The 56,922-nt window shown below is 69.1% G+C and carries 50 protein-coding genes, 1 tRNA gene and 2 pseudogenes (2 of these 53 only partly in view); 17 read left to right on the top strand and 36 right to left on the bottom strand.

Annotated elements, in window-relative coordinates:
- The 5 genes and pseudogenes from PYR72_RS22965 to PYR72_RS22945 form a co-directional block, all read left to right on the top strand.
- Positions 1-178 (top strand): annotated as a pseudogene (locus PYR72_RS22965) (helix-turn-helix transcriptional regulator) (it extends 80 nt beyond the left edge of the window).
- A 140-nt stretch (positions 179-318) separates the two neighbouring features.
- Positions 319-531 (top strand): helix-turn-helix domain-containing protein, encoded by a 213-nt coding sequence (locus PYR72_RS22960; protein ID WP_210551118.1) that lies wholly within the window; start codon positions 319-321, stop codon positions 529-531.
- On the top strand, positions 531-1,682 hold the full coding sequence (locus PYR72_RS22955; RefSeq protein WP_275457055.1) for a site-specific integrase: 1,152 nt from the start codon (positions 531-533) through the stop codon (positions 1,680-1,682). The genes PYR72_RS22960 and PYR72_RS22955 overlap by 1 nt, the downstream gene beginning before the upstream one ends.
- 199 nt (positions 1,683-1,881) lie before the next feature.
- On the top strand, positions 1,882-3,948 hold the full coding sequence (locus PYR72_RS22950) for a GNAT family N-acetyltransferase (RefSeq protein WP_275457054.1): 2,067 nt from the start codon (positions 1,882-1,884) through the stop codon (positions 3,946-3,948).
- The gene (locus tag PYR72_RS22945) at positions 3,945-4,424 is read left to right on the top strand and encodes an ASCH domain-containing protein (protein ID WP_275457053.1); all 480 of its coding nucleotides are present in this window, start codon (positions 3,945-3,947) and stop codon (positions 4,422-4,424) included. The genes PYR72_RS22950 and PYR72_RS22945 overlap by 4 nt, the downstream gene beginning before the upstream one ends.
- A gap of 42 nt (positions 4,425-4,466) precedes the next feature.
- Here the strand turns inward: PYR72_RS22945 and PYR72_RS22940 are convergent, their stop codons facing one another.
- The gene (locus PYR72_RS22940) at positions 4,467-4,985 is read right to left on the bottom strand and encodes a hypothetical protein (RefSeq protein WP_275457052.1); all 519 of its coding nucleotides are present in this window, start codon (positions 4,983-4,985) and stop codon (positions 4,467-4,469) included.
- A gap of 490 nt (positions 4,986-5,475) precedes the next feature.
- Positions 5,476-5,549, bottom strand: a tRNA-Gly gene (locus PYR72_RS22935).
- 642 nt (positions 5,550-6,191) lie between these two features.
- On the opposite strand from PYR72_RS22935, the gene dcd reads away from it, so the two are divergent.
- The gene (gene dcd, locus PYR72_RS22930) at positions 6,192-6,767 is read left to right on the top strand and encodes a dCTP deaminase (RefSeq protein ID WP_013001952.1); all 576 of its coding nucleotides are present in this window, start codon (positions 6,192-6,194) and stop codon (positions 6,765-6,767) included.
- Entirely contained in the window at positions 6,764-7,306 is a 543-nt protein-coding gene (locus tag PYR72_RS22925) for a phosphoribosyltransferase (RefSeq protein WP_275457051.1), read from the top strand. Before dcd ends, PYR72_RS22925 begins: the two co-directional genes overlap by 4 nt.
- Before the next feature lie 26 nt (positions 7,307-7,332).
- Here the strand turns inward: PYR72_RS22925 and PYR72_RS22920 are convergent, their stop codons facing one another.
- The gene (locus PYR72_RS22920; protein ID WP_275457050.1) at positions 7,333-8,097 is read right to left on the bottom strand and encodes a hypothetical protein; all 765 of its coding nucleotides are present in this window, start codon (positions 8,095-8,097) and stop codon (positions 7,333-7,335) included.
- Positions 8,098-8,500: 403 nt separating this feature from the next.
- On the opposite strand from PYR72_RS22920, the gene PYR72_RS22915 reads away from it, so the two are divergent.
- On the top strand, positions 8,501-9,682 hold the full coding sequence (locus PYR72_RS22915; protein WP_275457049.1) for a serine hydrolase domain-containing protein: 1,182 nt from the start codon (positions 8,501-8,503) through the stop codon (positions 9,680-9,682).
- A gap of 101 nt (positions 9,683-9,783) precedes the next feature.
- On the opposite strand, the gene PYR72_RS22910 is transcribed toward PYR72_RS22915, so the two are convergent.
- From PYR72_RS22910 to PYR72_RS22875, 8 genes are all read right to left on the bottom strand, one after another.
- Positions 9,784-10,602: a hypothetical protein gene (locus PYR72_RS22910; protein WP_275457048.1), complete on the bottom strand. Its 819-nt coding sequence runs from the start codon at positions 10,600-10,602 to the stop codon at positions 9,784-9,786.
- Between the two features lie 214 nt (positions 10,603-10,816).
- Positions 10,817-11,848 (bottom strand): Yip1 family protein, encoded by a 1,032-nt coding sequence (locus PYR72_RS22905; protein WP_275457047.1) that lies wholly within the window; start codon positions 11,846-11,848, stop codon positions 10,817-10,819.
- Between the two features lie 182 nt (positions 11,849-12,030).
- Entirely contained in the window at positions 12,031-13,542 is a 1,512-nt protein-coding gene (locus PYR72_RS22900) for an FG-GAP-like repeat-containing protein (RefSeq protein WP_275457046.1), read from the bottom strand.
- A 209-nt stretch (positions 13,543-13,751) separates the two neighbouring features.
- Entirely contained in the window at positions 13,752-14,147 is a 396-nt protein-coding gene (locus PYR72_RS22895) for a nuclear transport factor 2 family protein (RefSeq protein ID WP_275457045.1), read from the bottom strand.
- Positions 14,148-14,287: 140 nt separating this feature from the next.
- Positions 14,288-15,670 carry an FG-GAP and VCBS repeat-containing protein gene (locus PYR72_RS22890; protein ID WP_275457044.1) on the bottom strand — a complete coding sequence of 461 codons (1,383 nt, stop codon included), beginning with the start codon at positions 15,668-15,670 and terminating at the stop codon, positions 14,288-14,290.
- A 47-nt stretch (positions 15,671-15,717) separates the two neighbouring features.
- Positions 15,718-17,142: an FG-GAP-like repeat-containing protein gene (locus PYR72_RS22885; RefSeq protein WP_275457043.1), complete on the bottom strand. Its 1,425-nt coding sequence runs from the start codon at positions 17,140-17,142 to the stop codon at positions 15,718-15,720.
- Positions 17,143-17,245: 103 nt separating this feature from the next.
- Positions 17,246-18,721 (bottom strand): FG-GAP and VCBS repeat-containing protein, encoded by a 1,476-nt coding sequence (locus tag PYR72_RS22880; protein WP_275457042.1) that lies wholly within the window; start codon positions 18,719-18,721, stop codon positions 17,246-17,248.
- A 206-nt stretch (positions 18,722-18,927) separates the two neighbouring features.
- Positions 18,928-20,415, bottom strand: coding sequence for an FG-GAP and VCBS repeat-containing protein (locus tag PYR72_RS22875; protein WP_275457041.1), 1,488 nt, complete (start codon positions 20,413-20,415; stop codon positions 18,928-18,930).
- Positions 20,416-20,682: 267 nt separating this feature from the next.
- Here PYR72_RS22875 and PYR72_RS22870 point away from each other — a divergent pair, with 267 nt between their 5' ends.
- Complete coding sequence (locus PYR72_RS22870) at positions 20,683-21,462, top strand: DUF6281 family protein (RefSeq protein ID WP_275457040.1); 780 nt, start codon at positions 20,683-20,685, stop codon at positions 21,460-21,462.
- 109 nt (positions 21,463-21,571) lie between these two features.
- On the opposite strand, the gene PYR72_RS22865 is transcribed toward PYR72_RS22870, so the two are convergent.
- Positions 21,572-23,869 (bottom strand): (Fe-S)-binding protein, encoded by a 2,298-nt coding sequence (locus PYR72_RS22865; RefSeq protein WP_275457039.1) that lies wholly within the window; start codon positions 23,867-23,869, stop codon positions 21,572-21,574.
- Between the two features lie 338 nt (positions 23,870-24,207).
- On the opposite strand from PYR72_RS22865, the gene PYR72_RS22860 reads away from it, so the two are divergent.
- The 5 genes from PYR72_RS22860 to PYR72_RS22840 all read left to right on the top strand — a co-directional run bounded on the left by PYR72_RS22860 (position 24,208) and on the right by PYR72_RS22840 (position 29,814).
- Entirely contained in the window at positions 24,208-25,407 is a 1,200-nt protein-coding gene (locus PYR72_RS22860) for an MraY family glycosyltransferase (RefSeq protein WP_275457038.1), read from the top strand.
- 191 nt (positions 25,408-25,598) lie between these two features.
- Positions 25,599-27,452: a molecular chaperone DnaK gene (dnaK, locus tag PYR72_RS22855; protein ID WP_005483619.1), complete on the top strand. Its 1,854-nt coding sequence runs from the start codon at positions 25,599-25,601 to the stop codon at positions 27,450-27,452.
- Entirely contained in the window at positions 27,449-28,132 is a 684-nt protein-coding gene (gene grpE, locus PYR72_RS22850; RefSeq protein WP_013001938.1) for a nucleotide exchange factor GrpE, read from the top strand. The genes dnaK and grpE overlap by 4 nt, the downstream gene beginning before the upstream one ends.
- Positions 28,133-28,174: 42 nt before the next feature.
- On the top strand, positions 28,175-29,353 hold the full coding sequence (dnaJ, locus tag PYR72_RS22845; protein WP_275457037.1) for a molecular chaperone DnaJ: 1,179 nt from the start codon (positions 28,175-28,177) through the stop codon (positions 29,351-29,353).
- 5 nt (positions 29,354-29,358) lie between these two features.
- Positions 29,359-29,814, top strand: coding sequence for a helix-turn-helix domain-containing protein (locus tag PYR72_RS22840; protein ID WP_275460492.1), 456 nt, complete (start codon positions 29,359-29,361; stop codon positions 29,812-29,814).
- A gap of 208 nt (positions 29,815-30,022) precedes the next feature.
- On the opposite strand, the gene PYR72_RS22835 is transcribed toward PYR72_RS22840, so the two are convergent.
- The 6 genes from PYR72_RS22835 to PYR72_RS22810 all read right to left on the bottom strand — a co-directional run bounded on the left by PYR72_RS22835 (position 30,023) and on the right by PYR72_RS22810 (position 36,380).
- On the bottom strand, positions 30,023-31,840 hold the full coding sequence (locus PYR72_RS22835) for a hypothetical protein (protein ID WP_275457036.1): 1,818 nt from the start codon (positions 31,838-31,840) through the stop codon (positions 30,023-30,025).
- A gap of 455 nt (positions 31,841-32,295) precedes the next feature.
- Complete coding sequence (locus PYR72_RS22830) at positions 32,296-33,024, bottom strand: ATP-binding cassette domain-containing protein (protein WP_343245535.1); 729 nt, start codon at positions 33,022-33,024, stop codon at positions 32,296-32,298.
- 73 nt (positions 33,025-33,097) lie between these two features.
- Entirely contained in the window at positions 33,098-33,499 is a 402-nt protein-coding gene (locus PYR72_RS22825; RefSeq protein WP_275457035.1) for a hypothetical protein, read from the bottom strand.
- A gap of 344 nt (positions 33,500-33,843) precedes the next feature.
- Complete coding sequence (locus tag PYR72_RS22820; RefSeq protein WP_275457034.1) at positions 33,844-34,425, bottom strand: hypothetical protein; 582 nt, start codon at positions 34,423-34,425, stop codon at positions 33,844-33,846.
- Positions 34,397-34,777, bottom strand: a complete 381-nt coding sequence (locus PYR72_RS22815; RefSeq protein WP_275457033.1) for a PadR family transcriptional regulator — start codon at positions 34,775-34,777, stop codon at positions 34,397-34,399. Before PYR72_RS22815 ends, PYR72_RS22820 begins: the two co-directional genes overlap by 29 nt.
- 226 nt (positions 34,778-35,003) lie before the next feature.
- Positions 35,004-36,380 carry an IS1380 family transposase gene (locus PYR72_RS22810; protein ID WP_275453335.1) on the bottom strand — a complete coding sequence of 459 codons (1,377 nt, stop codon included), beginning with the start codon at positions 36,378-36,380 and terminating at the stop codon, positions 35,004-35,006.
- A 233-nt stretch (positions 36,381-36,613) separates the two neighbouring features.
- On the opposite strand from PYR72_RS22810, the pseudogene PYR72_RS22805 reads away from it, so the two are divergent.
- Positions 36,614-36,886 (top strand): annotated as a pseudogene (locus PYR72_RS22805) (heat-shock protein HspR); the annotation flags it as partial.
- A gap of 84 nt (positions 36,887-36,970) precedes the next feature.
- Here the strand turns inward: PYR72_RS22805 and PYR72_RS22800 are convergent.
- Complete coding sequence (locus PYR72_RS22800; protein WP_275457032.1) at positions 36,971-39,730, bottom strand: hypothetical protein; 2,760 nt, start codon at positions 39,728-39,730, stop codon at positions 36,971-36,973.
- Positions 39,731-39,791: 61 nt separating this feature from the next.
- Here PYR72_RS22800 and PYR72_RS22795 point away from each other — a divergent pair, with 61 nt between their 5' ends.
- Positions 39,792-40,370 (top strand): hypothetical protein, encoded by a 579-nt coding sequence (locus tag PYR72_RS22795; protein ID WP_275457031.1) that lies wholly within the window; start codon positions 39,792-39,794, stop codon positions 40,368-40,370.
- Between the two features lie 15 nt (positions 40,371-40,385).
- Here the strand turns inward: PYR72_RS22795 and PYR72_RS22790 are convergent, their stop codons facing one another.
- Together PYR72_RS22790 and PYR72_RS22785 are read right to left on the bottom strand one after the other, a co-directional pair.
- Positions 40,386-40,646, bottom strand: coding sequence for a GntR family transcriptional regulator (locus PYR72_RS22790; RefSeq protein ID WP_275457030.1), 261 nt, complete (start codon positions 40,644-40,646; stop codon positions 40,386-40,388).
- Positions 40,643-40,903, bottom strand: a complete 261-nt coding sequence (locus tag PYR72_RS22785) for a winged helix-turn-helix domain-containing protein (protein ID WP_275457029.1) — start codon at positions 40,901-40,903, stop codon at positions 40,643-40,645. The genes PYR72_RS22790 and PYR72_RS22785 overlap by 4 nt, the downstream gene beginning before the upstream one ends.
- Positions 40,904-41,347: 444 nt before the next feature.
- Here PYR72_RS22785 and PYR72_RS22780 point away from each other — a divergent pair, with 444 nt between their 5' ends.
- On the top strand, positions 41,348-41,614 hold the full coding sequence (locus PYR72_RS22780; protein ID WP_275457028.1) for a hypothetical protein: 267 nt from the start codon (positions 41,348-41,350) through the stop codon (positions 41,612-41,614).
- 145 nt (positions 41,615-41,759) lie between these two features.
- Here the strand turns inward: PYR72_RS22780 and PYR72_RS22775 are convergent, their stop codons facing one another.
- From PYR72_RS22775 to PYR72_RS22705, 15 genes are all read right to left on the bottom strand, one after another.
- Positions 41,760-42,029 (bottom strand): hypothetical protein, encoded by a 270-nt coding sequence (locus tag PYR72_RS22775; protein ID WP_275457027.1) that lies wholly within the window; start codon positions 42,027-42,029, stop codon positions 41,760-41,762.
- A 28-nt stretch (positions 42,030-42,057) separates the two neighbouring features.
- A complete protein-coding gene (locus PYR72_RS22770; protein ID WP_275457026.1) occupies positions 42,058-43,671 on the bottom strand; it encodes a WhiB family transcriptional regulator in 1,614 nt (537 codons plus the stop codon).
- A 133-nt stretch (positions 43,672-43,804) separates the two neighbouring features.
- Positions 43,805-44,539 (bottom strand): hypothetical protein, encoded by a 735-nt coding sequence (locus tag PYR72_RS22765; protein ID WP_275457025.1) that lies wholly within the window; start codon positions 44,537-44,539, stop codon positions 43,805-43,807.
- Entirely contained in the window at positions 44,536-45,648 is a 1,113-nt protein-coding gene (locus PYR72_RS22760) for a hypothetical protein (protein WP_275457024.1), read from the bottom strand. Before PYR72_RS22760 ends, PYR72_RS22765 begins: the two co-directional genes overlap by 4 nt.
- On the bottom strand, positions 45,645-46,274 hold the full coding sequence (locus tag PYR72_RS22755; RefSeq protein ID WP_275457023.1) for a hypothetical protein: 630 nt from the start codon (positions 46,272-46,274) through the stop codon (positions 45,645-45,647). Before PYR72_RS22755 ends, PYR72_RS22760 begins: the two co-directional genes overlap by 4 nt.
- 34 nt (positions 46,275-46,308) lie before the next feature.
- Positions 46,309-46,938, bottom strand: coding sequence for a hypothetical protein (locus tag PYR72_RS22750; RefSeq protein WP_275457022.1), 630 nt, complete (start codon positions 46,936-46,938; stop codon positions 46,309-46,311).
- Between the two features lie 51 nt (positions 46,939-46,989).
- Positions 46,990-47,913 carry a hypothetical protein gene (locus PYR72_RS22745; protein ID WP_275457021.1) on the bottom strand — a complete coding sequence of 308 codons (924 nt, stop codon included), beginning with the start codon at positions 47,911-47,913 and terminating at the stop codon, positions 46,990-46,992.
- Between the two features lie 290 nt (positions 47,914-48,203).
- Complete coding sequence (locus tag PYR72_RS22740; RefSeq protein WP_275457020.1) at positions 48,204-48,812, bottom strand: hypothetical protein; 609 nt, start codon at positions 48,810-48,812, stop codon at positions 48,204-48,206.
- Positions 48,813-48,849: 37 nt separating this feature from the next.
- Positions 48,850-49,479 carry a hypothetical protein gene (locus PYR72_RS22735; protein ID WP_275457019.1) on the bottom strand — a complete coding sequence of 210 codons (630 nt, stop codon included), beginning with the start codon at positions 49,477-49,479 and terminating at the stop codon, positions 48,850-48,852.
- A gap of 54 nt (positions 49,480-49,533) precedes the next feature.
- On the bottom strand, positions 49,534-51,765 hold the full coding sequence (locus tag PYR72_RS22730; RefSeq protein WP_275457018.1) for a hypothetical protein: 2,232 nt from the start codon (positions 51,763-51,765) through the stop codon (positions 49,534-49,536).
- A 58-nt stretch (positions 51,766-51,823) separates the two neighbouring features.
- Positions 51,824-52,339: a hypothetical protein gene (locus PYR72_RS22725; RefSeq protein ID WP_275457017.1), complete on the bottom strand. Its 516-nt coding sequence runs from the start codon at positions 52,337-52,339 to the stop codon at positions 51,824-51,826.
- A gap of 41 nt (positions 52,340-52,380) precedes the next feature.
- A complete protein-coding gene (locus tag PYR72_RS22720; protein ID WP_275457016.1) occupies positions 52,381-53,052 on the bottom strand; it encodes a hypothetical protein in 672 nt (223 codons plus the stop codon).
- A 41-nt stretch (positions 53,053-53,093) separates the two neighbouring features.
- The gene (locus PYR72_RS22715) at positions 53,094-56,093 is read right to left on the bottom strand and encodes an ATP-binding protein (protein WP_275457015.1); all 3,000 of its coding nucleotides are present in this window, start codon (positions 56,091-56,093) and stop codon (positions 53,094-53,096) included.
- A gap of 61 nt (positions 56,094-56,154) precedes the next feature.
- Positions 56,155-56,637: a hypothetical protein gene (locus tag PYR72_RS22710; protein WP_275457014.1), complete on the bottom strand. Its 483-nt coding sequence runs from the start codon at positions 56,635-56,637 to the stop codon at positions 56,155-56,157.
- 43 nt (positions 56,638-56,680) lie between these two features.
- A protein-coding gene (locus PYR72_RS22705; RefSeq protein ID WP_275457013.1) for a TrbC/VirB2 family protein crosses the window boundary here: on the bottom strand, positions 56,681-56,922 show its 3' portion. It continues 34 nt past the right edge of the window; the window shows 242 of its 276 coding nt (coding positions 35-276); its start codon lies off the right edge, out of view — the gene reads right to left on this strand; its stop codon occupies positions 56,681-56,683.

Genomic DNA, 56,922 nt, shown 5'->3' with positions numbered 1-56,922 from the left:
CCTCGCTCAGCGCGAACTCGCCGCCCGCGTCACCGCCCTCGGCCGACCGATGACCAACACGATGCTGTCCCGCATCGAACGTGCCCAACGCCGCTGAGACATCGACGACCTGGTCGTCCTCGCCCAAGCTCTCCGGGTCCCGCCCCTGACCCTCCTCCACGGAATCCGCGCCGCGTAGTCCAGGCGACGCCCACCGAACGGCCTGCCACGCCGAACCACCCCGAGCAAAGGACCCAACACCCTTGCGCCGACCTGTAATACCTCCTGCCCTTCCCCGCTCCCAGCGCATCGCCCACACCGCGCAGGAGGTGACCGCCCATGGCTGATCGCCTCCTGACCGTGGCCGAGGCCGGCGACATGCTCGGCACGGGCGAGCGCTTCGTCCGCCGCTTGATCGCCGAGCGCCGCATCCGCTACGTGAAGCTCGGCCGCCCGGTCCGCATCCCCGAGAGCGCGATCACCGAGTACGTCGAGGCGCGCACCGTAGAGCCGGTCCGCCGTATCCGTGCCCGCTATGGGAAGGCGGCCTGATGGCGGCACGGAAGCCGCAGCGGCGGCGCGAGTTCGGCACGACTCGCAAGCTCCCCTCCGGGCGGTGGCAGGCCCGCTACATCGGCCCGGACGGGCAGCGGCACACCGCACCGGAGACGTTCGAGACCAAGTCCGACACCCAGGACTGGCTCAACCTCGTTCGCGCCGACATCGAGCGCGACGTATGGCGCGACCCGGACGCCGGCGCGGTCAACTTCGAGAAGTACGCACTCCGTTGGCTGGAGGAACGGGGCCTGGCTCCCACCACCGTCGACCGCTACGACGGGCTTCTCCGTCTCCACATCCTGCCGACCTTCGGCGGCAAGAACCTGGACGAGATCACCCCACCCTCCGTCCGCACATGGCGAGCCGAGCGTATGAAGGCGACCGGTGCCACCACGGTCGCCAAGTCGTACCGGCTGCTGAAGGCCATCCTGCAGACGGCGGTGGACGACGACATGCTCCGCAGCAACCCGTGCCGTATCAAGGGCGCGGGCAAGGAGGAGGCGGACGAACGCCCCACCGCCACCATCGAGCAGGTCTTCGACCTCGCCGACGCCATGGGCCCACGCTGGCGTCTGATGGTCCTGCTCGGCGCCTTCGCCTCCCTCCGACCGGAGGAACTGGCCGAACTACGCCGTCACAGTGTCGATCTCGACGAGTGCTCCCTGCGCGTCACACAGGCTTCGCCGGAGCTGACGAACGGTCGACGGGTCACCGGCGACCCCAAGACCCGGGCGGGCAAGCGCACCGTCTACGTGCCCGACTTCCTGCTTCCGGAGCTGCGCCGCCACCTCCAGTGGTTCGCGGAAAAGGGTCCGGATGGACTCCTCTTCGTCGGCGAGAAGGGCGCGCCCTTCCGCCGCTCGACCTTCGGCCGGAAGTGGCGCAAAGCAAGGACCAAGGTCGGCATGCCGGAGAACTTCCGTTTCTACGACCTCCGCCACACCGGCAACACCCTCGCCGCCGACACGGGTGCCAAGCTGAAGGACCTCATGGTCCGCGCCGGCCAGTCCTCGGAGCGGGCCCAGCTGATTTACCAGCACTCGACGGCGAAGCACCAGCGCAGGCTGGCCCATGCCATCGACGCCGAGGTGCGGCAGCAGCTGCGGAAGCCGGATGCTGGGGGACGGCATGCCGAGGAAGCGTGACAACTCATGGCCGTATGGATCCCGGGACAGGTCTTGACCGGGATCCATAGGAATCGGCCGCCGCTCCGTGACAGCCTCTGCAGTACCGTGCGCCCCTCGTGCCCCCTTGAGGGTTGGCCTCGGTTGAGATCAGCTTTCCCTGTATGTACTGACAGGGGAGTTGAGGTCGGCCTTGGCCGACCCTTCTGGAGGGGGAACGATGGCGGTCAAGGTTCTTCCCGCGTTGCCTGCGCAGGTCGAGTTGATCGAGAAGGCCGTGGCGCTGGGCGATCGCTACACAAAGACGCTGGGGCTGCTGACACCTCCCGCGTATCGACAGGCGGCGGAGAACGGAGGGCTCCTGGTCGCCGTCGAAGCGGACGAAGTGATCGGCTACGCGCTGTTCGGGCTCCCGAAGAGGAGTGCCCATATACGTCTCGCCCATCTGTGCGTTGCGGAGGAACAGCGCGGCCGGGGTATTGCCCGACTGCTGGTGGAGGCCATCAAGCAGCGCTATCCCCAACGGCTCGGCATCAAGGCCAAATGCCGACGGGACTACGAACTCAGCGATATGTGGACGAGCCTGGGGTTCGTCCCGAACGGTGAGGTGCGCGGACGCGGCCGGGATGGAGAGATCCTCGACGGATGGTGGCTGGACCTCGGGCACCCGGACCTGTTCGCGGAGGTGGAGAGCGACGCGCTGCTGGTGGTGACCGTCGACCACGGTGTCTTCGCCGATCTGCGCGGACTCGCCGAAACGGCCGATGCGGAGGAGTCCCGCGCGCTGGAGGCGGGCTGGATGACGGACCTCGTCGAACTCGCCTACACGCCCCAACTGGTCCACCAGATCCGGGACGTCGGCGATACCGCCGAGCGTCAGCACCAGCGGGCAGCGCTCCACGGCCTACGCCAGCTCACCCCTGCCTCCGATGCCGTGGCCGAACGAACGGCTGAACTGCTGAAGGCAGCCGCGGAGTCGCTTGCCGACCTCCCCGTCGACGCGACACTCCGACGCTGCCTGCACTACGTGGCCGAGACATCGTGCGCCGGCCTTCAAGTCCTGGCCACCCGGAACCCGCTCCTGTCCCGTCTCGCCGACGTGGCTTGGGAAGTCGCCCGTGTCCGCGTCGTATCGCCCTCCACCGTGACGCTCCACGTGGACGAGTTGCGGCAAGCCCAGGTGTATCGCCCGGCCGATCTGATGGGCACGGAGTTCCGGTCGAGCGAGGTGGCACCAGGTGCGGAGGACGAGCTGGTGGCCTTCTTCAACCAGTCGGGCGGCGACGACGGCTCGGCTTTCGCCGAGCGCCTTCGGTCGCTCACGGATGACACGGTCGCGTGGCGTCGCGAGCTGCTGAGGGACGGCCAGGGCCACCCGGTCGCCCTCTACGCATGGGCGTTGGACGGCCGGACGCTGATCGTCCCCGTGCTCCGCACCGCGGATCATCCGCTGGAAGAGACTCTGGCCAGGCAGATCCTCTTCCTGCTGAAGCGTCAGGGGCGCGACTGCGGGGCGGAGACCGTACGCATCAGCGACCCGTATCTCCCAGCGGTTGCCAAGGCCGCCGCCGGGGACGACGGCTTCTTCGAGCACGACGGCAAGTTCGTTGCTCTCCTGGTGGACGTGTGCGGTACGGCAGCCGAGGTGGAGGCGGTGGCCGGCGGACTCGCTCGTGAGCTGACCGTGGAGGCAACTGCCCTGCACGCGCAGATGCCGGCTGAGGTGGCCGCTGTGGTGGAGCGCGCCTGGTGGCCGGCGAAGGTCATCGACTCCGAGCTGCCGTCCTTCCTGCTGCCGATCAAGCCGCGCTGGTCCACCGAGCTGTTCAACGTCCCGGCCATGCTCCTTCTGCGCAGCCACGTCCTCGGCATCAGCAGGGAGCACGTCTACTACCGTTCCTCGGGGCGCCGAGGCGAAAGCGTTCCCGCCCGCCTCCTTTGGTACGTCAGCGACGGGGGCGCCCACATGGACGGTCAGATGGTGGTGGGGAGTTCGCGCCTCGACGAGGTGCTTATCGATACACCCGACGCCCTCTTCTCGAAATTCGAACACCTGGGCGTATATGGTCGGGCGGAGGTAAAAGAAGCCGCTGATGCCTCCGGCCACGCCATGGCGCTGAGGTTCTCGGACACCGAGATCTTTCCCAAGCCGGTGACGCTGCGGCGATTGAGCTCGCTGGCCAGGGAGCTAGGACTACCGTGGTCGTCGAACATGCTGATCTCGCTGTCGAAGATCAGCAACGAGCTGTTTCAGGCGGTCTACAAAGAGGGGCACCGAAAGACGTGAACGATCCGGAACGCGCGATGCTGCTGTCCGTCCACCCGCGCTTCGCCACCGCGATCCTGGCCGGCAGCAAGACGGTGGAGGTCCGCCGCCAACGCGTCGCAGCCCCTCCCGGAACCCGAGTTCTGCTCTACGCGACCGCGCCCACCATGGCCTTGGTGGGCATGGCGCGCATTGCCGCAGTACATGTCGCCTCTCCCAAGGAGGTCTGGTCGGCCCACCGCAGCCAGACGGGGATCACCCGGCGCGAGTACGACGCCTACATGAACGGTGCGACCCAGGCGAGTGGTCTGACGCTGGAGGATCCGGTTTCCTTTGACGAACCGGTGACACTCGGGGCATTGCGGGCTGCGGGGACGTTCCACCCTCCCCAGAGTTACCGCTACATGAAGGGCGATGACCTTCGTCAGGTGGCGGTTGCAGGACCGGTCGTAGGCACCGCTCTTCGTGAGGTGCTGGGAGACCTGGTGCCTGCGTAAGGTCGCGGTCGGAGATTCTGGTGCGGGACTTGCCGTACATGATCAGCCGAAGAACAGCGTCGCCCAAGGCTGAGCCGGAACCACGCCGCCGTGGTGTGAGCACGCACCTCGTCGGCCGATTGAAGTGGACGGCCATCCGTCGGCGCAGTGAGCAGGCGACGGCATCTCGACCCGTCTGACTTCGGTGGGCGCCCGTTCTATCCGGGAGGCAGCGGCGGCGAAATCGGCCCCGAAGCACTCTCGGTGATCGAGAACAACGCGTGCTGCCTGCCCGGCCAAGGCCCGCTTCTCGGAGTACGCCCTGGATATGTCCAGCTCGGTCGCGGAGATGGCATCGAGGCTTCCCAGGTCTTCGGGGAACTCCGCCCCGAGCTGCAGGATGCTGATGTTCGGGTCACCGGCGAACACCATGGGAATCCGCACGGCGCGGGGCTTGTCGCTCAGGGCCAGTGCCTGGGTCCGGTGTGGCTGGCACATGGACTCGTGCTCATCGTCCTTCCATCCGTTCCAGATGCCGACACCGAGGCCGGCGAACACGGCCACGGTGACGAGGGCGACCACAGTAAGGATGGCCCGTCGCTCCCGTTCCGCCTGCTGTCTTGCTCTCTCGGCCCGAGCCCTCGCCTCCTCTGCGGCGGCTTCGCGCTCTGCTCCAGTGGCATGGTGTCGGCAGCCCTTCCCGATCTCCTGCGGGAGCTTGCATGGCGTCCCCTTCTTCGTGCGGCGACCACAGCGCGCTGCCGCTCGGCGCCTTCGGGAACGGTCGTACCTGGTGGGCATGCCGGGCATTGTGAACCACCCGGCCACACCGGCGCCGCGCAACCGGCCCTTTGCGTAAGCGACTTGGTCGCCATTTGCTCGACCTGTGGCGCGGGTCACATGAAATGCGTCTCGCCATTTGAGACGAACGAGGGCTGGGTGGCGCAAAGTGATGCCCGGAGGCCCTGGAGGTGGCTGCTCGGCCCCGACTTAGGGCACGCAGAGGGCACGCAACCCTCAAATTGGTCTAGACAACAAACAAACCCCAGGCCGATGACCTGGGGTTTCATCATGGAGCGGGTGACGAGAATCGAACTCGCGCTCTCAGCTTGGGAAGCTGATGTTCTACCATTAAACTACACCCGCGTAAGACGCCGGTCGGTGCCGGTGTCGGAACGCGTCGTTACTTTACCTCATGTCGGGCCCCGCGCGCTGAAGGCGTGGGGCCCGGTTGTGTTCGTGGGGTGGGGACGGGGCTGCGGGGCGCGGGAGTTGGGGCGTACGGTGGAGGCGCGGAAGAGGGTCCGGGTGGGCCTTCGGCGGGATCGGAGTGCCGCCTGGAGGGCCGTCCCAAGTATCCCGTAATGTGGCGGTTCGTCGTCAGGTCGACGTAGGTCGACAGCCAGACGCGCCTCTTGGGGAAGGGACACTTGGACTTGATGGAGCGCACCGTCGTCCGCTGTGCCGATGGGCACATGTTCAGCACCGCTTCGTTCCCGATGCAGCAGGCCGAACGCCTCGGCCCCGGTCGGCTCATGCGGTGCCCACGCTGCGCCCGGTTGCGCAGTGTCGTACCGGTGGCACTGCAGAAGCGGTAACGCGAGCAGTAGCGCGAGCAGTAACGGAAGCGGCAACAGCGGTAGCAAGCGGTAGCAGGAGAAGCGGCGGAAGCGGCGGAAGCGGTCGGTCGTGGTCGCGGACGCTGTGGAAGCGGGCAGGGCAGGGACAGGCGCGCGGGTACGTCCGGCTGGTTAGGGGCGGCCCGCGCGCCTTGCGTATCCTCGGGGCGTGCTTCTCTCAGACAAGGACATCCGGGCCGAGATCGACTCCGGACGGGTACGCATCGATCCGTACGACGAATCCATGGTGCAGCCGTCGAGCGTCGACGTGCGTCTCGACCGGTTCTTCCGGGTGTTCGAGAACCACCGGTACCCCCACATCGATCCGTCCGTCGAGCAGGCCGACCTCACGCGGCTCGTGGAGCCCGAGGGCGACGAGCCGTTCATCCTGCACCCGGGTGAGTTCGTGCTCGCGAGCACCTACGAGGTCATCACCCTCCCCGACGATCTCGCCTCGCGGCTGGAGGGCAAGAGTTCCCTCGGGCGGCTCGGGCTCGTCACCCACTCCACCGCCGGGTTCATCGACCCCGGCTTCTCCGGGCACGTGACCCTGGAGCTGTCGAACCTCGCGACGCTTCCGATCAAGCTCTGGCCGGGCATGAAGATCGGACAGCTGTGCCTGTTCCGGCTGAGTTCGCCGGCCGAGTTCCCGTACGGCAGCGAGCGCTACGGCTCCCGCTACCAGGGGCAGCGCGGGCCGACCGCCTCCCGCTCCTTCCTCAACTTCCACCGGACCCAGGTATGAGCACCGAGCGCCCGGCCGGGACCGGCGGCGACGCGCCCGCACGCGAGAACCTCACCTACGAGGCGTTCGGCACCGCCGTACGCGAACTCGCGCAGACCGTCGCCGACGACGGGTACGAGCCCGACATCATCCTCTCCATCGCCCGGGGCGGCGTCTTCGTCGCAGGCGGGCTGGCCTACGCCCTGGACTGCAAGAACATCCACCTTGTGAACGTGGAGTTCTACACCGGCGTCGGCACGACCCTCGACATGCCCGTCATGCTCGCGCCGGTCCCGAACGCGATCGACTTCTCCGACAAGAAGGTCCTGATCACGGACGACGTCGCCGACACGGGCAAGACGCTCAAGCTGGTCCACGACTTCTGCCTCGACGCCGTGGCCGAGGTCCGGTCCGCGGTGATCTACGAGAAGTCGCACTCCCTCGTGAAGTGCGAGTACGTGTGGAAGCGGACGGACGACTGGATCAACTTTCCGTGGAGCGTCCTGCCTGTGGTGCGTAGGTCGGGGGAGCCTGTCGTGCCGTCCAAGGAAGCGCTCTGACCTGGTTTCCGTCCGCACCGCGGACGTCACTTCACCACGAGGTTGTCCCCGGACGACGTTGACGGCCCGGTGGTGGTGTTGCCGTAGTACGCCCAGCGCCACGTGCCGGTCCTGGCTGCCTTCACGGTCGTCCGGAGATCACCCGAGCCGTTCGCGTACACCTTCTTCACCGTCGTGTAGGAGGAGGCGCCGGCAGGCTTGAACTGCAGGCTCACCCGGCGGTCGCCGTAGGAGACGTACTTCCCGGTTTCCCAGTCGGCCCGCGTGACCTTTCCGGTCACGGTGATGGTCCTGCCCTCGGCCACCGGTTCGGGCGAGGCGTTCACGGTCAGGCGGGAGTTGCGCTTGACGTGGACCGTCAGGTCTTCGTCGTCGGTGTCACCGCCGCCGCCCTCGTAGTGCACCTCGGCCCCGACCTTCCAGACCCCGGCCTCGCTGTTGCGCATGTCCCACACACTCGGGTCGAAGTACATCGTCTCCTTGAAGTCGCAGACGCCCGCGCTCACCCTGATGCAATCGCTCGTCTCGACGGCGTGCCACAGCCGGTCATCCGCGCCGCTCCGGTACAGGAACACCGCCGGCCACTTCCACTTGTGCGTGGTCGCCATCCGGAAGGAGGCGGGCACCGCGACCTCCTTCGACACCCCGATCACGATCGGCTTGCCGCCGTTCACCTGGACACGGGTGAACGAGGCCCCTCCCTCGGCCGCCCCGGCCGGCGCGGCGGCCACCGCCGTGAACACCGCCGCCGCACCACCGGCTACGACGACTCTCCAGACCTGCTTCCCCACCTGATCCCCTATCTCCGAATCACCAGGGGCATCAGACCATCCCCGCCTTGTGCGTGGACCGCCGGGGGCCTTTACTGCGCTCACTGCGCTCACTGCGCTCACTGCGCTCACTGCGCTCACGGCGGTCCAAAGGGCGTCGAGCGGCTGGGCGCTGACGTGGGTGACGTGGGGTCAGGTACCAGGGTTCGATCAGGGTCTGATCAGGGGTGATCCCTGATGAGCCGGGCAGCCGGTGCGGATGAGACTGGTGGCAGGGCCGGTACGTCGCCGGTGCGCACGCCACGCTTTTGGGGAGCCCATCATGCACAGCTCTGCCCGTCGGACCCGTCGGACCCGTCGGACCCGTCGGACCGGCCTGACCCGTCGGACCGCCATGGCCGCCTGCGGAAGTCTGCTGACGGCCTTGGCCGCCGGAGTGGCCGTTCCCGCCTCCGCGGCCGCTTCGGGCGCCACGCACGCCACCATCCCGGCGTCCTTGCCGGGGCTGGATCCGGTCGCGCTCAAGGCGGCCATCGGCAGGCTGCCGAACGCGGACGTCACCGGGGCGCTGCTGCGGATCACCGGGCGCGCGGGCCACTGGTCGGGCACGTCGGGTGTGGGCGATCTGGAGACCGGCCGGGGCGTGCCGCCCGACGCGCACATCCGGATCGGCAGTATCTCCAAGGTCTTCACCGCCACGGTCGTCCTCCAGCTCGTCGCCGAGCACCGGATCGATCTGGACGAGCCCGTCCAGCGGTACGTGCCGGGTGTCCTGCCCGCCGGTCTGCCGCCCGTCACGGTCGGCCAGTTGCTCAACCACACCAGCGGACTTCCGCGGGGTGCCGACAGCCCCGAGTTCGGGGACGACAGTCCCGAATGGTTCGCCGCCCACCGTCTGAAGAGCTTCACACCGCGGCAGGTGATCGACCTGATGGCGGGCGGGCCCATGCAGTTCACGCCGGGCACCGCGCAGCAGTACAACGGGATGAACTACTACGTGGCCGGCCTGCTGGTCGAGAAGGTCACCGGGCACCGTTTCGCCGATGAGATACGGTCCCGGATCACCCGGCCTCTCGCCCTGCGCGACACCTATGTCCCCGACGCCCGGGATCCGCGCCTGCCGAGCCCGCACTCCCACGGCTACCTGATGACCAAGGCCGCAGACGGCACCACGCGTCCGGTGGACGTCACCGAGCAGAGTCCCTGGCCCTGGGCCGAGGGCGGCATGATCTCCACCCCGGCCGACCTCGACCGCTTCCTGACCGCGCTCTTCCGTGGCCGCCTGCTTCCGCCGGCCCAGCAGACCGAGCTGTTCACCGTTCCCGACGTGCCCAGTCTCCGCAACAGCCAGTGCCGTACCGAGACCGATGCCGGCCGGGCCTGCATGGCCATGGGGCTGATGCGGGTCAAGGCGTCCAACGGGGTCGTGGTCTGGGGCAAGACCGGCTCCCGTCCCGGCTACACCAGTGGGGTGTTCTCCACCCGCGACCTCTCCCGCAAGATCGTCTACTCCCTCAACCCCACCGGCTTCGACGGCGCCGAGATGCGTTACATACAGCAGATCGCCTCCGCCTCCTTCGGCCCCGTGGTCCCGGCCGGGGGCTGACCCTCGACGAGGCCGTGGCGTCGAGGAGGGCGCGGCCGTTCCGGGCGGCGGGGCGTGGGGCCGGTGGAGGGTGGCCTGCCGGAGCCGCCCGGGGGCCGGGCTCAGCCGGCCGGGCGGGGGCGGACGCCCCAGGGTTCGAAGTCGTAGACCGTCTCGTTGATGCGGAGGCCGTCGACCGCGCCGATCCACATGAAGTCGCGGCCCTTGCCCACGGCGGCGGTGAGGATGGTCGCCGGGTCGCCGGCGTCCCGGTCGAGCGCGGTCTTCACCGCGGCGAAAGTGCACGGAGTCGCCTGGGTGCAGCCGGTCGCGGTGCCCACGGCGGAGCCCGTGAGGAACCAGGTGCCGGTCTTGGTGGCGTCGAGGTAGGGGCTCCAGCGGTTGGTCACCGGGGAGGCGGGCGGCACCCACACCAAGGTGGAGTAGTGGGAGGTCGGTGCCGCGTCGAGGTTCGGGTCGATCTCGAACTTGATGTTCGGCATGTTCGTCGCGCCGCCGTAGTTGACGTTCTCGCCCGTCTGGAACACGTGGAAGCCGACCTGCTCCAGGCCCGACACCGGCTTGCTGAAGAAGTCGACCTCATTGCCGAAGTCGACCTTCTCGCTGGAGGGGGTCAGGGTGGTCGAGTCGTTCGCCACCTCGATACCCAGGCTGCCCCGGCCGTACGGCGGTCTCCCCTCCGGGCCCAGCACGCCGAACGAGCCGAACGGGCCGTTGCGCAGTTCGGCGACGGGGGAGCCGATCGTGTTGCGGGTGATCACGCCCCAGTGGTCCGAGCGGCCCTGGTGGCCGTCCCCGTGCTCGTCACCGTTGCCGTTCCCGTCGGCGGTGGCGGTCCCGGGGAGGACGGCGGCGGACAGGGCGACGAGCAGGGTGGTCAGGAGCACCGTTCCCCGGCGGATGCCAAAGCGAGCTTTCACACGCACTCCTTGTGGAGGTTCGAGTGGTTCAGGTCGCGATGACGGTATACGACAATATGTGAATTAATGGTGATGATATGGCTCTTATATGAGCATTTAGTCCGTTTGGGTATGCGAGTCGACTTGAGTGTGCGGTTCGTTCGGGGGAAGCGGCAGGGCCCCGGCGCGGTGACCGCGCCGGGGCCCTGTGCGTGAGCGTCGGGAGATGGCCCGCCTAGAAGGTGCCCAGCTTGATCAGCGACAGGATCGCCACCAGCTGGATCGCCGACGCGCCCAGGGCCTTCGGCCACGCGAGGTCGTGGGACTTGGAGACCATCAAGGTCAGGAGGGCACCGGCGGCGACCCAGGTGATCCAGCCGAGGATCTGCACGAAGGGGGCGTCACCGCCCGCGAACATGGCGACGACCAGGCGGGGCGCGTCCGTGACGGACATGATCAGCATCGAGAGGCCGACCGTGGGCTGCCAGGCGCCGTCGCCGCCGAGCTGGCGGGCCAGGGTGTGGGTGACCACGCCCAGGACGAAGGTGCTGACCACCATCGTCACGGCCGTGACGAGGACGATCGGCACGGCGTTCGAGAGCGTCGCGTTGATGGCGTCCTCGCGGGCGCCGTCGAAGCCGAAGACGGCCAGCAGGCCGTACAGGAACGTCACGATCAGGGCGGGGCCCCACACCGCGTAGTCGCGCATCACCAGGAACGTCTGGTTCGGGCTGGTGACGATGCCCTTGAGGAGCGCCTTCCACGGCAGCCGCGGGCCGAGCGGGGCCGCCGGGGCGTTGCCCGCCCGGTAGGTGTCGCCCTGCTGGTACGGGTCCTCGCCGACGGAGAACATCTGCGTGTGCCCCGGGTTGTTGGCCGCGTACGGGTCGACGCCGCCCTGGGGGTGCCCGCCGTCGTCGCCGAAGTACTCCGGCTCGCCGTGGTTGCCGGGGCCCCCGTGGTTCCCGCGTGTCCCGTAGCTCCCGGGGTGCCCGCCGCCGTGTGTCTGCGGCCAGCCGCCCTGACCGCCGCCCCGGCCGCCGCCGTGCGGAGGCCCCGGGGGCGTCTGGGGGTAGCCGTACGACGGGCCGCCGGCCTGCGGGGCCTGCTGTCCGTACGGAGGGTTGTGCGGTCGCGCTTGAGGAGCGCCGTTGTCCCGGCCGCGTCCGATCCTGAATCCAGCCACGTCATCGAACGTACCTGGTCCCGGGCGGCAGCGTGCCGGGCCGGGGCCGACCGGCCCGGCTTTGCGGCCGAGCTGTGACATCCCCTAAGGGATCGTCAGGGACGCGTAGGGGGCGCGGGCGGGCGGCCCGTTGCGCGGGTTCGCGCAGGTCGGCCCGGTCGCCCGTCGGCACGTCACCCGGCGCCCCCACCTGCGCCCCACCACTCCCGCACCACTGCCTCACCACGGCCCCACCGGAGCCTCGTCACTGCCGCACCGGGGTGTCAGTGGCTGCTCAGGTACCTCCCGTACGACAGGGCCGAAGTCGGGGACGGCAGGCCGAGGTTCTTCGGGGTGAGGGCACGGGAGTGCGTCACGGAGGCCCGCGGGAAGACCCAGACGCCGCCGGAGCCCGCGTTCTCGCCCGGCGCGCCGACGGCGATGTCCGGGACGCCGTCCTTGTCGTAGTCACCGGTGGCGACGGCGGTGCCGAAGGCGTCGTTCTTCTCCGCCACGCCGGGGACGCGGGGACGGTCCTGGTGGTACGGGACGGACGTCGCCTCGCCGAACCGGTCGACGATGCCGCCCTCGTGGCCCAGCAGCAGGGTGGCCGCGCCGGCCGCCTTGCGGGTGCCGATCGCCTCGCCGGGGGCGCCCGCGACCAGGTCGTCGCGGCCGTCGCGGTTCCAGTCCAGTACGGCGAGGGAGGCGCCGAAGCGGTCGCCGGGCTCGGCGACGCCGTACACGCCGACGGTGTCCTGGTTGAGGGTCTGCGAGCGCAGGCCGAAGGACTTCTTGTCGCCGTAGAGGAGGTGGATGCCGCCGCCCTTGGCGTACGACTCGGGGCCGCACGGGTCGTCGATGTTCTCGTCGGCGATCTCGCGGCACTCGCCGAGGGCCAGGTCGTCCAGTCCGTCGCCGTCGAAGTCGCCGACGGCGAGTGCGGAGGCGGCGCCGTTGTCGGAGTTCCAGATGTTGGCCATGCGCCGCTCGGACTCGTCCCACGACCACAGCCGCACGTGCGACTGCGTGGAGGGGGCGTCGACCGTGTGGTAGGCGAGGGCCAGGTCGTCGACGCCGTCGGCGGTGAAGTCGCCGGTGGCGAGGACCGGTGCGCGGCCGCCCATCGGGGTGGTGAGGACGGTGGTGAGGACGACGTCCTCCCCGTTGTCGACGACCGCGCGCACGGCCACCGTGTCCCGGCCGCCGACCACCAGGTCCCTCTGGTGGTCACCGGTCAGGTCGGTCGCGGCCACCGACAGGCCGTACGCCGACTTCGCCGACGGGCCGGTCATGGCGGTGGACCCCGGACCGGTGCCGCTCTTGGCGCCGCCGACGACGGTGATCGCGCCGGCGTCGGTGCCCCGGCCGTCGATGTCCTCCCCGGGGGCGCCGATGATCAGCTCCGCCCTGCCGTCGCCGCTGAGGTCCTGCAGCAGGACGGAAGCGCCGAACCGGTCGCCGGTCTCCGGCGAGCCGGGGACCTCGGGGGTGGCCTGGCTGACCCGGATGCTCCCGTGCGCGCCCAGGCCCTTCCTGCCGCCCCAGACGAGGTTCACGTAGCCGGCCTTCGCCTTGCCGTTCACGGTCGCGTCGGGCATGCCGACGGCGAGGTCCGCGTAGCCGTCGCCGTTGAAGTCGCTGGTCACGGCGGTGGGGGTCGGGGCGGGTTCGGTGCGCGGGGCCGCGGCGGCGGTCGTGGCGAGCGTCAGGGCGAGGGCGGCCGTGGTGGCGGTGGAGGCCGCCACGGTGGCGGCGGCCAGGGCGTACGTCCGTCGGTGCGTCCGTCTGTGCACGGGTGGCTCCAGGTGGGTGGCCGAATGTCGAGGGTGTGGCTGGTTCACCTGTGTGACACCTGGAGGCCGCGTGGGGTTGTGCGCACGGGGCCGGAAGTCTCACGGCCCGGTGCGGAATTCTCCCGGCCGGGGGTCGGGCCGACCCGGAATCCGGCCTACGACCAGACCTTGGTCTACGGCCGGACCTTTGCCTACGGCCGGACCTTTGCCTACGACCAGAACTCGTCCTCCTTGTCCAGGTCCTCCTGGCACTCGTCGATGTCGGTGATCTTGTCGCCGACGATGCGGAAGACCAGGCAGCCGTTCTGCTCGATCCGCCTGCCGCCGCGTTCGGCGGTGTAGCGGTGCACGGAGACGGCGTGGCCCCGGCCGTCCACGCAGATGTGGCTCAGCTCGACGCGGAACGTCCCGGCGGTCTCAGCGAAGAGCCGCTGGTAGAGGCCGATCATCGCGTCCTGGCCCTTGTGGTCGCCCGACAGGATGTGGCTGCCGGGGACGTGGTGTGTGCAGTCCGAGGCCATCAGACCGCGCAGGGTGTCCATGTCGCCCCGGGTGAAGGCTTCGTAGCCCTTGCGGACGAGCGCCGCGTTCGGATGTTCGGCCATGGGGATCGCCGGCTTTCCGCTGCTGGTGACGGTTTCCTGCTGTGGGGGCCATTATCCCGCGGTGTCGGGGGCCTTCGCGAGCGCGCGCGAAGGCCCCCACCGGTACGCCACCGAACGACGGCAGGCCGCCGGGGCGGCCGTTACTGCAGCATGCCCGAGACGATGTCGCCGTTCACCGGCTCCGCGCCCGTCGTCGTCACGCCCTTCGACGAGCCTCGGAGCACGAGCGAGCCGCGGTCCGCGGCGATGTACAGGTCCGCCCGGCCGTCGCGGTCGGTGTCGCGGAGGCGGACCGTGCTGCCGAAGGACTCGTCCTCCAGACCGCCGGGGACACCGGCGGTGTCGCGGGCGAACCACTGCGAACGCGTGCCGGTGAGGCCGGACCTGGTGCCGCGCAGGACGTGGACGCCGCCCGCGTACGCGTGGGCGCCGAGCTTCTCGCCGTACACGCCGACCGCCAGGTCGCGGTAGCCGTCGCCGTCGACGTCGCCGGCGGACACGGACGCGCCGAACCAGTCGCCCCGCTCCGCGGTACCCGCGACACCGGGGGTGTTCTGGGTGAAGCGGGCGCTTCGGCCCGGTCCGGTCGAGGAGCCGTACCAGACCGAGACACGGCCCTTGTCCCCGTCGTAGATCTGGGTGCCGATGGCGATGTCGCCGAACCCGTCCTTGTCGAAGTCGGCGATGACGCCGTCGCCGCCGCGTTCGGCCTGGCCGCCGTTGCCGTTCACGCGCTCCAGGCGGAGGGTCCTGCCCGGCGAGAGCTTGGTGCTGCCGCCCTTGATGAACCAGGCGTCGGAGGCGATGTACTCCGGGGTGACGACGTCGCCGATCACGACCAGGTCGGTCTTGCCGTCCTTGTCGACCTTGCCGGAGACGAGGGCGGTGGAGTAGAAGCTCGACGTGTCCTTGTCGAGGACGGTGACCGCGCCCTTCACGCCCGACCTGGTGAACGCGCCCCGGTAGACGTACGTCTTGCTGTCGCGGACGAGGGCCAGGTCCGGGGAGCCGTCGCCGTCGAAGTCGCCGGTGGCGAAGTCCCGGGCCTGACCGGAGACGCCCTTCGGGCCCTTGAACGGGACGGTCGTGCCGCCGGACAGGCCCTTCCTGCCGCCCCAGAGGACGGTGACCGTGCCCTTGTCCTTGTACGCGCCGACGTTCTCGCCGTTGGCGGAGACGACGAGGTCGCCGTAGCCGTCCTTGTCGAAGTCGGCGGCCGTGCGGATCTCCCCGAAGAAGTCGTCCGTCTCGTCGGCGCCGGGGACGCCCGCGCTCGCCTGGTCGATGAACTGGGTCCTCGTACCGGGTCCGTCGGCCGTGCCGAAGGTGACGAGGACGCCGCCGCCCTTGCTGAAGCGGGTCTCGGTCCCGTGCGAGAAGACCGCGGTGTCGCGGTAGCCGTCGCCGTCGAAGTCGTCCGCGTACTTCGCGGGCGCGGCGGCGGCGGGGCCCGCCGAGACGACGAGGGGGGTCACGGTGGCCGCCACGAGCGTCGCGGCCAGCGTGGCACTACGGAATCGCATGCATGTCCTTCGAGCGAAGTGGAGAAGAGGGGGGCGGACGGGCGGCGTCACTGGGCGAGCTGCGCGCCGAAGCTGTACGCGGTCTCCTTGAGCCCGACGTTCGCCGCCGTGATGCTCCTGGCGCCCTCGGTGGTCGGGCCGGAGGCCGTGCCCTTGAGGACCAGGAGGGCGCCCCGGGTGTTCTCGCCGGGGGCCGCGACGACCAGTTCGGCCCTGCCGTCGCGGTTCAGGTCGATCAGGCGGACGGCGCCGCCGAAGCCGTCCTGGGTCTCGGGGGTGCCGGGGACACCCGCGGTGGCCTGGTGGTAGGACCGGGCGCCCTTGGTGGTCAGACCGGCGGCCGAGCCGTACAGGACGGTGACCGAGCCGGCGAACGGCGTGTCGCCCACGCCCTCGTACCGCGCGCCGACCGCGAGGTCGGCGTACCGGTCGCCGTTGATGTCGCCGACGGAGAGCGAGCCGCCGAAGAAGTCGCTCTCCTCGCCCGTGCCCGGCACGCCGGGGGTGTCCTGGTTGACGACCGTGGGGGTCTGCGTGAGGTCCGGGCCGCCCTTGCCGCCGTACCAGATCTCCACCTGGCCGCCCAGATGGCCGGTGCCCTCCTGGAGCGCCGGGTCCTCCGGGTTGGCGAGGACGAGGTCGCCGTAGCCGTCGCCGTTGATGTCGCCGACCGTGACGCGGCTGTCGCCCTCGGCCTTCGGCATGGCGACGACGGTGGTCTTCCCGCCCTTGTACGTGTGGTACCTGACCCGGCCGCCGGGGTCGGCGGCCGTGAACTCGGTGTAGACCCGCTCGGCGGCCCTGTCCCCGGTGAGGTCGCCCGCGCCGACGTCGCGCGTGGATCCGACGGTACGGACGTAGCTCGCGCTCGCCGAGGCGCCGGTGCTCTTCTTGAACGGGCCGTTGTAGAGCCGGGTCTGCCGCAGGCCGGTGACGGTGAGGTCGGGTGAGCCGTCGCCGTTGAAGTCGGCCGCCGCGAGGCCGTGGCCGTACCCCTGCTCGGCGGCGATGTCGGAGGGCTGGGGCAGCGCGGTGCCGCTGGACAGACCCTTCCTGCCGCCCCACAGGATGGTCACCTGGCCCACGTACGTGTCGACGCCGACGCCCTCGCCGGTCGCGCCGACGGCGAGGTCCGCGTACCCGTCCTTGTCGAAGTCGGCGGAGGCGAGGCTGGCGCCGAAGGAGTCCTGCCGCTCGGCCGTACCGGCGACTCCGCCGGTGTTCTGGGTGATCACGCTCCGGTTCGCTGCCGAGACGCCCGACTTCGAGCCGTAGAGCACGATCACCGCGCCGGCCGACGAAGCGCCGTCGACATCGGTGCCCGGCGCGCCCACCGCGAGGTCGCGGTAGCCGTCGCCGTTGTAGTCGTCCGTGAACTTGGCGACCGCCGCGCCCGCGGGCGCGGCCAGGGCGAGCGGCGTCAGTCCGGAGGCGAGGAGGGCTGCGGCCAGGAGGAAGGGGCGAGTGCGCATGGGGACTCCAGGAGGGAGGAGGGCCGTGGCGGGCGGGGCGCGCCCTTCGCGGGCAGGGCCCGCACCCTTGCCGGATGCGGGCCCTGACCTGCGGACCGGTGCGTCAGTTGGCCGCGTTCGCGCCGAAGACCGGCTGGCCGGCCGTGGAGACGCCGACCGCGGACGGGGCGAGGGAGCGGGAGCCGGTGGTGGTGATCTTCGTGCCGTTGGAGGGCAGGTACAGCAGCGAGCCGTTGTAGTCGTTCTCGCCGTACGCGCCGGCCGTGAGGTCCGCCTTGCCGTCGCCGTTGACGTCGGTGAGCTTCACGTCGCTGCCGAAGTGGTCCTCGGTCTCGTCCGAGCCGGGGACACCGGCCGTGGACTGAGCGAAGTACTGGTAGCCGGACGTGGTGTTCAGGCCGGACTCCGCGCCGTACAGGATCGTCAGGGCGCCCGCGTCGACGACCCCGCCGAGGTTCTCGCCGGGGGCCCCGGCCACCAGGTCGGTCCTGCCGTCGCCGTTGATGTCGCCGAGGGACAGCTCGCTGCCGAACCAGTCGCCGCGCTCGGAGGAGCCGGGCACGTTGCCGGTGTTCTGCGTCACCGCGACCGTGGTGGCCGGGCCGTCGGCGGAGCCGTAGGCGATGTGCACCTTGCCGCCGGTGGAGGACTCGGGCACGGAGGGCTCGCTGCCGTCCTTCGAGGGGTCCCAGTCCTGGCCGGTGACGATGTCGCCGAAGCCGTCGCCGTTGATGTCGCCGATGCCGGTGATGATGCCGCGCTTCAGCTCCTGGGCTCCGGCCGCGCTGAGGCCGGAGGCGGTGCCGGGCACGTACCAGTTGGTGTTGTAGCCCCAGTCGCTGTCGGTCTCGTAGCCGTTGACGACGAGGTCGGTCCGCTTGTCGCCGTTGACGTCGCCCGCGCTCATCACCAGCGTGCCGGTGTTGCCGCCGGAGCGGATGTCGGTGGTGAAGCTGTAGCGGCCGCCGGCCGTGCCGGACTTGGCGATGCCGCCCTTGAAGACGTAGACGCGGTTCGAGGAGGAGCCGACCGCGAGGTCCTCCGTGCCGTCGCCGTCGAAGTCGCCGGACGCGAGGGCGGTGCCCCACTCGTCGTGCGAGGAGGCGGCCGGGTCCTTGACCGTGGTGGCGCCGGACAGACCCTTCGCCGAGCCCCAGACGATGAGGACCGTGCCGCCGTCGGTGTCGCCGTCGACGTCCTCGCCCTGCGCGGACACGGCGAGGTCGTCGAAGCCGTCGCCGTTGTAGTCGCCGTAGGCGCTGACCCAGCCGAAGCCGTCGTTCTTCTCCGCGCTGCCGGGGACACCGGTGGTGTTCTGGCTGATGGTGGCGCGCTTCGACGAGGTCACGCCGCTCGCCGAGCCGTACAGGGCGACGATCTGGCCGGCGCCGCTCTTGCCGCCGACGGTGGCGTTGCCCGCCGAGTAGGCGACGTCGCCGAAGCCGTCGCCGTTGAAGTCCGCCACGGGGTGGTGGACCGAGTCGGCCGCCGTCGCCGTCGCGGCCGAGAAGGTGAGCAGACCGCCGGTCAGCGCGGCCGCCGAGGCCGTCGCGAGGGCGAGTCGCAGGTGCTTGTGCATGCGGGAATCTCCTGCCGCATGCGGGACGCCTGGCAGACGTCCCGCAGTCAAATGGGTTGCTCTCTGTCCGTGTTCGCCCGGAATTCGCCTGGGCTTCACGTGAAAGTTGGCGAACAAGAGACCGGTGAGGCGGGAGGAGGGTTGTACGGGAGTTCGAGAAAGTTTTCGCGTGCGATGCATGTGATGAATGTGGTGCGTGCCTACGGTCAGTCGGCCGCCCCGCCTCCGAAGTTCGGCGAGCCGTGGGTCGACACGCCCACGGCGGACGGGGCGAGGGTGCGCACGCCGGCCGTGGTGATCCTCGTGCCGTCGGAGAGCAGCTGGACCACGGATCCGTTGCCGCCGTTCTCGCCGGGCCTGCCGACCGTCAGGTCCGCCCTGCCGTCGCCGGTGACGTCCGTGAGCTTCACCTCGGAGCCGAAGCCGTCGTACGTCTCGTTCGTGCCGGGGACCCCGGCCGTGGCCTGGGTGAAGTACTGGACGCCGGAGTCCGTGTCCAGACCGGCGGCCGAACCGCGGAGGACCGTCACCGCGCCCGCTTCGGCGACCCCCGACAGGTCCTCGTCGGGCGTGCCGACCACCAGGTCCTGGAAGCCGTCGCCGTCGATGTCGCCGAGCGAGACCTCGAAACCGAAGCCGTCGCCGCGCTCGGAGGTGCCCGGCACCCGGCCGGTGTCCTGGGACACCTCCGTGGTCGCGGCCGTCACGGGGCCGGTGGCCGAGCCGTAGGTGACGTTGACCTTGCCGCCGGGGACGGAGTCGGGCGCGGAGAGCACGTCGGGGTCGTCGGTCGGGTCCCAGTGCTGGCCGGTGACGATGTCGCCGTAGCCGTAGCCGTCACCGTCGATGTCGCCGACGGCGCTGACGAGGCCGGGCTTCAGTCTCCGGGCCGAGGCGACGGACGGGCCGGTGGGCGTGCCGGGCACGTAGAAGTTGACGTTGTGGCGCCATGCGCCGCGGGGCTCGATGCCGCTGACGATCAGGTCGGCCCGCCGGTCGCCGTTGACGTCGCCCGCGGCGAGGTCGAGCGCGCCCGTGAACTCCTCGTTCCTGATGGGTGCCTTGAAGGTGCGGTACGAGCCGGTCCGGCCCGACCTGGCGATGCCGCCCCCGAACACATGGACCGTGCTCGACGCGGTGCCGACCGCGAGGTCCTCCGTACCGTCGCCGTCGAAGTCGCCCGCCGCCAGCGACTTGCCCCAGCCGCCGTGCGGGGAGGGTGCCGGGTCCGCCAGGGCCGTACCGCCGGACAGGCCGCGCGGTGAGCCCCAGACGATCGTGACCGTGCCGGTGTCCCGGACGCCCGCGGTGTCCTCCGTGGACGCGGACACGGCGAGGTCGTCGAAGCCGTCGCCGTCGAAGTCGCCGTACGCGCTGACCGAGCCGAAGCCGTCGCCGACCTCGGCGCTGTCGGGGATGCCGGGCGTGTTCTGGCTGATCGTGGTGCGGTCCGCGGCCGTCACCCCGCGCGGCGAGCCGTACAGGGCGACGATCCGACCGGCGTCGACCTTGCCGTCCACCGTGGCGACGGCGGCCGAGTACGCGACGTCGCCGAAGCCGTCGCCGTCGAAGTCGGCCACGGGGTGGGCGACCGGGGCGGCGGCCGTGGCCGTCGCGGCCGAGAAGGTGAGCAGACCGCCGGTGAGCGCGGCGGCGGAGGCCGTCGCGAGGGCGAGTCGCAGGTGCTGGCGCATACGGGGTCTCCTGCGGCTTGCGGGGCGTCCGGCAGCGGGCGCCACCGTCGATGGGGTGCATGTTCCTTCCCGTACACCTGGGGTGCGGCAGGGGCCGGGGGGAACGTCGGCGAACAGGAGACCGCCGAGGGGGTGAGGGGGTTGTACGTGAACTCCGGCGAGAGGCAGGGGGGTTGGGCGGGCCGCGGGCTCCGAACGTTCTCCGGCGCTCGTGCGTCTGCGGTGCGAGGCAACGACAGACGAGCCGTCGAACCGGTGGGAGACAAGATGCTGAGCGGTACCCGTGCACGGATCGCCCTGACCGTCCTGGCGATGACACCCCTGGCCGTCGGGTGCGCGGCACTGGACAGCGGGGGCACGAGTTCGGCCTCGTGCGTGTTCGCCGTCGACTACGACGACCGGACCTACGTCGACGCCGGCAAGGTCCGCCACACCCTCGGCGCCGAGGTGGGCACCGCACGGGACTCGGTCTGCGAGGACCAGGGCGGCGGCGAGGAGGACCGGGCGGCCCCCGGGGACCTGGGCGACTACACGGCCTACGCCCTCAAGGGCGTCGACACCGAGGACGCGATCGCGGTCCGCGACTCCCCGGGGGGCGAGGTGCACGTCGTGGTCCGCATGACCGGGGACGGAGGCGGGAGGGAGACGGTCGAGCGGATCTTCGGGAAGGACGCGCGGGGCGGCGACGGCGAGGGCACCCAGGGGGACGAGCCGCGGGACGACACGGGCGACAGCGAGGAGGCCGTGGGGAAGTGCGCGCTCGTCGTGGAGTACCGGAACGAGGATTACATCGGCCGGGGCGACGCGAGGATCGAGCTGGGGGCCAGGGCCGGGCTCGCCCGTGCGGTGCCCTGCTGGGACACACCCGGCGAGGTCGACCCCTCGGCCGAACCGCAGGCGTACCAGGCGTACGAGATCAAGGGGCTGGACCCGGCCGACGCGATCGCGATCCGCTTCTCGGCGGACGAGAAGCCGTTCCTCATGGTCCGCGTGGGCGACGACCTGCCGCCTGAGGTCGAGGCCCTGCTCGCGGCCGAGGAGGGGTAGCGGCGCGGGGCCACGCGCTGTGGGCCCCCGAGCCGTGCGTGCCGTGGCGCGGCGGTGCCCCCGGTCCGAGCGGACCGGGGGCACCGTACCGACTGCCGTGCGCGGAGGACTACTTGACCGGCTGCGGCTCCGGCTCGCTCTCCGTGTCCGCCGTGCCCGCCGGCGGCTCGTCCTCGTCCGGGACGGGCGTCTTGACGGACTCCAGCAGCAGCTGGGCGACGTCGACGACCGTGATGGACTCCTTGGCCTTGCCGTCGTTCTTCTTGCCGTTGACCGAGTCGGTCAGCATGACGAGGCAGAACGGGCAGGCGGTGGAGACGATGTCCGGGTTCAGGGACAGGGCCTCGTCGACGCGCTCGTTGTTGATGCGCTTGCCGATCCGCTCCTCCATCCACATCCGCGCGCCACCGGCGCCGCAGCAGAAGCCGCGCTCCTTGTGGCGGTGCATCTCCTGCTGGCGCAGGCCCGGGACGGCGGACATGATCTCGCGCGGGGGCGTGTAGATCTTGTTGTGCCGGCCCAGGTAGCAGGGGTCGTGGTAGGTGATCAGGCCCTCGACCGGGGTCACCGGGATCAGCTTGCCCTCGTCGATGAGGTGCTGGAGCAGCTGGGTGTGGTGGATGACCTCGTAGTCGCCGCCGAGCTGCGGGTACTCGTTGCCGAGCGTGTTGAGGCAGTGCGGGCAGGTGGCGACGATCTTCTTGGCCGACTTGGGCTTCGCCGACTCGGGCACGACCTTGCCCTCGTCGTCCATCTCCTCGCCGAAGGCCATGTTCAGCGCGGCCACGTTCTCCATGCCGAGCTCCTGGAACAGGGGCTCGTTGCCGAGACGGCGGGCGGAGTCGCCGGTGCACTTCTCGTCGCCGCCCATGATGGCGAACTTCACGCCCGCCATGTGGAGCAGTTCGGCGAACGCCTTGGTGGTCTTCTTGGCGCGGTCCTCCAGGGCACCGGCGCAGCCGACCCAGTACAGGTACTCGACCTCGGTGAGGTCCTCGATGTCCTTGCCGACGACCGGGACCTCGAACTCGACCTCCTTGAGCCACTCCAGGCGCTGCTTCTTCGCCAGGCCCCAGGGGTTGCCCTTCTTCTCCAGGTTCTTGAGCATCGTGCCCGCCTCGGACGGGAACGCGGACTCGATCATCACCTGGTAGCGGCGCATGTCGACGATGTGGTCGACGTGCTCGATGTCGACCGGGCACTGCTCGACGCAGGCGCCGCAGGTGGTGCAGGACCACAGGACGTCCGGGTCGATGACGCCGTTCTCCTCGACGGTCCCGATCAGCGGGCGCTCGGCCTCGGCCAGGGCCGCGGCGGGCACTGAGGCGAGCTGCTCCTCGGACGCCTTCTCCTCGCCCTCCATGCTCTTGCCGCCACCGGCGAGCAGATAGGGGGCCTTGGCGTGCGCGTGGTCCCGCAGCGACATGATCAGCAGCTTCGGGGACAGCGGCTTGCCGGTGTTCCAGGCCGGGCACTGCGACTGGCAGCGGCCGCACTCGGTGCAGGTGGAGAAGTCGAGGATGCCCTTCCAGGAGAACTGCTCCACCTGGCTGACACCGAACACGTCGTCGTCACCGGGGTCGGTGAAGTCGATCGGCTTGCCGCCCGAGGTCATCGGCTGCAGACCGCCCAGCGCGGTGGCGCCGTCGGCGTTGCGCTTGAACCAGATGTTCGGGAAGCCGAGGAAGCGGTGCCAGGCGACACCCATGTTGGTGTTCAGCGAGACCGTGATCATCCAGATCAGCGAGGTGCCGATCTTGATCATCGCGGTGAGGTAGATCAGGTTCTGCAGGGTGCTCGGGTCCAGGTCCCGGAAGGCCACGACCAGCGGGTACGAGGCGAAGTAGCCGGCCTCGTAGTGGTCCACGTGGTGGATGGCGCCCTCGAGACCGCGCAGGGTGTAGATCGCGAGGCCGATGGTGAGGATGACGTACTCGACGAAGTACGCCTGCCAGGCCTTGGAGCCCGCGAAACGCGACTTGCGGCCGGCCCGGGAGGGCAGGTTGAGCAGCCGGATGGCGATCAGCACCAGGATGCCGAGGATCGTCATCACACCGATGAACTCGATGTACATCTCGAATGGCAGGAAGCCGCCGATCACCGGCAGCGTCCAGTCGGCCTGGAACAGCTGGCCGTACGCCTGGGCGAGGGTGGGCGGCAGCGTCAGGAAGCCGATCGCGACGAACCAGTGGGCGAAGCCGACGATCCCCCACCGGTTCATCCGGGTGTGGCCGAGGAACTCCTTGACCAGGGTGATCGTGCGCGCCTTCGGGTCGTCCGTGCGGCTGCCCGCGGGCACCGGCTGACCGAGCTTCACGAAGCGGTAGATCTGCGCCACGGCTCGGGCGATGAGCGCAACGCCGACCACGGTCAGGACCAGCGACACGATGATCGCGGCGAGTTGCATTGGGGGCTCCTCGGGCCTGCGAGGGTTTTCCTCCGGGGTGCCTGCCCGGCTCCTCGGAGATCATGGGAGTTCATTACTAAGCGGTAACTTATGCAGTCCGTCTGAGACTACCCAGTTCTCCAGCCGCACTGTAGCCAGGGGGGCGGTGATCTGCGTCGCTGAGGGTTGCCTGAGTGCGGGTCTGTCACGCGGGGGGTGGTACCGGGGGCTGGGGGTGGTCGGGGCGGGGTCGGGTCGGGGGCGGGGTCGGGGCGGCGTCGGGGTCGGCGTGGGCGTGCTGTTTCAAAACGATCGTGTTATTCGTGAGAAATTGTGACATTCGCACCTAACGTGGATCCGTGCTGTACGGAATCCTCGCCGCCGCCTCCGCCCTGTTGCTGACCGCCGTGCTCTCGGCGGCCGTACGCCTGCCCGCGCTGCGGCTGGGGATCGTGGAGCGGCGGCGCGGACGCCGGGTGCCGGTGCTCGGCGGGGTCGCCGTGATGGCCGGGGTGGGGGCCGTGGCGTGGGTGGGGGAGTGGAGCGGGGTCGCTCCGCTGGGGCAGGAGGCCGGCCGGCTGATCGTCGTGGGGGCCGGACTCGGGCTGCTCGGGCTGGTCGGTGACGTGTGGCGGCTTCCGGCGGTGCTGGCGGCGGCGGGGGTCGTCGCCGCCGCCGCGCTGGTGGTGCCGTACCGCGAACTGGGTGTGCTGGGCGGGGTCTGCGGGATCGCCTGGATCGCTCTCGTCGTGCACGGGTTCAAGGGGATGACGCGGTCCGACGGGGCGCTCGGGGTGGTCGGGGCCGTCACCGCGTTCGCGTTGAGCGGGTGCGCGGCGGCCGAGGTCATGGACGGTCTGGCGACGCTGTTCAGCGTGCTGGCGGCCGCGCTCACCGGGTTCCTGATGCACAACTGGCCGCCCGCGCGGGTCGTGCTCGGCACCTGCGGGGCGCTCTTCGTGGGCTTCGTGCTCGCGGGGGGCGTCCTGCACGTGTACGCCGTCGGGTACGGGGCGGGTGTCGGGGCGCCCTTCGCCCTCACGGCCGTGGCGACCGTCGACGCGGTCCTCGTCCTCGTCTCGCGGAAGCGGGCGGGGCGGGAGCTGTGGCGGGGCGGGCCCGACCATCTCGCCCACCGGCTGCGGAGGATCGGTCTCACGCCGCCGGGGGTGGTCGTCGTGCTGGGGGTGCTCGCGGCGGGGTCCGCCGGGGTGGGGCTCGCCATCCACATGCTGTGGACGGAGCCGGGGACCGCGTGGTGGGTGGCGGGGGCGGCCGGGGTGGTCGTCCTCGGGATGCTCTTCGTGCCGGTGGGGCCGCCGCGGGGTGCGCGGGCCGGGGCCAGGGCCGGTACGGGGGCCGGTACGGGGGTTGTTCCGGCCGCCGCCGGTGCCGCGGCCCGGCGTGCGCGGGCGGTTCCGACGGGCGTCCACCGGGTTCCGGGCGCCGCCACCCGCCGGCCCATCCCCGGGGGCCGCGCCCCCGGCCCCTCCTCGCGCCCGAGCCACCTCGGCCGCCAGGAGGCGGCGGAGCTGGGGCGGCGGGGGTGGGTGGGGTAGGGGTTGGGGGGCGGGGCTGGGTGCGGTGCTGTGTGGTCGGCCGTCATGGCCCCGTATCCCCAGGTCAGGGCGTGGTTGCGTATAAGGAAAACATAAGAGTTGAGCCTCCTCGACTCAGCTCTGTTGACCCATCGGGAGCCGTCGTGCACACTTGAGTCCGTTCCACTCAAGTCATTGTTGGAGGAATTGAAATGGCACGTGCGGTCGGCATCGACCTGGGCACGACTAACTCCGTCGTCAGCGTTCTTGAAGGCGGCGAGCCCACCGTCATCACCAACGCAGAGGGCGCCAGGACCACGCCGTCCGTCGTCGCCTTCGCCAAGAACGGTGAGGTGCTCGTCGGCGAGGTCGCCAAGCGCCAGGCGGTCACGAACGTGGACCGGACCATCCGGTCCGTCAAGCGTCACATGGGCACGGACTGGAAGATCGAGCTCGACGGGAAGCACTTCAACCCGCAGCAGATGAGCGCCTTCATCCTGCAGAAGCTGAAGCGCGACGCCGAGGCGTACCTGGGCGAGAAGGTCGCGGACGCGGTCATCACCGTCCCGGCGTACTTCAACGACTCCGAGCGCCAGGCGACGAAGGAGGCCGGTGAGATCGCGGGGCTGAACGTGCTCCGTATCGTCAACGAGCCCACCGCCGCCGCCCTCGCCTACGGCCTCGACAAGGACGACCAGACGATCCTCGTCTTCGACCTCGGCGGCGGCACCTTCGACGTGTCGCTCCTGGAGATCGGTGACGGCGTCGTCGAGGTGAAGGCCACCAACGGTGACAACCACCTCGGTGGTGACGACTGGGACCAGCGCGTCGTCGACTACCTGGTGCAGCAGTTCCGTGCCGGCCACGGCGTGGACCTCGCCAAGGACAAGATGGCCCTGCAGCGTCTGCGCGAGGCCGCCGAGAAGGCGAAGATCGAGCTGTCCTCCTCCACGGAGACCTCGATCAACCTGCCCTACATCACGGCCTCCGCCGAGGGCCCGCTGCACCTGGACGAGAAGCTCACCCGGGCCCAGTTCCAGCAGCTGACGGCCGACCTGCTGGAGCGCTGCAAGACGCCGTTCCACAACGTCATCAAGGACGCCGGCATCGCCCTCTCCGAGATCGACCACGTCGTTCTCGTCGGCGGTTCCACCCGTATGCCCGCCGTCGCCGAGCTGGTCAAGGAGCTGACCGGCGGCAACGAGGCCAACAAGGGCGTGAACCCGGACGAGGTCGTCGCCATCGGCGCCGCCCTGCAGGCCGGTGTCCTCAAGGGTGAGGTCAAGGACGTCCTGCTCCTCGACGTGACCCCGCTGTCCCTCGGTATCGAGACCAAGGGCGGCATCATGACCAAGCTCATCGAGCGGAACACGACGATCCCGACCAAGCGGTCCGAGATCTTCACCACCGCCGAGGACAACCAGCCGTCCGTGCAGATCCAGGTCTACCAGGGCGAGCGCGAGATCGCGGCGTACAACAAGAAGCTCGGGATGTTCGAGCTGACCGGTCTGCCGCCCGCCCCGCGCGGTGTCCCGCAGATCGAGGTCGCCTTCGACATCGACGCCAACGGCATCATGCACGTGACCGCGAAGGACCTGGGCACGGGCAAGGAGCAGAAGATGACCGTCACCGGCGGCTCCTCGCTGCCGAAGGACGAGGTCGACCGGATGCGCCAGGAGGCCGAGAAGTACGCGGAGGAGGACCACGCCCGCCGCGAGGCCGCCGAGAGCCGCAACCAGGGCGAGCAGCTCGTCTACCAGACCGAGAAGTTCCTCAAGGACAACGAGGACAAGGTCCCGGGCGACATCAAGACCGAGGTCGAGGCCGCGGTCGCGGAGCTGAAGGAAGTCCTCAAGGGTGAGGACACCGCCGAGATCCGCACCGCCACCGAGAAGGTCGCCGCCGTCTCGCAGAAGCTCGGCCAGGCCCTGTACGCCGACGCCCAGGCCGCGCAGGCCGCGGGCGGCGAGGCCGGCGCCGGCGCCGGTGACGCCAAGGCCGACGACGACGTCGTCGACGCCGAGATCGTCGACGAGGACCGTGAGCGCAAGGACGGTGCCGCGTGACGGAGGAGACCCCGGGCTTCGACGAGCAGCAGCCGCAGTCGGCTCAGCCGCAGCAGCCTGATGTCCCCTCCGGCTCTGACGACGCCGAGCCGAAGGCCGCCTCCCAGGAGGGGGCGGCCCCGGCCGGGGACGCGGCTGCGACGGCCCAGGTGGCCGGTCTGACGGCACAGCTGGACCAGGTGCGTACGGCGCTCGGTGAGCGCACGACGGACCTCCAGCGCCTCCAGGCCGAGTACCAGAACTACCGCCGACGGGTCGAGCGCGACCGGATCACGGTCAAGGAGATCGCCGTCGCGAACCTCCTGACCGAACTCCTGCCCGTGCTCGACGACATCGGCCGGGCGCGGGAGCACGGCGAACTCGTCGGCGGCTTCAAGTCCGTCGCCGAGTCGCTGGAGACGGTCGCGGCGAAGATGGGCCTGCAGCAGTTCGGCAAGGAGGGCGAGCCCTTCGACCCGACGATCCACGAGGCCCTGATGCACAGTTACGCGCCCGACGTCACCGAGACGACGTGCGTGGCGATTCTCCAGCCGGGGTATCGCATCGGCGAGCGCACCATCCGCCCCGCGCGGGTGGCCGTGGCCGAACCGCAGCCCGGTGCGCAGACCGCGAAGGCAGAGGAGGCCGAGGGTGCCTCCGGTGCCGACGACAAGGAGAGCGGTGGCCCGGACGAGGGCTGACGCAGGCGGCATGCGGGACGAGCGGAAGGAGGGACGTCGCGGATGAGTACCAAGGACTTCATCGAGAAGGACTACTACAAGGTCCTCGGCGTCCCCAAGGACGCCACCGAGGCCGAGATCAAGAAGGCGTACCGGAAGCTCGCCCGCGAGTTCCACCCGGACGCCAACAAGGGGAACGTCAAGGCCGAGGAGCGCTTCAAGGAGATCTCCGAGGCCAACGACATCCTCGGTGACCCCAAGAAGCGCAAGGAGTACGACGAGGCCCGCGCCCTCTTCGGCAACGGCGGGTTCCGCCCGGGGCCGGGCGCCGGCGGCGGCTCGTTCAACTTCGACCTGGGCGACCTCTTCGGAGGCGGCGCCCAGGGCGGGGGGCAGGCGGGCGGCTTCGGCGGGGGCATCGGCGATGTCTTCGGCGGCCTGTTCAACCGGGGCAGCTCCGGCACCACGCGGGTACAGCCCCGGCGCGGCCAGGACATCGAGTCCGAGGTCACGCTGAGCTTCACCGAGGCCATCGAGGGGGCGACCGTCCCGCTCAGGATGTCCTCCCAGTCGCCCTGCAAGGCCTGTTCCGGCACCGGCGACGCCAACGGCACACCCCGGGTGTGCCCGACGTGCGTCGGCACCGGCCAGGTCGCGCGGGGCTCGGGCGGCGGCTTCTCCCTGACCGACCCGTGCCCGGACTGCAAGGGCCGGGGCCTGATCGCCGAGGACCCCTGCGACATTTGCAAGGGGTCGGGCCGCGCCAAGTCGTCCCGGACCATGCAGGTCAGGATCCCGGCGGGCGTCTCCGACGGTCAGCGGATCCGGCTGCGGGGCAAGGGCGCGCCCGGTGAACGGGGCGGCCCGTCAGGTGACTTGTACGTCGTCGTGCACGTCGACCCGCACCCGGTGTTCGGCCGCAAGGACGACAACCTCACGGTGACCGTCCCGGTGACCTATGCCGAGGCGGCCCTGGGCGGTGAGGTCCGGGTCCCGACCCTGGGCGGACCGCCGGTCACCCTGAAACTGCCTCCGGGCACCCCCAACGGCCGTACGATGCGGGCCCGGGGCAAGGGCGCCTTCCGCAAGGACGGCACCCGCGGGGACCTGCTGATCACCGTCGAGGTGAGTGTTCCGAAGGACCTGTCGGGGAAGGCTCGTGACGCCCTGGAGGCGTATCGCGAGGCGACCGCGGGCGAGGATCCGCGGGCGGAGCTGTTCCAGGCCGCGAAGGGAGCATGAAGGTGATGGACGGCCGCCGTCGAAACCCCTATCAGCTGACGGAAGAGACACCGGTGTACGTCATCTCGGTGGCCGCCCAGCTGTCCGGTCTGCACCCGCAGACCCTGCGCCAGTACGACCGTCTCGGCCTGGTCTCCCCGGACCGCACCGCCGGGCGCGGCCGCCGCTACTCGGCCCGTGACATCGAACTGCTGCGCACCGTCCAGCAGTTGTCGCAGGACGAGGGCATCAATCTGGCCGGCATCAAGCGCATCATCGAGCTGGAGAACCAGGTCGCGGCCCTCCAGTCGAGGGTCGCCGAGATGGAGGCCGCCCTCGACGGCGCCGCCGCGACCATGCGCCAGCGCGAGGCCGCGGTCCACGCCTCGTACCGGCGCGACCTGGTGCCGTACCAGGAGATGCAGCAGAGCAGCGCGTTGGTGGTGTGGCGGCCGAAGGGACGTCAGACGCCGTCGGACTGACCATCCCCGTACGCACGCGTAAGGGCCCGGAGGTTCATGCGAACCTCCGGGCCCGTGTGCGTCAAGCCCTTCACCCGGTGGGAGCAGGTGGCCCTCTCATCGGCACGGCCCGGGTCCGTTCGTAGGGCCAGTCGTCCGGTGCTGCGGCGGGCGGCACGACAGCCGTCGTGCCGCTGACGGTCGGCGACGTGCCGCCCGATCGTGATGATCAGTCCCCCTGGGGTCGCCATGCTTCAGCTTGGCCGGCGGCCACACGGCCGCAGGCAAGCGCAACGCAGAGCCCTGCCAAGGCAACTGCGCTCAGCCCGACGACGAGGAGGGGAAGCGACATCCAGCCCCCTTTTCCAAGGTTGATCAGCAGGCCACCAAGCACAGCGGCGACGATGGCTCCGATGACACCTACTGCGCCGAGCGGCACGGAAAGGTTCCAGAAGGCAATCTTGCTGTAGAAGCTCCGCTCCGTGCGGAAGACGGCCAGCGGCCCCAAGGCTCCAGCCTGCTCCAGAAAGATGCCGGCAGCGCCCAGGGCGCCGGCACAGGCGAGAGCGATCAGGCCGAGCAGCGCCGCGTCGACCAGCCACCGTGTCTGCTCTGCCTGTGCCTGCGCGCCGAGAAACCACGACTGGCCTGGCCTGGCCGTCATAGGACCGATCAAGTGGGAGTAGGCCGCTTGCTCGACAGCGCTGACGCCCTTCTCCCCGCCTGTATTGCGCACGAGGAACCCGTACAACGACATTTCTCCCCCCGTAGGAGCCTTGCAGGCGCACACACTTGAGATCGGTCCGCTCACCATCTCACCTCGCTCGAAGACTTCATGGCCCATCGGAGTGAGCTGCGTGAACACCTCTTCTGCAGCTTGCGGCGAGGAGGGACAGTCCAGCATTGTCCCAAGTGCTGACAAGGCGACGCAGTCTCCCGTCAGGCGTATCTCGGGGTGGTCGGCGGAAGTGCCAGGCTCCGGGGAGTAGCGGATGACGTTCCTCTCTCCCACCGCTGATACGAATCCTGTTGCAGTGGCGGGAATCTCGCGGGAACGAACCTGCAGGACCTCGGCGTCGGACGACTGGTATCTCGAACGGGCTTCCTGGGCGGGTCCTGTGAATTGCGTGGTGAAGACCTGTCCGATCATCACAACCCCGAGTCCGACGACAAGTGCGGCGCTCAGCCGGGCCAGAGCCGCCGGTCGGGCGGCGAGCCAGCGGCCGGCGACGAGACGTACCGGGTCCCCTCGCTTTAGGCCGCGCGCCGCCATGCCTCGACCCAGCAGCCTCGCTAGTTGGGCGGCTGCGTAGGGGAGAGCGATCAGGGTCACAATCGCGCCGACGACGAAGCCTGTCCGGCCGCTTGCACCCCGGTGCTCGGAACCCCAGACGGCCAGTGCCATGCCGCAGACGAAGAGCACGAAAGACCAACGTGCATGGCTACTGGATGTGCGCGTGGGGCGAGAGCTGACACGCCTCGTCCTGCGAATCCCCGCGGAAATCGCCAGGAGGACTAGGGCCATGTATGAAACGAGTGCCGTCAAAGGGAGTTGAGGAAGCGCCGAGCGCAGATCCTGCGACCAGACTTGGTATCCCGTGAAGGGAAGCGTCAGTGAGATGAAGGAGAGGACGAACACGGCCGCACTGGCACTGAGGATGCCAACTGCGATCGGTGCCAGGGCTTCTCCAGCCAGTACAAGAGCACGAACGCGGTTGGGAGCACCCAGCGCGTCCAGAAGTGCCAGCCGACGATCCCGCAGTTCGGCTCTGCTCCGGACAGCGACCAGGACAAGTGCGGTGCAAGGGAGGCCGGCCATCAGCAGGATGATGATGTAGAGATCGGCAGCCTCCCGGTCGAACTGGTGGCTGCCGATGAAGAACCGGTCAGGGGTGGGATTGCCGAAGCCGCTGATGCGAGATGTCACCTCGAAGACGCTCGCGAAGTAGTCACTCCGCTCAGGGTTGACGTACGCCACAAGTTCCGAGGCGTCGGCCAAGCCCTGTCGGCCGATTTCTCCCGCGAGCCGCCCGTAACGGTTGCTCATCCCTGGGGCCGCTTCCCGCAACGCGGGAGAAAGGAAAGCCTCGCCCGGCTCAGGCCAGCGATCGAGACCTGGAGGTGGAACAGCCTCTTTGGCAGTCGGCCGAAGAAAAATCACACTGACGCTACGGCCCTCGACAGCATCCGGCCTTTCCCACCACCGGGCCACCTCAGAGCCTGCTGCCGCACCTTGGGAGACCGGAATGGGATTGCGTGCGGCCATGCGCACCGCACGTTCCGTGTGCACTGCATCCACACATACCAGACACCAGACAACCAGCAGCGTCAGAAAGGCCGCGGCGGCTAGGGAGACGCGATGGATCGAGGCGCCCGCACTTGGGCCGGATCGTCGGCCAATGGTCAGCGCGAGCCTCTCGCGCTGACCGATCGAAGCGACGCGCCCCCGTGCCATTCCCAGCGGACTCTGGGGCGTCGAACGGGTTGCGGTAGGTGTGGTTGTCATGACGTAGCCACGCCTTCGTGGCGCCCATCAGAGGTGAGTCTTCCCTCATGCATGCTGAGAACCCGGTCCGCCCGAGAAGCCACCAGCTGATTGTGCGTGACCACTGCGAGCGCACACCCGCGGGTGGCCGGTAGCGAGAAGAGCAAGTCCGCCACGACGGTTTCGGCATCGCCGTCCAAAGCGCCGGTTGGCTCGTCGGCAAGTACAACAGTGGGTTCACCGATCAGGGCGCGGCCCACGGCGACCCGCTGGCGCTCGCCTCCTGACAAGCCTCCGGTTGCCGCTGCCAGCACCTTTGTGAGACCCAGCTCCCGGATCAGTTGGTGAGCGCGCGCATAGGTGTCGGAGGCTGGGATACCTGCCATGAGCGCCGGCAGAGCCACGTTTTCAAGCGGGGTCAGTTCCGGCAGGAGCTCTCCGAACTGATAGACTATCCCCACTGAACGAAGCCTGGCCGCTGCGCGCCGATTGGCCGAGATAGCCGTCATCGTGTGACCTGCCAGCACTACGGTGCCGCTCGTCGGTGACAGTAGCCCGGAAAGACAGCTGAGCAACGTGCTCTTTCCGCACCCGCTGGGGCCGGTGATCGCGACGCTCTCCCCGGGTTCGACCCTCAGGTTAAGGGACCGCAGAATCACACGGTCCGCGACCTCGTAGCGGAGATCGCGGGCTTCGATGCCGCCGGAAGCGGATTTACCAGGGCTCACGTAGCCGCTCCAGATCAATCGTCAAGTCTTGTAGGTCGGCCACGAAGGTGGCACCGCTTGGTGACGGCACCACCTTCGTGACTTTCAGTGACTAGTACCGGTACTCAAAGCTGGACCACGCGTCCGGCGCGAAGTCTCTGATCTGGTGGGCCTGGTGACGGTACACGAGGTTCGTGCTGTTGCCGCTAGCATTGCAGTGGCCGTTTCCGCTGTGCTCCTGGACCGCGCCGTGGGAGCCGGAATCGCGGTAGTAGTTGCTCTCTACCGAGTTCCCGTCAGCATCCCCATCACAGATCTTTGCGGCCTTCCAGCCGTTGATGGCTGTTGAGCACGAGTTGAAGGAGCAGACCTTGGCCTGTGCCGTCGGTGCCCCCGCAGCAAGGATTGCCGTAGCGGCAATCATTCCCGCTATAATGCCTGCACGCCTGCGCATTACATCCTCCTGAAGTTGGGTGAGCAGATAGGCGGTGGGTGCGACGTCGACTCGTCGCACCCACATTTTTTTGTACGGCAACCGTCGCCAGTGCATCGCAATGAGGGCATGTGGTGACGGTTGCGCATACATTCGCACACCACTTCGAGGGGGGCCAAAGGTGTTGGGTCACTGAAGAGGGTGGAAAATGCGCCACCCGCGAACGAGAGTGAGTGCCCAAAAAGGGTAAATCGGACACCGGTGTCGGATTTTTTTATATTTGGGCACAAGGTGGATGCTCAGTTGTGAATACTCGACTGTCTGAAAAGATGCCCAAGGTGGACTTAAGTGAGAGGAGGGAACCAATGATTCCGGCAACGTGCCCAACGCGCTGCTCGTCACTTCATGTCCGCACGGTCGCAGAGTCAGGTCGGGGAGGGTGATCCGGTCTCTTTCGGCCCTTGTGGTGTTGATGAGGGGGCGTCGGGGCGGAAAGTGGGCTCGTTCGAAGGCTCAGGGTTGGAGGATGGCCGTCCTGCCGCATCGTCCGACTCTGAAGGGGTGGCGGATATGGATTTCTTTGCCGGTTCTGCTGGCTGTCCGGGGTCATGCATTCCCCGCACAGTCAAAAACGTCAGCAAGGTCGCGATGGCTAGGGAGGATATGCCGGAGGTGACGTAAAGCGCGCGTCGTCGGGGGGGAGGCGGGTGATTTTCGGCGCTGCCGCCTTCACGGCTGTCGGCATCTTTCCCCAGGGGCTCGGGAGTTGCTTGGAGGTTATCCGAGGGGGAGAGTTCCGCTGCTATGATATCGGCGGGTTGTCCAACTCTGTCTAGAATCGCCAGGATGGTGGAAGTGTCGAGAGTCACCGCGTTTTCCAGAGCTGCATCGATATGCTCGGAAATTTCTTCCCTCAATTCCTGGCGGCGCTCACGAGGAAGAGGGGACGACGCGCTATCCAGGCGCGTCAGGTATTCCTCAATCAGTTTTTTTGAGGTGGAGGTCACGTGTGCTCTCCTGAGTTTGCAACAGCTGATCGACGGCTGTGCGGAAGGATGACCAGTCGGCTGTGAATTCCTCCAGCGCCCGTCCCCCTCGCGGCGTCAGAGTGTAATAACGACGGGGTGGCCCGACTGTCGACTCCCTGGTGAGGGAGGCGACCCATCCCTCCTTGCGAAGTCGCGCGAGAAGTGGATAAATCGTGCCTTCGCTCGTCGACAGCCCATGTGCATCACAAAGTTCCCGTACGAGCTCGTAGGCATATTTCTCGCCGTCGCGGAGCAGGGCCAGAACACAGAACTGGAAGACACCGCGCCTGAGTTGGCTGACACCGGATTGCGCTTCGGGCGACACTACCATGTACCGCAAGGTACTGGTCGTTGCGGTGAAGCGCCAGCCCCGACGTTGGCCTGTGTCGATCTTTAACCTCGATCTTTCGTGACGGTCCGCTGACGTAGTCGGTGGACCGTTCCGCTTTCTGGGGCTCATGGCGGGCAGGCCGAGGGCCCGAGTTTCGTCTCGGGTGGACGCCGGGTTCCACTGCTCCGGTGGACTGGTTCCCTCGTAGGGGCGGGAAGGTTGCTGGTCAGCCGGGGTTCGACAAGAGTGCAAGGTGTTCGAGTGCGGTGGTGACCTCACCGGTCCAGGGCCAGTGGCGGGCGAGGCGGAGAACGCGGCGCCGGCCGGTGGTGACGAGTTGCCCGGCTGCGGAGAACAGGCGGAATCGCAGACGGCGGGGTTCCCAGAGGCGGGTCTGGCCTGTCAGGGCGAGCATGGGCATCCAGGCCAGCAGGTCGAGGGCGAGCTGGACGATCTCCAGCCACACCTTGTTCTGCGCGGTGTCGTGCAGGGGCAGGTTGCGCATGCCGGTCGCGCGGGCGGCCCGGATCCGGTCTTCGGCCCGGGCCCGCAGGCGGTGACGGAGCTCAAGCTGGGCGATCGGGCGGTCGGCGGTGTTGGTGGCAAAGCACGTGACCCGCATGCCATCCGCGTCGGTGATCCTCAACTGGGCTCCGGGATGCGGCCGTTCCTTGCGGACGATCAGCCGCATGCCCTTCGGCCAGCCCTCAAGGATGTCGCCGGTGAGTTCGGCGACCCATGCTCCGTCGCGGACCTCGCCGTCGGTCTCGATGGCCGGAGTCCAGGCCGATGCCGGGATCTTCAGAACGTGCTGGTGGATGGTTTCGTTGATCACCATGCCAACGGAGTAGGACAGCCAGCGCCCGCGTTGGGCGAGCCAGGCCACGAACTCGTGGGTGCCGCCCGCGGAGTCGCAGCGGATGAGGGTCTGCCGTCCGCGCCGGTACTTCTTGGGCAGTTGAGCGAGGGCGAGGCGAGTGGTGGTGATGTGGTCGGCGGCGGTGTTCGAGCCCGCGTTCCCAGGACGAAGGAGAGCGGCGACGGGTTCGCCGGTCCCGCCCGGCCCGTGGTCGACGAAGGCCATCAGCGGGTGGTGGCCGTAGGTCTTCTTCCAGGTCGGGGCGGCATCCTGCTTGTCGGAGTGGGAGACGACCAGGACTCCGTCCAGGTCCACGATCACCTGCCCACCGGTGTCCGGTGCCCGGCTGCCGGCCAACGACCAGGCGCGGGCCCGGACTTCGTGCCGGGCGGTGCGGATGGCGTTCAGCGCCTTCTCGTCCGCGGTGGCGAGGGTGTCGATCAGGCGGGAGACCGTGGGGTCGGAGGCGACCGGTCCGAACACGGCCGGCTCGGCCCGCAGCATCGCGATGTCGGCGAGGCAGTCGCCGCCGAGCGCGACCGCCAGCGCAAGGTCTACGAGTATCTTGCCCGGGTCGTGGACGGCCCGCGGTTTCCGCCAGGGGGCGAGTGCTGCGGATATGGCCTGGTCGAGGCCGGTCTTGCGGACGGTTTCGACCAGCAGCACTGAACCGGCCTGCGAGACCACGGCCCGGCCGTCGTCCCGGACAAGGACATGGGGATAGGACCCGATAGGCTGCTTCACCTGGAAAGTGCCTCCGACAGGGGCGGGAACAAGGACCTCAGCAATCCTCATTCTCGCTGGTCAGAGGCACTTTCTGCTTGCCTGATCACCTGCCGGACAGCCCGCTTCGTGAAAGCGCGAGGTTAAGGTGATGGTTGACAAGCGCGGTACGTGCCGCCTGCCAGACGTGTCGGGTCTCGAACTCGTCGGAAAACCAGCCTGGTTGAAGCTGGAAGGACGGCACCCGCGGGGGCCTGCTGCGCACCGTCCAGCAGTTGTCGCAGGACGAGGGCATCAACCTGGCCGGCATCAAGCGCATCATCGAACTGGAGAACCAGGTCGCGGCCCTCCAGTCGAGGGTCGCCGAGATGGAGGCCGCCCTCGACGGCGCCGCCGCGACCATGCGCCAGCGCGAGGCCGCGGTCCACGCCTCGTACCAGCGCGACCTGGTGCCGTACCAGGAGATGCAGCAGAGCAGCGCGTTGGTGGTGTGGCGACCGAAGGGGCGCCAGACGCCGTCGGACTGACCCTCCCTCGTACACGGAAGATTCTTGCACGCGGAAGGGCCCGGGGCCGGTTCGGTCACGGCCTCGGCTTCGCCTGTCGTCCGCTCAGTCGCCCATGCCGAGGCCCGGACCGGGGTGCTCGTGGCCGGGGGGCGGTTGCTGAGGCTGCCGGGTGGCGGGATCGGGTGCGCGGGTGGCGCGGCGCTGGGGCATGCCGACTTCCCAGAGGGGGATGCCGGGTGCGGCCCGGTCGGCTGTGGGGCCGGTGGGTGCCGGTCCGTCGGGGGTGGGAGCGCTCGGGGTCCGCTCGGCGGTGGGCGCTTGCCGGCGCGGCTCGGTCTCCTTCTGGGGTGGGGCGGCGTTCGCGGGGCCCCCGCCCGGTGCCCCTGGCCCTGTGTCCGCGGCCGTTTCCCGGGTCGGGTCCGGGCGGCGCCAGCGTTCCGGGATGGTCGACCGGTGGTGCACGGCGCTCTCGTCGCCCGCCTGAACCGCTGCCACGGCCCGTGCGCGCAGCGCGCTCTGGCGGGCGACGGGGGCGAAGCCGGGGGCGGCGTTGCCGGTTTCGGCGGGGAGGCCGCGGGCGCCCATCTCGTTCAGCTGCTGTTGCAGGCCCGATTCCGGGGCGAAGATCTCGCGCGGCAGCTGCCAGGAGGCCGCGCCGTCCACGTCGACCCGGTGGTCCTTGCCGCCCACGGTGAAGGTGAGGCCGTAACCGATGTACTGGTCGTCCTTGTCGAACTGCAGGTCACCGGAGATCTCCCCGCGCCGATCCCGCACTTCGTCGGCCAGGACCTGGAGGGCGGGCGGGAGCGGGTTGGTACGGCCGAGGCTGGTGACGTAGCCCTCCGCCCGCAGCACCTTCCGCTGTCTGGTCTCCCCCTCTCCCTCCTCATAGGGGATCTGGAAGCGGGTGTCGCCGGACTCCTCGTCCAGATAGGTCTCGATGGCGCCCACCCGTGCCCTGATGAACGTCAGACGTCCGTCACCGCGCGGGCCGTACGCCTCCTCCATCGCCGGGAACTGGACCTGGTGCCGCAGCGCCGGCGGTGGCGCCGAGCCGATGATCGTGACGCGGGCTTCCGGGTTCTGCATGAGGATGATCTCGGCGTTGGCGACTCCGCTGCCGCCGGAGCCCGCGACGACCCAGTCCTTCGCCCGGCGCGCGTCGAAGCGGTTCTCGGCGACCTCGTCGCCGAGGAGCGCCCGGCCCGGGGCCTCCTCCCGCGCGGTCTCCCATTTCGCGGTCGAGTCGAGGGCGCCGAAGCAGTTGCCCATGCGGGCCTTGTCGGGGCCGAGGCCGGCGGTGAGCTCGTCCAGTATCGGGGACGACTTCAGGACGTCGAGCACCGTGCGGGCGTCCGTGCCGTCGCGCTCCGCCAGGGTCAGCCGGTCCCTCAGCTCGGCCGCCCCCGCCAGACCCCGCTGAGCCAACTCCCGCAACCGGTCGGTGATCAGCCGCACGGCCTCGCCGCGGCTCTCCACGGCGTGCTCCCCGCGCGGCATGCCGGGTACGACCTCGGGGGTCAGACCGGTGGCGATGCTCGGGGTGCCGTCGCAGGCCACCCACAGTGGGGGCGGGGTCTCCTTGCCCTCCTCGGCCAGCCGCTGGATCTCCGCGAGGAGCTCGCCGTTCCGGCCGAGCCGCAGCCGCGCGTGGCCGTTCACCACGTCGCCCCGGGTGGCGAGTTGGTCCTCCCAGATCCGGACGGCCTCGATGGGCAGGCGGTCCCCCGGGTGCTCGACCGTGGAGTGCGGATCGACTCCCATCCACTGGGCGAGGTCCCGGTCCTGGTCCGCCGACTGCACGATGCCCCGGCCGGGGTCCAGGTGCCACCGGCCGGCCCCGTCGATCAGCAGCGCGTCCGTGTCCCGCCCGGCCAGGCTCGCGCCGCCGCCGATCACCACCCGGCGGTTCGGGAACTCGCCCTGCGCCAAATGCCCTTCGATGACCTGCTCGGCTCGGGCGCTGAGCTGGGCGCGGTACTCGGCCCACTGCGTCGCCACCGCCGCCAACTGGTCGCGGGGGAGGGGTAGTCCGTTCTGGTCGTACCCCGGCATGGGCATGGTGACATCACGCCGACCGATGAACGCCTCGACCTGACGCTCGGCGCGCAGGGCGGCGTCGCGGAAGGCCTGGAGGGCGGTGGCGTCGGTGGGGGTGAGGTGTTCTATGGGGCGGGCGAGGGCGTCGACGAGGTACTTGGCCTCATGGGAGAGGAACCGCTTGGCCGCGAGGCTCCGGACGTTGGACGTGTGGAGTTCGGCCCCGTGGGCCTCTGTCTCGGTGGCGGCGGCCGTCGGGCGCATGCCGCACCGGTCGATGAGAGCCGACAGGTCGGCACGAGCCTGAGTCTGTTGTGGTTCCGGGAGTTCGGTGTCGGCGGCACGTGCGGCCAGCCAGTTCAACTCGGCGATACGTCCGTGGTCGCGGCTCGACAGTTCGTGTCGGTCCCCGATGTCGGCCTCCTGGTTGAGGAGGTTCTCGCGCACTGGAGCCAGACCCTGACTCGACCGGTCGCGTGCGGCGATGAGTTCGCCCACTTCGTGGGCTAGGACGCGGGGTAGAAGTTCTTCGGGTAGACGGTCGGATAGCTGTACGACGTACTGATCCGTCGTCGTATTCGTCATCGTGTTGGCGATCATTCCCGAGACCATGGGAATGGCGTCCAGCCAGAGGTCTGCCGAGCCGCCCTGCGTGTCTTGCAGAGAGAAGTACTCCCTGCCGTCCTCGGACACTTTCTCGTCGATAGATCTGAATCGCGCGCCGAGCACGACGGACGTCACCGTACGCAGCTCGTGTTTCACCGCTGCGATCAGGGTCGCCTGCTGGGCTCGCAACCGTGCATCGGTGACCGTCGTGTCCACGTGATGGTCCTCCCCCGTATTCGCGCAGACGCATGCGCCGAACAGCGCTTAGGATCATGTCATGTTGACAGCACGCTCATCGGCCGAAGCCCATCTGTACATGGACCTGCATCGGTGCGAGTGCGGGGGCGGTGAGTTCGACCGCAAACATCGGCTTGAACTGCACGGTGAAGACTTGGTTGCGGTGTACGAGGGCCGGTGCGGAGCGTGCGGCACTACGCGCCGTTTCACATTCCGCATGTCTTCGGACATTCCACCGCCCGCGCCGGCTTTCGGGGGGGACGAGCCGTCTCAGATCATCGACCCCGGGCAATTCGCCGACGTGGCTCTCCGGCTGTCCGAATCTGTCGGGGTCGAGCTCCTCAATACACCTGTGGCCGAGCAGTACAAGCTGAGGGGCGCGGTGGCTTACACGGTCGCTGCATTCGAGGAGATCCTCAAGTTCATTCCTGCCGGACAGGACGCAGTTCCGGCCGATCTCTTCACTTCGGAAGCAGGCCGTGCCCTGTACCGGCGTGAGCCGCGTGATTTCGAGCGCGGCATCCTCGAAATGAATGTCAGGGACGCGCGGGCCGTGCTCGACGGCATAGACGAACACAGTACCCCGCCTGGCGGCACCGACCGCGGGGCCTCTGCGTAGCGGGACACGGTTCGGCTACGCAGAGGGCGGCAGGGGATCGGCGACGAACCACCCCCGTTGAGGTACGGCGTACACCCAGCCTTCCTCGGCCAACAGGCCGAGTCCCCGCCGCACGGTCGTGCGAGCGATTCCGTACCGCTGCACGAGCTGGGCCTCACTCGGCAACATCCGCCCGGGCTGCCAGTCGCCGCGCAGGATCTGCGCGCGGAGGATCTCGGCCAGCTGCCGGTACGGGGTCAGCGGGGCGCCGTGGTCGATCTTTCCGTCGGGGCTCACGCGGTTGGCGCTTGCCCAGAAGCAGGCGGCAGCTGGTCGGCGACAAAGGTCCCCAGTCCTACTTCGCCGCGTGTCCAGCGCTGCTCCCGGACGTGCCGCATGGCCTTCGCCGCAGTCGCGTTCACCACGCCGAACTCCTGCGCGATCTCGAGAGTGGAGGGCACGCGGCTTCCCGGCGGGTACGTGCCCGCCTCGATGCGCCGGATGATCTCCGTTGCGATCTGCCGCCACAGTGGGCGCGTACGGTCGAGATCCATGTATCCAGCGTGGGTGACCATGCCTTTCCATGCATCCGTGGTTATCTGCGGTTATTCGCGAGTATGATGGACGCCGAACGTACAGCGGCCCCGACGGGAAGCGGCTACTTCCATGTCGGGGCCTGAGCCGACTGATAGGAGTCGACCTATGCGCAGCCTACTGGCCGCGATTCTGAGCCTCTTCCTGCCTGCTCGTGGGGTGCATCGCGCTGTTGTGCCGCCCTTGACCTCAGCTTCCGTGTCTCCGCCCGAGCGGCGGCCCGCACCCGCGTGCCCGTTCCTCGGTGACGTCATCAGGGTCGATGGGCTGCCGTTGGTCCGGCCGTACGTCGTCCTCTGGGAGCGTGAGCGGGACGAACTCGATCGGCGGCGGCTTCAGCGGGCGCGGCGTCGGGCGGCGGTTCTCGCGACGATGGGACGGGACTGCCCGTGGGAGGCCGCCGTATGAGCGCGCCGCGTCTCCGCGGCCTCGGTGTCGATCCGGCGACCGGCCGTGAGGCCCTCGCGGACACACGTCCCGGCGGTCTGCTCGACGCGCTCGCCGACGCGCACGCGCTGCGGGCCGCCGCCGTTCTGGTGACCGTCGTGGGCGCCGTCCTGGACGCGGGGAAGGCGTCGGAAGCCGAACTCGCTTCCTTCGTACCGGCGTTGTGTGCGGCGCTGGAAGAGTGCGTCGGCATCATGGCGGGGGCGGGCGGTGACGGACGCTGAGCGTAGGGCCGTAGTGGCGGTGAAGGCGTAGCGGCGGTGGGTGGTCCAGGGTTTCCCTGAGCGCCCACCTGTCGGCAACCTGCGGGCCGGGTTGACCCGTTAGGGCCGCCACCACGAGCGGGCCAGGGTCCGGAGTGGAATGGGCTCAGTCCAGCTGTTCCGTGGTCCCGTCCGGGTGGATCAGGAGGCGGATGGCGCCGCCGTAGCGGTTGTCGGTGATCGTCGCTGGGGTGGGGGCGCCGAGTTGCTGGGCGCGTTGTTGCAGGATCGACAGGACGACGTCCTGGATGTCGCCGTAGGGCGGCGCGGTGACCGGGACGCCGTCGATGAGGCCGGCGTTGGGGGAGAAGACGTGGACCTGGGCGTCGGGCACGGCGGCGGGCGCCGGGCCCTGGCTCGGGAACGGTTCGGTCATCGGAGGCTGGAGTTCCTTCCGGCTCGGGTCAGGCGCTTTTCGCCTCTCCCCGCTCGGGGAGGAGGGTGTCGTCGACGTCTTGGACGTCCTCGGCACGCAGGACGTCCAGAACGCGAGCGTACGTGCCGCGCGAGAGGCGTTGCAGGCGGCCCGACTTGACGAGCGCGGACAGAACGTTGCTGATCGTCTTCGACGGGTCGCCGTAGACCCCGGAGGGGAGCGCGCGCAGGACGTCGCGGGCGGAGAAGGCGCCGGGGAAGCCTGCGGCGGCCTTCTCGACGGCCGCGCGGATGCTGGGGGTTGAGGGGGTGCGGCCGGTCTGCGCCGGTCGCGCTCCCGCTGCGGTCGCCGCGGGCGGGTGTCCACCGTGCGGGGGGTGCGCCGTGGGCGCGGCCGCGGGCGGGAGGTGGTCGTTGATCTCGCGGACGGCGGTGCGGAGGGTCGCCAGGCGGATGTCGCCGGTGTCGTCCGAGGCGGCGGCCAGCATGGCGGCGACCTTCTCTATGTTCGCGAGGGTGGCGGCGAGTTCGCGCTGCAGCGGCTCCAGGAAGTCGCGGCGGAGCGCGGTCACCGGATCGGTGGTGGCGAGTTCGACGGAGACCGAGCCGGTGAGGGGGCGTCGGGGAGGGAGGGGGGTGCCGTCGGTGCCCTCCTGGGAGTCGGCGGCGTCCGGGAGCAGTGCCTCGACGGCTTCCCGTACGGCGGACAGGTTCCGCGGGGCTTCGGTGGCCGGATCGGCGACGCCGCCGGGCATGCACGTCAGCATGGCGACGAGCTGTTCGAGGCTGGTGAGCGCGGGGAGGGCGGAGCGCACCAGCGGGCCGAGCACGGCCTGCCGTACGGCCAGGGCCGGATCCTCGTACGAGAAGGTGATCCGTTGCCCGGCCTCGGCCGCTGCCATGGGTTCCTCGCTCCTGTCGTTCGCCGGTCCGGGCGGGTGCGGCGGCGCGCCCGGTGCGGGCGGCTGTCTGTGCGTCGTCTGTGCGGTGGTGTGCGAATGCAACAGGGACGTCAAAGCGGCGCGCTGAGGATGCTCCCTCAACAGGCTTTGATCATGGGTCAGTTGTCCCTGGAGCAGGTCGAACGCGTCGAGGATCCGCTCCAGTTCGGGAAGGTCCGGCGAGGGCGTACGACGTGTTCCGGGATGCGCCGCGGAGTCGTCCGCGCGGGACCTGAGACGGGTCAGCCGGCGGGGGACGGAGCCGGAGTCGAAGGGGACCGCGGCGTGGGCGGGGAGGTCCCCGTTCTCGTCGCCGATGCCGAGTGCGCGGCGCAGCGCGCGCCGGTCCTCCCGGGTGGTGGCCGCCGTGTAGCCGTAGGGCTCCGCGTACGCGACGGCGTCCTGGAGGCATTCCGCCCAGAGCGGGCAGGATGCGCACAGGTCGCGCGCGGTGCGGAGGAGGACGAGGTGCTGGCGGCGCTGATCGGGTGAGACGCCGGGTGTCGCCGTGGCCGTCGCCGTCGGTGTGCCGTCGGAGCCGTGATGGCCGTTCGGGTGCTCCGAGTTGTCCAGCAGCGGGTGTTGAAAGACGTCCGGCCGACGCCGACAGGGCAGAGCCGCGTCGGGTATGTGAGCCTCCCGTGCGACCGCCTTGCGGGCGGGTCGCGCGGGCAGCCTGGCCAGCGTCGTATGGCTTGCCATACGCATGAGTAATAGCCCCCGTGATGATCTGTGATCGCGGGGGACTCTAGAACAAGTTGTCAAACTCGTGCAACGCATGTGCAAAGCACTGGCCAGAAACGAACAGTGACGCGACGAACCATTCACAAGAGCCTCAACTGTCCGCCGTTTCACGGGTGTCACGCCGACGCGATCGACCGATGACCTGCAAGGCCTTTCTGCCCCGGGCCGTCAGGGTCTTCGCGGTTGCGCCGCGTACGGCGAGTACTCCCAGCACCCCCACGAAACCGATCGGCACCCCGGCTTCCGGCACGAACATGGCGACGACCGAGCCCATGACCAGGATCACATCAGCGATCACGACCGTGACCCCGCGCCGCCCCGGGTGCTCCTTCACCATCCACGCGCCCAGCAACGCCATTCCGGCCAGCGCCCAGTAGCCGAAGGCCGCCGTTCCGGTGACGGCGGCGCTCGTGTTCATCCGGGCCGAGTCGCCGGCCGCGGAGAAGTAACCGCTGAAGGCGGCGGCGAGGATCGTGGAGGCGAGGGCGAGGAGGAGTTGGGTGCGGCGGCGGAGTAGCCAGATCACTCCCGCGAGCAGGAGGACGACACCGACCATCACGAAGGCGGCGGCGCTCTGCGAGGCGATCGCGAAGAGGGTGTAGGCGGCGGCGAGGCCGAAGGCGATGCGGGGGAGGAGACGGACGGCCCAGGGGTCGGACTTGTCCTGGTGGAGGAGGCGGCGGAGGACCGCTGCAGGCGACATCGGGCGGGCGGCATCTGCGGCACGCTGCTTCGACTTCGGCTTTCCCTGCGACTGCGGCAGCGTGTCCGCCTTGGTGCTCGGCTTCGTGCCCGTCTTTGGCTGCTTGCTCGTCTTCGTGGTCATTCCAGCCCTGTGCCTGTGGCTTGTTTTCCGAGGTCCGGGACCGGCGGAGCCGTGGGGCCGGCCGCCGGGGTAGAGGCGCGTGCTTCATTCTTGACAGGTACGGGTTTGAATCCGACCTGCCAGACAGGGATGTGGGCCGACGGCTGGGGCTCGGCCGGGCCTTCGACGGTTGGGGGACCCGTTTCGGGAACCTCGGACTCGGCGGCGGTCGCTTCTCCGGTCTCGGCCACCTCCGCCTCGTTCATGGTGGAGGTGGCCGCCGCCTTCGCGGCTGCTCTCGCGTTACGTTCGACCGTCACTGACGCGCACTCGGCGGCCAACGCCTCCTGGCGTTCGACGGGATCCTGTTTCGCGTACGTGGCCACGTCGACGTAGTGCGGCAGGGTGGGGTCGTCGACCTGTACCTGCGCGCGTATCCGGTGCGCGCCGATTTCGTTCCGTGACGCTTCCGGCCACTGCTTGCTCGGCGCGTAGGCGAACTTGACGTTGTCCACGCCGACGTGCGGGTTCGTGTGCAGGGCGGGGAGTTCTTGGTTGTAGAGGATCGAGCGTGTGTGGGCGGACTCGGCGAACACGACGACCTGGCCGCGGGCCGCGGCGGCGTAGGCATCGGAGATGTTGGCCCAGACGCCGCGGGCCCATTCGTACGTGAAGCCCTGGCTGTCGCCACCGAGTGCCTCTCGGACCGTGTCCTCGAAGAGGTACATCCGGTTCAGCTGTCGGCCGCCCTCTGTGGTTTCCAGGGTCTGGGCTGATCCGAGCTGTCGCTTGTTCTGGGTCCTGGCCCAGGCCTCGGCGACGTACCGGTTGTCGAGGAAGTTCTCGTTCCTCCAGTTCAGCGGTGCATCCGGGTGCTCGATACCGTGAGACCAGAAGGCGCTGGTGGGGTTGGTACCCTCCGGGGGCTTGACGCCTTCGGGATCCCTGCTCAGGGCCTCGATGTATGTCTTGACGGACCCGAAACCCGCCGCTTCGGATTCCGCTTCGAGCCGATCGAGGATGGCCTGGGCGCCCACCAGTGTGTTTGCCTTCCGAGCCGCCTCAGCTTCCTCGTTGGCGATTTTGAGAGCCAGCTGTTCGATGTATCTGGGTATCGGTTGCGGGCTCACAGTGCTCCGATCTCGACCGGGCGCGGGTGGAACTTCACGGACAGGTTGGCGGCACCAGCGCGTGGGGATCGCGAGGCGGTGTTCCCCTTGAGGAAGATCTCCAGGACCACCAAGGGACCGGTCGATTCCTGGGGCACCCAGTACGCCAGGCGGTGTGGGTTCTGCTGTGCGTGCCGGTACTCACGTGAGCCGACGTCGTGATTGCCGAGGTTCTCGGGAAAGTCCTCCGCGTCCCAGGCGCCCTCCCAGGTCGGCTCTCCCAGGACTGCACAGGCGGCTGTCAGGTAGAGGGGCCAGACGCGTGCCGCTTCTGCCAGCACCTCGGGGTTGTCCTCGACGGCTTCGGCGCCTGCTCCCCAGAGCCAGTGGCTGACGTGGGTCACCGGTGCCCAGCTGCCGCCGAGGTTGTTGAGGGTGAACGAGCCGCCCGTGTCGGTCCGGATCTGGAGCACCCGCTCAAAGCTCGTCGGTACCCAGTCGAACTGCGCGCACCACATGTCCAGGCCCTTGCCGGGGTAGGGCGGGCCGGCCCAGACCGTCGGCCAGTCCACGTCCGACAGCCCGCGCAGTTCGGTGATCAGTTCCTGCGGGGTCCGGTTCTGCGGACCCGAAGCGGAGAGTCCCATGATCAGTACCTCTGGTTCCTCTTGTTCCTCGTTGTCACAGCAGCCAGCCGGAGCCGTTGTCCTCGGGGTCGGCGGGGCCGTGGCAGGCGAGGGAGATCGTCGCACTGCCGGGTCCCCACCCGGCCGCCGTACCCGCCGAGAGGTTCGCCCTGAGCGCGCACATGGGCGCGCCCGGTGTACGGGGGAACCACACGGCGAGGCGGTGCGGGTCCCGGTGCTCCCGGCGCCACTCCTCGTCGCGCCAGTACGCGCGTCCGGGGGGCTCCGGGAACCCGTCGGTGTCCCAGTCGCCCGACCAGACGGGTGTGCCCAGGACAGCCTGGGCAGCGGCGAGGTAGCTGGGCCACTTGCGGCTGACCAGGGACATCACGGGCGCGTTCTCCGCCGCGGCGCCGGACCGGACCGACCACAGGACGTGCTCCACCCGGGTGATGGGCCGACCAGGGGCGACCGACGCCAGGTGCAGCTGGCCGCCCTGTGCCGTACGCACGTGCTGGCCCGCCTCGAACCACAGCGGCCGCCAGCCGAAACCGGCGCACCAGGACGCCAATTTCTCATCGTCCTCCGGTACTCCGGCCCAGAGCGCGGGCCAGTCCAGGCCGATGAGCCGCCCCAGTTCCTCGACCAGGTGGTCGGGGGTTCGGTCGGCGGTCAGGACTGGCATGGGGTGGCTCCTAGGTGTGGGGCGGTGCGGGAGGGAACGGGGGCGGATCGATCACTCGGCCAGGGCCGGCCCGCGCACCTGCTCGGGGGCGGGAGGGGCTTGGGAGGTTGTGGCGGTGCTCGGGACTTGGGCGGCTGGGGTCGGTATGGGCTTGAGGGTGACTCCGGGCAGGAAGTGGGCGCCTGCGATGGTTTGAGTCGAAGCCTCGGGCGGCTGGATCTGTTGCGGGCCGGTCCTCGCGTTCACTTCCACGCCGGGGAGGAAGGCGCCGTGGGTGCTGACCACCGGGGTGGTGTGTGCGCGGGCTTCGTGGGCCCAGGCCAGATCCGTGGAGCTGGGCAGGGCCACCTCGTGGTCCGGGCGCAGGACCTTGATCTCCTCGACGTACCTCTCGACGTCGGCCGTGCGGGCGGGGCCGTCCATGGCCGCCACGCGGGCGCAGACCTCGAGGACGGCAGCGCGTTGGGCTTCCGGAGTGGGAAGCGACTTCAGGTGTTCCAGATCGAGGTGACCGGCCTTGGTGAGCGGCGTGTACTTGGGGTCGCTCTCGTCGTAGCCGAAGGTGTGGATCTGGGCGCGTACGGCCTGGGAGGCCAGCAGCTCCTGAGTCTCCGGCGCGAGGTCCGCGTACTTGTCCATCGGCGGCGGATACATGAAGTTGACGAGGTCGAGCTTGCCGTCCCGGCGGAGCTGCGGGGCTTCCGTCTGGTAGGCGACAGCTCCCGGGTTGAGCTCGGCCATGAAGAAGAGAGCTTCGGTCTCGGTCGTGGCCGCATACCTCTGGGAGAGGGCGCCCCAGGCGTCGTAGGCAAGGGCCGTACCCGTCTCCCGGTCCAGCCTCAGCGCCCTCTGGACGTTTGCATCCCACAGGTGGAGCTCGCCCAGTGCCTGTCCGCCGGGTGTGCCTTCCAGATACCGCAGGGTGTTCTCGACTATTGAGTTCTGAGCTTCGGTGTACGCCGCCGCTACGTGCATGCTCTGAAGCTGTTCCCCAGCTTGCACGTCGACTGCCGGGTGGTCCTCCAACCGATAGGACCAGAAGGACGATCGGGTGTCGGGGGCGGGAAGCTCCATGTCCTGCGCGGCAGCGAACTCCCGCAGCCGTTTCCGGAGTTGCTCTGTGTATTCCTTGTCCGGAAGGTGGGCGATGCCTGCACGCAACCGCTTCGAGATTCGCTTGACCTCGTCAGGGGTCGGTGCGGCCTCGCCGGTGTGCTGTCGGCCCCGGGCGTCGTCGAGGACTTGGTCCGACACGTGTACCTGGATCACACGGCCTCCGGCGGATAGCAGTCGACATTGATGAGTGCGCGCCGAAGCTCGCCGGGTTCCAGTGCGGCGCCCAGGCTGACGGTAAGCACCGTGATGCGCCCTTCCGGGCCGCTCTCGCGCCACACAGCCATGCGATACGGGTCCATGTCCTCCAGACGGACGTCCCTGGGCATGAGCCAGTGCCGGTCGTGCGGCGGTACCGGGAAGGCGGGGTCGTTCCAAGCCCCGGCGAAGGCAGGCTCACCGAGCACAGGACGCGCGGCAGCCACGTACGCGGCCCACTTCTCGGATGCCTGCGTGAGGACCTCGTCGTTCTCGGAGACTGCGTCGGCCGACTGCTGCCAACTGGTCCAGCCGAGTTGCTTCACCGGAGCCCAGCCGGCCTCGCGCACGGGGTCGAGAACGAAGCTCTGCCCCGTGGCGCTGCGTACCGTCAGCACCCTCTCCGCCGAGGTCGGCTTCCAGCCGAACAGCGCGCACCAGTCGTCCAATGCCTGACCCGGATTCGGAGGTCCTGCCCAGACCGCGGGCCAGTCCACGTGTTCCAGGCCCCTGAGTTCCTCTGCCAGCTGGTCAGGGCTGCGGTCGATCCTGAGTGTCGTCATCGGCTGTTGCCTTCCTCGTCTTCTGGCCGGCTTCGGTTCACCCGCGCCGTGCCTGCCGCCCCGCGTCCACGTGGGCGGGGTCGTGGCAGGCGAGCACGATCCTCGCATCAGCCGGTACCGGGCCGCGCGGGGTGACCGCGCCGAGCGTCATCCGCAACTCCACGAGGGGCGCGTGCGGTGGAAGGAAGCGCCACACCGCCACTCGGTACGGGTCCCGATGCTCCCCGCGCCAGCGCGTGTCCGGCCAGGGCTGTGGGCCGGGCAGTTCCGGGAAGTCCGGGCTGTCCCACGTGCTGTGGTGGGTCGGGTTGCCCAGGTAGCCGCGCAGTGCGTCGAGGTGGCCCTGCCAGCGGATCTCAGAGAGATCCGTGACCTGGACGTTCTCGGACAGGTCTCGGGACCGGGCTGCCCACAGGGTGTACTCGGCGCGGGTCACGGGGAGAGCCGGGCCGGGTGAGACGAGGTGCAGGCGGCTGCCCAGCGAGGTGCGGACGCGCAGACCGGACTGGAACCACAGGGGCTGCCACCCGAAGCCCGCGCACCAGTGCGCGCGCTTCTCCACGTCCGCGGGGACGCCCGCCCACACCGTGGGCCAGTCCACGTCGGTGAGCCGCCGCATCTCCCCGACCAGCTGGTCGGGGGTGCGGTCGGCGGTCAAGGCAGGCATGGGCTGGCTCCTCGAAGTGGGGCGGTGCGCCGGGTGTTGGCGGACGAGGGTCGGCTAGACGCGCCCGCTCGGGTCACGCGGGTCCCGTGGGGCGGGCCGCGGTGCGGGCGGAGTCGGATCGGCTGGCGCGACCCGGCGCGGTGACGGCTGGGGCTCCGGCTCCTGGCGCGGTGCGGGGGTCGTGGGCGCGGGGCTCGGTGCGGGCATGGGCGACGGCTGCTGGGTCTGCGCGCCGCTCGAACCGCTGACGCGTCCGCTGCGCCTGGAGTCGGGGGATTCCTGCACTTCCGGCTCCTGCTCCGGTTCCTGCTCCGGACGGGGTGTCGGCCTGTTGCCGTTGTTCCCCACGCGGGCTGCTGCCCTGTCCTCTCGGGCCGCCCGCGCGTCCTCCTTTGCCCAGTAGGCGGACTGATTTTGTTCGCGCTTGGACTGGCCAAGCCACCCCTGCTCCTGGAGCGCCTTACGGCCCTTGCGTCCGGTGAGCAAGTTGGCTGCCCCTGCGGCGGTCTTGCCCACGACCCGCCCGCCGGCCTTGGCCGTGCTCGCCATGGCGGTATTGCCCTTGGCGACCACCTTGTCGCTCCCGGCGCTCGCCGCCTCGCGAATACCCATCGCGTCACCGGCACCGCCGGCGAACTCGGGGCTGAAGTTCCCGGCGAGGAGCTTCTTCAGCATCATCACCACGGCTGTGGTGACCAGGACCAGCATCAACAGCTGCGTACCCAGGGCGACCTGGGCCGGAAGGATGATCTGGTAGAGGACGAGCAGGACGGTCAGGATCACTCCGAAGCCCGCCCGCAGCACGAAGCTGTGGATGAATGTCTCCAGCCAGCCCTTGAGGAGCTTCTGCTGTGAGGGGTGAATACCGAGTGTGGCGACCAAGGGCAACATGATGATCAGGATCAGGGTGACCGCGTGCCAGAGCAGGGTGAGCGCGCTGAGGACGATGACCATCACACCGACGATGAAGGCGGCGATCACGGAATAGAAGGCAATTCCCACGCGGTCGGAGGCGTTCATGCCTGCCCAGTCGGGGTACGGCACTGGGTAGCGTGTGCCGTTTGCGATGTCCTTGCGGATCAGCTGCCAATCGTAGAACTGGCTGAGTTCCTTTTGGTCTTCACCTTTATCACCGCTTACGGACGACGTGTCGATGTCGGTTATGGACTGTGTGATGAGTTGGCGTACGCGGAGATCTGCGCAGCGGGTACTGCCCTTCGTGCCCCAGTAGCAACCGGAGTGGTCCGGGACGCCTATGGAGACCCCTTCCGGCACCTTGTCAGGACAGTAACCGCTCACGGCGGTGGATTCATCGCTCTTCATCCTGAAGATGCAGGTGTTGCCTGCCTCTCCGAACTGGCCCAGCGCCCACGGGCGGAACGCCAGCGTGTCGTACATGGCGCAACTGGAGAGACGAAGCCCTTCATTCCCTCGCTTGTCGTTCAGGTCGCATGGTGGCTGCGGCGTACCCGACACGCTGGACAGCGCGGTCGAGGTGAGTGTGGAATTGGCCTCCGCGATCCATTTGTCGGCACCTGACACGAACTTGTCGTAGTTGGTGTCGTACAGAACGGCCATGACCGCGATCGTGGTCAACGCGGTCCAGGAGATCCCGGCCCAGACCTCGCGCATGTCACCCTTGCGCCACTTGGCGAACACCCAGAAGCCGACCAGCGCGATCATCACCGGGACGGCGGGCTGGAGGACGTGGGACTTGAGCGTTTTGACGACGTTGTCCCGCCCCGAGTAAAGGCCGGCGAACGGACTCGGGTTGGAGGCCATCTCCTTGATCGAGATGGAGAATCGGGTCAGGACCTTGGTGCCGTTGAAGATGATGTTTGCCATGCCGTTGTTGACCCAGGTCATGAGCGAACAGTCATCCGCCCCGCTGAACCAGGTACCGTTGTTCTTTTGGGCGTCGTCCTTGTCCTTGAAGGTCATGGACCAGTTGAGGCCCCGCATACCGTTGAGTTCGTACAAGGTGTAGCTGCCCGTGTCCTTCGGCTTCACCAAGTCGTTCGTGACGTATCCGTCGTCGATCAGAAGATCGCCGACGACCGGCGGGGAACCCCACTGCACGACTGTGGGTATGAAGGCCTCGCCGTTACTGCCCGGAGAGTCCCGGTGGTAAGTCTCGTCCCCGGTGAAGTCACAGGTGAAGTCCGCGGATGCCGACGTCGGTGCGGCCAGGGTGAGGGCGATCAGCGCCAGCACCAGGAAGAGGCCGGCACGGACGGCTGCGCCGGCCTTTCGGATGCGGCGGCTCAGCGCATTGCGCGGGGGCATCTGCGGTCCTAACGAAGACAGTGAAGGGAAGGGTTTGCGGGGCAGCGGGTTCTGTGGGTCAGGAGTCCGCGAGGTAGTCGGTTATGACGCATCCGTCGACGAGTCCGTCGAACTTTTTGTAGCCGCTGGGCACGGTGAGACCCGGGCTGCAGGACAGGGCCAGCACCTTGCTGTCGGCAAGCTGGTGGATCGTCTCGCCGTTCACGGGGGCGATGGCGAAGTCCTGGCCGATCTGCCAGGAATCCTCGGCCTTGGCGCTCCGCTGTTGGAACTTCTGCATGTCGTCGATGAGGAACAGCGTGATGTCGTCGCCGTATGCGTCCTCACAGTGAGCGCGTTCCTTGATGCCCCATGCCGGATTCCGGGCCTCGTCCTTCATGTAGTCCCAGTCCGCAGGGTCTGCCTCCAGGTCCCGGCAGGCCGCGTGTTCATTGATGAGGTCGGCCAGGGACGCCATGTCCGATGCGGACAGCAGCCCGAGTTCCGCCATCGGGTCGTCGTCGTTACAGCCGGTGAGGAGGACCAGTGCTGCGAGCGCTGTGGTGCCAGCCGTCAGTACACGCTTGAATCGCATGGTGTCTCTGCCTTACTCGCTTATGAGGATGCGTAGTTGTGCTACTGGTCCAGTGGATCGGGGAGATAGTTCGTCAGCACGCAGCCACTCGCCATTGCGTCTTCCGTGCGATAGCCCTCAGGTGCCTTGAAGTCGGGGTCGCAGTTCTCCAGCAACATGCCCGCTTCGAGCAGTGTCTTGCTTTCCGGGTATTTCGTGGGGTCGACAATGAAGTCGGTGCCGAAGAGAAACCTTCCGCGCGCCAGATCCATCACACGCCGATCCTCATCCTCCTCTCGAGCCAGTTTGCGGTAGTTCTCCTGGAACATTTTCATGTCTTTTGGCAGATAAATGGTCCAGCCGCCCGTGTCGGACCGTGCGTCCCCGCAGAATCCGGCCTTGCGGATAGCCCACGGTTCGACCTCATCCGGAGGGTTGCTGCTTTGTTCCGCAGGGCCGAGGAACCCATTGAGAGGCGTTTGCTGCGCCATCTCGTCAAGGGTGATGTTGTCGCAAGGCAGCCCCGCCCCGGTGATGAATTCCTGGGCGTCCCTCAGCGTCTTGGCGCTGGGGCGGCTCGCTTTCTCGGCCTCGGCATCGGGCGAGGGTGAACCGCCGGCGCGGGAGACGGACGAACCGCCGTCGTCGTCCCCGGAGTCGGATCCGCACGCGGTGAGCGCGGTGAGCAGGGCCAGGGACAGGACGCCCGTGGTGAGGGTCTTGGAACGGAACATGAGGGTGTGGCCTCCTGGGGGGACGGTGGTTCGGGACGGCGTCATGCGACCGACGGTTCCGGCGCAGCCGACCGCGCCGCCGTCGCCGGGTCCTCCTCCGCCTCCTGCAAGAACGTCCAGTCCCACACGCTGAGCGGCGGATTGACGCCCTGGCGGGCCGGGCGGGTCGTGCCGTTGGTGTCCGTGGCGGCGAGGATCTCCTTGAAGACCAGGTCGACGGCGACCGTGCCCACGCGCTTGTCGGCGTCGCGCTGGAGGCAGACACCGGTGCGGAGTTCCTGGAGGGCGTTGACGACCTTCTGGTCGTTCTCGGGGCGGCCGAGGAGCGGGGCGACCAGGGACGCCTCCTGCGCGGACTTCTGCTTGAAGGCGAAGACCGTGTGGATCTGGTTGGCGCCACCGCTGCGGGCCTCGGAGTCCTCGATCTGGACCAGGTCGATGGCCTGCTGGGTGATCAGGACGGTCACGGCCATGTACGAGCGGCCCTGCTTCAGGGCGCGGCGCATCAGGTCGCGGCCCGACTCCGTGGCCGTGACGACGTACGCCTCGTCCACGAACAGCGCCTTGGGCCGCAGGCCGATCTCACCCGTCACCGGGTTCTTCTCGTAACCGACGTCCAGCATCTGGCTGCCCAATTCCACGACCGCCATCAGGGCCGTTGCCGCGAGCCGTTCCGCCGGGTTCCAGCTGCGCGGGTCCGAGGCCGCGGGGGACTGGAAGCCTCGCAGGGTGATGACCGTACGGCGCTTGCGCATCGCCGAGAGCGGCTGGGGCTGCTCGGAGAAGGCCAGCCGGGCGTAGGGCAGGGTGCGCAACTCGGTGAGGAGCATCTGCGCCAGTTTCAGGTCCTTCGCCGCCTCACGGTCGCCCGTGGCCAGCGCGTGCTCGTACGCCGTCACGACCTCGTCGACCACCTGCCACAGTGTCGGTCGGGGCACCTGGGCGTCGGCGTCGCGGGCCGTCAGGCCCTGGTCGACCGCCTGGCGGATCGCCGAGTTGTAGCGCCCGACGACCGTGGCCATCGCCTCGATGACGGGCAGGCGTACGCGCTGGTAGTCCTCGTCGCCGAGGAAGCCGCGCAGCATGGACTCGGCGAGGAGGCGGCCGGCCGGGACGTCACGGGCGATGACCCAGGGGTCCAGGACGCCCGCCTGGCCCTTGAGGAGGTCGACGACCTCGGTCTCCGCCCAGAACTCCGGGTTCACCGGCTGGAACCGGCTCTGCGGGGTGCCGAGGAGGCCCGCCTCCGCGTCGGCGGAGAACGCCGGGTCGTTCACCTGGGAGCCGAAGGCCAGGTAGTAGCAGAGCTGGGCGAAGTCGGTCTTCGGGTCGATGACCAGGCAGCGGACGCCCGACTCCGACTCCTCGTAGAACTTCTGCAGGGCCAGGGAGGATTTGCCACCGCCGGACGCGCCGACGATGGCGAGACCGCCGCCGTCGTTGCGGGCCGGGCCGACGTGCAGGGAGTAGTGGACCGGCATCTTGCCCGCCCAGCCGACCAGGTTGCCTACCCAGCCGAGACGCTTGCCGGAGCGCTGCTCGGGGTTGTCACCCAACTCCGTTCCGGCGGTGGGCAGTCCGGCACCCAGCTGCTCGACCTCCTGCAGCCGGAGATACGGAGCGATGGGGAGCTTCGGCGCGTCACCCGGGAGCTGGGACTGGAGCAGGCGCCACTGCTGGCGGGTCGGGCGCAGCAGGGTGACCTTCAGGTCCTGCTTGAACTGCATCTCCAGCACCCTGCGGCGGCGCTCCAGTTCCTTCACGCTCGGAGCCGAGATCGTGAAGCGGATCTGCGCCTCCATCCCGGGCATCTTGTGCTCCTCGATGTCGTCGACGAGCTCCTGGGCGCGGGTGACCTGATGGGCCAGCTTGGTGTCCGGGGTGCGGCCGGAGTTGGCCATGTCGTTCATCTCGTCGACGAGGTTGCCGCGGATCTTGTCGGCCCGGTCCTTGAACTTCAGGTACGGGATGAGCGTGAACCGCATGTCGATCTCGACGGGGAACTCCACGTGCTGGGCCGCGTAGCGCGCCCACGCCGTCGACTGGCGGAAGCGGGTCTCCGCGGGCCAGTTGGCCGCGACCAGGGTCGTGGTGTAGCTGGTCTGCTGCTCGCCGGTGACCTCGTCGTACTGGTTCAGCACGATGTGCGTCTTGCGGTTCTCGCCGGAGAAGTCGACGACGAGGTCGAAGGCGTTGGGACCCCAGGCGCGCGAGCCGAGCACCGGCTCGGGCGGGACCGGCAGGTCGCCGTGGAGGGGCTTGCGGATCAGCCAGACGAGTTCCTCGCGGGTGAGCGGGGTGCCCCGGAGGGTCTCCAGGCTCTCGTGGACCTCGGTCGCCACCTGGGTCCACTCGGCGATGACGTAGGGGGACAGGTACTCGTCGGCGACCCCGGTCGCGGTGGCGGCCACCTGGTCGGCGGCACCGCGTACGCCCTGGAGCAGACCCGGCTCGTCGTACGGTTCGTCGTCCTCGGCCATCACCCCGGAGCCGCCGCTGTTGCGCTTGAGCGAACCCAGCTTCACCAGCAGGACGTTGCGCTCCCGGTTGGCGCCGATGCGTTCCTGGTACTCGGCCTTGCGGAGGTTGTAGGCCCGGTAGTTGTCGGTGGGGTCCCAGGCGATCGCGTTCAGTTCCTCCGCCCAGGTCAGCGCGGTGATCGGCTGGTAGACCTTGCGGTAGTGGCACTCCACGTTGCGGTCACCGCGGGCGAGGTTGAGCAGGCCGCGCGGCGGGCCCTCGGCCATCGCCTGGAGTTCCTGGGCGTTCAGGTACTCGTCGATGGCGTTGGGCAGGACGAGGCCGGTCCACACCGAGTCGCCGTGCACGAAGATCATGTCGTCGGCGTACCGGTACGGCAGCCGGAGGTCCTCGCGCCGGGCCGACGCCCCCGCTCCGGAGGACGACTTGGCACGGCCGGACGACGAGCGTGCCCGACCGCCGCCGCCACCCTGGCCCGGCTTCTTGCTCGACGTGGCGGCCATGATCATGGCGACCACGAAGAAGGTGGCCGCCCCGCCCAGAAGGATCAACATGAACATGGAGGAGTCATCCTGCGGTAGTCGGCTTGGTACGGGGGTGGAGCAGCGGGAACCGGTCGGTTCAGCGGGGCGCCGAGAAGGCCGTCCCGCGTTCGGCGGCGGTCCGGCGGGCGGCTTCGTAGCGTGCCTGCCAGCGCGGCGCCTCCGGGGTCCAGAGGATGACCCGCCAGCGCAGCTCCTCCGGTTCCTGGTCGGCGGAGAGCCCCTGCAGCCGTTTGGGCTGGAACCACCAGTCGGTCCACACCACCAGCTGCTGGCTCAGTGTGAGAGCGGAGGGCAGCGGTCGGCCCCAGACGAAGTAGACGGCGAACGGCGGCCCGAAGTAGAGGACCGACGTGAGCATCGACATGCCGAGGAAGGGGAGGAACGCGGAGAGGGTGAACATGAGGACGAGCCACACCAGACCGAAGCCGAAGGCCGCGCCCAGCGCCGGCAGCAGCAGACCGGGAAGGGGGATGTTGCCCCAGTTCCAGATCCGCTTCGGCCGGTTGACCAGGTCGGTGTGGTCATAGGCGACCAGCGGCTCGGGGGCCTCCTGCACCATCGTGACCAGCCTCTCTGTGTCGAGTCTGCTTGTCGGTGAGCCGTCAGCTGCCGTTGCCGATCTGGTCACCGAGGGAGATCAGCAGGCCGGCGAGACCACTGGCACCACCGATGACCAGGGCGGCGAGCGCGATCATGCCGAAGCCCTGGAATGCCTCGCGCATGCCGTCTCCGCGCTTCATCGACAGCAGCATGCGGATGCCGAGGACGAGGAGGGCGATGACGGCGACCAGCGTGCCGGCGTTGGTGAGGATGCTCTGGATCTCGCCGAACATCTCCTCCATCT

Source organism: Streptomyces sp. VNUA24 (assembly GCF_029167005.1).
In the GTDB taxonomy this organism is placed as follows: Bacteria; Actinomycetota; Actinomycetes; order Streptomycetales; family Streptomycetaceae; genus Streptomyces; species Streptomyces scabiei.
This window is presented reverse-complemented; position numbering and strand designations above follow the sequence as displayed.

Bases quoted from the DNA above. Each gene is read 5' to 3' on its own strand.
- PYR72_RS22795 (WP_275457031.1), top strand. From the start codon at position 39,792: ATGTTGACAGCACGCTCATCGGCCGAAGCCCATCTGTACATGGACCTG.
- PYR72_RS22755 (WP_275457023.1), bottom strand. From the start codon at position 46,274: ATGGGACTCTCCGCTTCGGGTCCGCAGAACCGGACCCCGCAGGAACTG.
- PYR72_RS22750 (WP_275457022.1), bottom strand. From the start codon at position 46,938: ATGCCAGTCCTGACCGCCGACCGAACCCCCGACCACCTGGTCGAGGAA.
- PYR72_RS22955 (WP_275457055.1), top strand. From the start codon at position 531: ATGGCGGCACGGAAGCCGCAGCGGCGGCGCGAGTTCGGCACGACTCGC.
- PYR72_RS22770 (WP_275457026.1), bottom strand. From the start codon at position 43,671: ATGGCAAGCCATACGACGCTGGCCAGGCTGCCCGCGCGACCCGCCCGC.
- PYR72_RS22785 (WP_275457029.1), bottom strand. From the start codon at position 40,903: ATGGATCTCGACCGTACGCGCCCACTGTGGCGGCAGATCGCAACGGAG.
- PYR72_RS22730 (WP_275457018.1), bottom strand. From the start codon at position 51,765: ATGCCCCCGCGCAATGCGCTGAGCCGCCGCATCCGAAAGGCCGGCGCA.
- PYR72_RS22740 (WP_275457020.1), bottom strand. From the start codon at position 48,812: ATGACGACACTCAGGATCGACCGCAGCCCTGACCAGCTGGCAGAGGAA.
- PYR72_RS22875 (WP_275457041.1), bottom strand. From the start codon at position 20,415: ATGCGCCAGCACCTGCGACTCGCCCTCGCGACGGCCTCCGCCGCCGCG.
- PYR72_RS22775 (WP_275457027.1), bottom strand. From the start codon at position 42,029: ATGACCGAACCGTTCCCGAGCCAGGGCCCGGCGCCCGCCGCCGTGCCC.
- PYR72_RS22710 (WP_275457014.1), bottom strand. From the start codon at position 56,637: ATGGTGCAGGAGGCCCCCGAGCCGCTGGTCGCCTATGACCACACCGAC.
- PYR72_RS22720 (WP_275457016.1), bottom strand. From the start codon at position 53,052: ATGTTCCGTTCCAAGACCCTCACCACGGGCGTCCTGTCCCTGGCCCTG.
- PYR72_RS22780 (WP_275457028.1), top strand. From the start codon at position 41,348: ATGAGCGCGCCGCGTCTCCGCGGCCTCGGTGTCGATCCGGCGACCGGC.
- PYR72_RS22865 (WP_275457039.1), bottom strand. From the start codon at position 23,869: ATGCAACTCGCCGCGATCATCGTGTCGCTGGTCCTGACCGTGGTCGGC.
- PYR72_RS22950 (WP_275457054.1), top strand. From the start codon at position 1,882: ATGGCGGTCAAGGTTCTTCCCGCGTTGCCTGCGCAGGTCGAGTTGATC.
- PYR72_RS22735 (WP_275457019.1), bottom strand. From the start codon at position 49,479: ATGCCTGCCTTGACCGCCGACCGCACCCCCGACCAGCTGGTCGGGGAG.
- PYR72_RS22925 (WP_275457051.1), top strand. From the start codon at position 6,764: ATGAGCACCGAGCGCCCGGCCGGGACCGGCGGCGACGCGCCCGCACGC.
- PYR72_RS22715 (WP_275457015.1), bottom strand. From the start codon at position 56,093: ATGTTCATGTTGATCCTTCTGGGCGGGGCGGCCACCTTCTTCGTGGTC.
- PYR72_RS22835 (WP_275457036.1), bottom strand. From the start codon at position 31,840: ATGAGCAACCGTTACGGGCGGCTCGCGGGAGAAATCGGCCGACAGGGC.
- PYR72_RS22890 (WP_275457044.1), bottom strand. From the start codon at position 15,670: ATGCGATTCCGTAGTGCCACGCTGGCCGCGACGCTCGTGGCGGCCACC.
- PYR72_RS22895 (WP_275457045.1), bottom strand. From the start codon at position 14,147: ATGGCCGAACATCCGAACGCGGCGCTCGTCCGCAAGGGCTACGAAGCC.
- PYR72_RS22880 (WP_275457042.1), bottom strand. From the start codon at position 18,721: ATGCACAAGCACCTGCGACTCGCCCTCGCGACGGCCTCGGCGGCCGCG.
- PYR72_RS22870 (WP_275457040.1), top strand. From the start codon at position 20,683: ATGCTGAGCGGTACCCGTGCACGGATCGCCCTGACCGTCCTGGCGATG.
- dnaK (WP_005483619.1), top strand. From the start codon at position 25,599: ATGGCACGTGCGGTCGGCATCGACCTGGGCACGACTAACTCCGTCGTC.
- PYR72_RS22840 (WP_275460492.1), top strand. From the start codon at position 29,359: ATGGACGGCCGCCGTCGAAACCCCTATCAGCTGACGGAAGAGACACCG.
- PYR72_RS22765 (WP_275457025.1), bottom strand. From the start codon at position 44,539: ATGACCACGAAGACGAGCAAGCAGCCAAAGACGGGCACGAAGCCGAGC.
- PYR72_RS22885 (WP_275457043.1), bottom strand. From the start codon at position 17,142: ATGCGCACTCGCCCCTTCCTCCTGGCCGCAGCCCTCCTCGCCTCCGGA.
- PYR72_RS22745 (WP_275457021.1), bottom strand. From the start codon at position 47,913: ATGCACGTAGCGGCGGCGTACACCGAAGCTCAGAACTCAATAGTCGAG.
- PYR72_RS22725 (WP_275457017.1), bottom strand. From the start codon at position 52,339: ATGCGATTCAAGCGTGTACTGACGGCTGGCACCACAGCGCTCGCAGCA.
- PYR72_RS22905 (WP_275457047.1), bottom strand. From the start codon at position 11,848: ATGTCACAGCTCGGCCGCAAAGCCGGGCCGGTCGGCCCCGGCCCGGCA.
- PYR72_RS22815 (WP_275457033.1), bottom strand. From the start codon at position 34,777: ATGGTAGTGTCGCCCGAAGCGCAATCCGGTGTCAGCCAACTCAGGCGC.
- PYR72_RS22960 (WP_210551118.1), top strand. From the start codon at position 319: ATGGCTGATCGCCTCCTGACCGTGGCCGAGGCCGGCGACATGCTCGGC.
- dnaJ (WP_275457037.1), top strand. From the start codon at position 28,175: ATGAGTACCAAGGACTTCATCGAGAAGGACTACTACAAGGTCCTCGGC.